Annotated in this window: 42 protein-coding genes and 2 pseudogenes; 29 read left to right on the top strand and 15 right to left on the bottom strand. The window is 65.8% G+C overall.

Annotated elements, in window-relative coordinates; translation table 11 throughout:
* A pseudogene (locus G8O29_RS16000) lies at positions 1 to 744 on the top strand (DUF2793 domain-containing protein); the annotation flags it as partial.
* A gap of 226 nt (positions 745 to 970) precedes the next feature.
* On the opposite strand, the gene G8O29_RS16005 reads toward G8O29_RS16000, so the two are convergent.
* From G8O29_RS16005 to G8O29_RS16030, 6 genes are all read right to left on the bottom strand, one after another.
* Positions 971 to 1,732 (bottom strand): HNH endonuclease, encoded by a 762-nt coding sequence (locus G8O29_RS16005; RefSeq protein WP_166404235.1) that lies wholly within the window; start codon positions 1,730 to 1,732, stop codon positions 971 to 973.
* Entirely contained in the window at positions 1,729 to 5,640 is a 3,912-nt protein-coding gene (locus G8O29_RS16010) for an Eco57I restriction-modification methylase domain-containing protein (RefSeq protein ID WP_166404236.1), read from the bottom strand. Before G8O29_RS16010 ends, G8O29_RS16005 begins: the two co-directional genes overlap by 4 nt.
* A gap of 2 nt (positions 5,641 to 5,642) precedes the next feature.
* Positions 5,643 to 8,405, bottom strand: a complete 2,763-nt coding sequence (locus G8O29_RS16015) for a DEAD/DEAH box helicase (RefSeq protein ID WP_166404237.1) — start codon at positions 8,403 to 8,405, stop codon at positions 5,643 to 5,645.
* Positions 8,406 to 8,409: 4 nt separating this feature from the next.
* Entirely contained in the window at positions 8,410 to 13,581 is a 5,172-nt protein-coding gene (locus G8O29_RS16020) for a DEAD/DEAH box helicase (protein ID WP_166404238.1), read from the bottom strand.
* Between the two features lie 7 nt (positions 13,582 to 13,588).
* On the bottom strand, positions 13,589 to 14,464 hold the full coding sequence (locus G8O29_RS16025) for a BrxR family helix-turn-helix transcriptional regulator (RefSeq protein ID WP_166404239.1): 876 nt from the start codon (positions 14,462 to 14,464) through the stop codon (positions 13,589 to 13,591).
* A 121-nt stretch (positions 14,465 to 14,585) separates the two neighbouring features.
* The gene (locus G8O29_RS16030; RefSeq protein ID WP_166404240.1) at positions 14,586 to 15,740 is read right to left on the bottom strand and encodes a tyrosine-type recombinase/integrase; all 1,155 of its coding nucleotides are present in this window, start codon (positions 15,738 to 15,740) and stop codon (positions 14,586 to 14,588) included.
* A gap of 216 nt (positions 15,741 to 15,956) precedes the next feature.
* On the opposite strand from G8O29_RS16030, the gene G8O29_RS16035 reads away from it, so the two are divergent.
* Positions 15,957 to 17,396 (top strand): DUF6880 family protein, encoded by a 1,440-nt coding sequence (locus G8O29_RS16035; RefSeq protein WP_166404241.1) that lies wholly within the window; start codon positions 15,957 to 15,959, stop codon positions 17,394 to 17,396.
* A gap of 421 nt (positions 17,397 to 17,817) precedes the next feature.
* Here G8O29_RS16035 and G8O29_RS16040 read toward each other — a convergent pair whose 3' ends face one another.
* Genes G8O29_RS16040 through G8O29_RS16055 form a run of 4 tightly spaced genes read right to left on the bottom strand, consistent with a single transcriptional unit; the run spans position 17,818 to position 24,324 of the window.
* On the bottom strand, positions 17,818 to 22,947 hold the full coding sequence (locus G8O29_RS16040) for an NACHT domain-containing protein (protein WP_166404242.1): 5,130 nt from the start codon (positions 22,945 to 22,947) through the stop codon (positions 17,818 to 17,820).
* Positions 22,947 to 23,084 carry a hypothetical protein gene (locus tag G8O29_RS16045; protein ID WP_166404243.1) on the bottom strand — a complete coding sequence of 46 codons (138 nt, stop codon included), beginning with the start codon at positions 23,082 to 23,084 and terminating at the stop codon, positions 22,947 to 22,949. Before G8O29_RS16045 ends, G8O29_RS16040 begins: the two co-directional genes overlap by 1 nt.
* A gap of 2 nt (positions 23,085 to 23,086) precedes the next feature.
* Complete coding sequence (locus G8O29_RS16050) at positions 23,087 to 24,001, bottom strand: ImmA/IrrE family metallo-endopeptidase (protein ID WP_166404244.1); 915 nt, start codon at positions 23,999 to 24,001, stop codon at positions 23,087 to 23,089.
* 2 nt (positions 24,002 to 24,003) lie between these two features.
* Entirely contained in the window at positions 24,004 to 24,324 is a 321-nt protein-coding gene (locus tag G8O29_RS16055; RefSeq protein ID WP_166404245.1) for a helix-turn-helix domain-containing protein, read from the bottom strand.
* A gap of 165 nt (positions 24,325 to 24,489) precedes the next feature.
* Here G8O29_RS16055 and G8O29_RS16060 point away from each other — a divergent pair, with 165 nt between their 5' ends.
* The 18 genes and pseudogenes from G8O29_RS16060 (at position 24,490) to G8O29_RS16140 (ending at position 39,147) form a co-directional block, all read left to right on the top strand.
* Positions 24,490 to 25,713, top strand: a complete 1,224-nt coding sequence (locus G8O29_RS16060) for a hypothetical protein (protein ID WP_166404246.1) — start codon at positions 24,490 to 24,492, stop codon at positions 25,711 to 25,713.
* Positions 25,697 to 26,644: a hypothetical protein gene (locus tag G8O29_RS16065; RefSeq protein WP_207623909.1), complete on the top strand. Its 948-nt coding sequence runs from the start codon at positions 25,697 to 25,699 to the stop codon at positions 26,642 to 26,644. The genes G8O29_RS16060 and G8O29_RS16065 overlap by 17 nt, the downstream gene beginning before the upstream one ends.
* A gap of 170 nt (positions 26,645 to 26,814) precedes the next feature.
* On the top strand, positions 26,815 to 27,024 hold the full coding sequence (locus tag G8O29_RS16070) for a helix-turn-helix transcriptional regulator (protein ID WP_021096360.1): 210 nt from the start codon (positions 26,815 to 26,817) through the stop codon (positions 27,022 to 27,024).
* 11 nt (positions 27,025 to 27,035) lie between these two features.
* Positions 27,036 to 27,521: a hypothetical protein gene (locus G8O29_RS16075; RefSeq protein WP_166404248.1), complete on the top strand. Its 486-nt coding sequence runs from the start codon at positions 27,036 to 27,038 to the stop codon at positions 27,519 to 27,521.
* Positions 27,521 to 28,267 carry an ATP-binding protein gene (locus G8O29_RS16080; protein WP_166404249.1) on the top strand — a complete coding sequence of 249 codons (747 nt, stop codon included), beginning with the start codon at positions 27,521 to 27,523 and terminating at the stop codon, positions 28,265 to 28,267. The genes G8O29_RS16075 and G8O29_RS16080 overlap by 1 nt, the downstream gene beginning before the upstream one ends.
* A 21-nt stretch (positions 28,268 to 28,288) precedes the next feature.
* Entirely contained in the window at positions 28,289 to 28,795 is a 507-nt protein-coding gene (locus G8O29_RS16085; protein ID WP_166404250.1) for a DUF669 domain-containing protein, read from the top strand.
* 68 nt (positions 28,796 to 28,863) lie between these two features.
* On the top strand, positions 28,864 to 29,229 hold the full coding sequence (locus tag G8O29_RS16090) for a hypothetical protein (protein ID WP_166404251.1): 366 nt from the start codon (positions 28,864 to 28,866) through the stop codon (positions 29,227 to 29,229).
* Entirely contained in the window at positions 29,229 to 30,173 is a 945-nt protein-coding gene (locus tag G8O29_RS16095) for a PD-(D/E)XK nuclease family protein (protein WP_166404252.1), read from the top strand. The genes G8O29_RS16090 and G8O29_RS16095 overlap by 1 nt, the downstream gene beginning before the upstream one ends.
* Positions 30,167 to 31,906: a DEAD/DEAH box helicase gene (locus G8O29_RS16100; RefSeq protein WP_166404253.1), complete on the top strand. Its 1,740-nt coding sequence runs from the start codon at positions 30,167 to 30,169 to the stop codon at positions 31,904 to 31,906. The genes G8O29_RS16095 and G8O29_RS16100 overlap by 7 nt, the downstream gene beginning before the upstream one ends.
* Entirely contained in the window at positions 31,903 to 32,127 is a 225-nt protein-coding gene (locus G8O29_RS16105; protein ID WP_021096367.1) for a DUF6511 domain-containing protein, read from the top strand. The genes G8O29_RS16100 and G8O29_RS16105 overlap by 4 nt, the downstream gene beginning before the upstream one ends.
* On the top strand, positions 32,127 to 34,403 hold the full coding sequence (locus tag G8O29_RS16110) for a PriCT-2 domain-containing protein (protein ID WP_166404254.1): 2,277 nt from the start codon (positions 32,127 to 32,129) through the stop codon (positions 34,401 to 34,403). Before G8O29_RS16105 ends, G8O29_RS16110 begins: the two co-directional genes overlap by 1 nt.
* 40 nt (positions 34,404 to 34,443) lie before the next feature.
* A complete protein-coding gene (locus tag G8O29_RS18895) occupies positions 34,444 to 35,322 on the top strand; it encodes a crossover junction endodeoxyribonuclease RuvC (protein ID WP_437440813.1) in 879 nt (292 codons plus the stop codon).
* Positions 35,319 to 35,519 carry a hypothetical protein gene (locus G8O29_RS16120; RefSeq protein WP_166404255.1) on the top strand — a complete coding sequence of 67 codons (201 nt, stop codon included), beginning with the start codon at positions 35,319 to 35,321 and terminating at the stop codon, positions 35,517 to 35,519. The genes G8O29_RS18895 and G8O29_RS16120 overlap by 4 nt, the downstream gene beginning before the upstream one ends.
* Positions 35,512 to 35,940 carry a DUF6362 family protein gene (locus tag G8O29_RS16125; RefSeq protein WP_166404256.1) on the top strand — a complete coding sequence of 143 codons (429 nt, stop codon included), beginning with the start codon at positions 35,512 to 35,514 and terminating at the stop codon, positions 35,938 to 35,940. The genes G8O29_RS16120 and G8O29_RS16125 overlap by 8 nt, the downstream gene beginning before the upstream one ends.
* Before the next feature lie 449 nt (positions 35,941 to 36,389).
* Positions 36,390 to 37,730: a site-specific DNA-methyltransferase gene (locus tag G8O29_RS16130; protein ID WP_166404257.1), complete on the top strand. Its 1,341-nt coding sequence runs from the start codon at positions 36,390 to 36,392 to the stop codon at positions 37,728 to 37,730.
* Between the two features lies 1 nt (position 37,731).
* Positions 37,732 to 38,238: pseudogene (locus G8O29_RS18560) on the top strand (DNA cytosine methyltransferase); the annotation flags it as partial.
* A gap of 205 nt (positions 38,239 to 38,443) precedes the next feature.
* The gene (locus G8O29_RS18565) at positions 38,444 to 38,926 is read left to right on the top strand and encodes a hypothetical protein (protein ID WP_242679144.1); all 483 of its coding nucleotides are present in this window, start codon (positions 38,444 to 38,446) and stop codon (positions 38,924 to 38,926) included.
* Complete coding sequence (locus G8O29_RS16140) at positions 38,923 to 39,147, top strand: DUF7220 family protein (RefSeq protein ID WP_166404259.1); 225 nt, start codon at positions 38,923 to 38,925, stop codon at positions 39,145 to 39,147. The genes G8O29_RS18565 and G8O29_RS16140 overlap by 4 nt, the downstream gene beginning before the upstream one ends.
* A gap of 53 nt (positions 39,148 to 39,200) precedes the next feature.
* Here G8O29_RS16140 and G8O29_RS16145 read toward each other — a convergent pair whose 3' ends face one another.
* From G8O29_RS16145 to G8O29_RS16160, 4 genes are all read right to left on the bottom strand, one after another.
* On the bottom strand, positions 39,201 to 39,725 hold the full coding sequence (locus G8O29_RS16145) for a DUF3489 domain-containing protein (protein ID WP_166404260.1): 525 nt from the start codon (positions 39,723 to 39,725) through the stop codon (positions 39,201 to 39,203).
* Between the two features lie 95 nt (positions 39,726 to 39,820).
* Positions 39,821 to 40,087, bottom strand: a complete 267-nt coding sequence (locus G8O29_RS16150; protein ID WP_166404261.1) for a hypothetical protein — start codon at positions 40,085 to 40,087, stop codon at positions 39,821 to 39,823.
* A gap of 112 nt (positions 40,088 to 40,199) precedes the next feature.
* Complete coding sequence (locus G8O29_RS16155) at positions 40,200 to 40,415, bottom strand: hypothetical protein (RefSeq protein WP_166404262.1); 216 nt, start codon at positions 40,413 to 40,415, stop codon at positions 40,200 to 40,202.
* A gap of 12 nt (positions 40,416 to 40,427) precedes the next feature.
* Positions 40,428 to 40,625 carry a DUF6900 domain-containing protein gene (locus G8O29_RS16160; protein WP_166404263.1) on the bottom strand — a complete coding sequence of 66 codons (198 nt, stop codon included), beginning with the start codon at positions 40,623 to 40,625 and terminating at the stop codon, positions 40,428 to 40,430.
* A gap of 111 nt (positions 40,626 to 40,736) precedes the next feature.
* On the opposite strand from G8O29_RS16160, the gene G8O29_RS16165 reads away from it, so the two are divergent.
* The 8 genes from G8O29_RS16165 to G8O29_RS16200 all read left to right on the top strand — a co-directional run bounded on the left by G8O29_RS16165 (position 40,737) and on the right by G8O29_RS16200 (position 48,476).
* Positions 40,737 to 41,333, top strand: coding sequence for a hypothetical protein (locus tag G8O29_RS16165; protein ID WP_166404264.1), 597 nt, complete (start codon positions 40,737 to 40,739; stop codon positions 41,331 to 41,333).
* Positions 41,281 to 43,284, top strand: coding sequence for a phage terminase large subunit family protein (locus G8O29_RS16170; RefSeq protein ID WP_166404265.1), 2,004 nt, complete (start codon positions 41,281 to 41,283; stop codon positions 43,282 to 43,284). Before G8O29_RS16165 ends, G8O29_RS16170 begins: the two co-directional genes overlap by 53 nt.
* Before the next feature lie 86 nt (positions 43,285 to 43,370).
* Positions 43,371 to 43,577, top strand: a complete 207-nt coding sequence (locus G8O29_RS16175) for a phage head-tail joining protein (protein WP_166404266.1) — start codon at positions 43,371 to 43,373, stop codon at positions 43,575 to 43,577.
* Positions 43,577 to 45,073, top strand: coding sequence for a phage portal protein (locus G8O29_RS16180; protein ID WP_166404267.1), 1,497 nt, complete (start codon positions 43,577 to 43,579; stop codon positions 45,071 to 45,073). The genes G8O29_RS16175 and G8O29_RS16180 overlap by 1 nt, the downstream gene beginning before the upstream one ends.
* A gap of 4 nt (positions 45,074 to 45,077) precedes the next feature.
* Positions 45,078 to 47,126, top strand: coding sequence for a prohead protease/major capsid protein fusion protein (locus tag G8O29_RS16185; RefSeq protein ID WP_166404268.1), 2,049 nt, complete (start codon positions 45,078 to 45,080; stop codon positions 47,124 to 47,126).
* Between the two features lie 77 nt (positions 47,127 to 47,203).
* Complete coding sequence (locus G8O29_RS16190) at positions 47,204 to 47,539, top strand: DUF2190 family protein (RefSeq protein ID WP_166404269.1); 336 nt, start codon at positions 47,204 to 47,206, stop codon at positions 47,537 to 47,539.
* On the top strand, positions 47,539 to 47,850 hold the full coding sequence (locus G8O29_RS16195; RefSeq protein ID WP_166404270.1) for a head-tail joining protein: 312 nt from the start codon (positions 47,539 to 47,541) through the stop codon (positions 47,848 to 47,850). The genes G8O29_RS16190 and G8O29_RS16195 overlap by 1 nt, the downstream gene beginning before the upstream one ends.
* On the top strand, positions 47,847 to 48,476 hold the full coding sequence (locus G8O29_RS16200; RefSeq protein WP_166404271.1) for a DUF6441 family protein: 630 nt from the start codon (positions 47,847 to 47,849) through the stop codon (positions 48,474 to 48,476). Before G8O29_RS16195 ends, G8O29_RS16200 begins: the two co-directional genes overlap by 4 nt.
* Here the strand turns inward: G8O29_RS16200 and G8O29_RS16205 are convergent.
* On the bottom strand, positions 48,473 to 49,075 hold the full coding sequence (locus G8O29_RS16205) for a hypothetical protein (RefSeq protein ID WP_166404272.1): 603 nt from the start codon (positions 49,073 to 49,075) through the stop codon (positions 48,473 to 48,475). The two genes, G8O29_RS16200 and G8O29_RS16205, sit on opposite strands and share 4 nt — an antisense overlap.
* Positions 49,076 to 49,122: 47 nt before the next feature.
* On the opposite strand from G8O29_RS16205, the gene G8O29_RS16210 reads away from it, so the two are divergent.
* Complete coding sequence (locus tag G8O29_RS16210) at positions 49,123 to 49,542, top strand: acyl-CoA transferase (protein ID WP_166404273.1); 420 nt, start codon at positions 49,123 to 49,125, stop codon at positions 49,540 to 49,542.
* Positions 49,543 to 49,547: the final 5 nt, after the last annotated feature.

Here is a 49,547-nt window from a genome sequence, read left to right on the forward strand (position 1 = left end):
CCATGGATCGACGTGATGCGCCCCTCGGGTCGGGACTTCCCCCTGCAGCCGCATTTCGGAGTGAACCGCATCGCGACCTGGTCGCCCTCGGTCACGACGACAATCACCACCGAAGGTCTGCCCATCACTTCGGTCGGCACAGTCTCGCATCCCACCCTTGCTTCGACCAACCTCGCGGCATCGATGCGCCGCTGGCGGCTGACCTCGGCGGCAGTCGCGGACTCGGTGGCCGACCAGCGCTCCGCAGGCTGGGCCTGCTGGCGCGGTAATGCGGCAGGCTTGGGCGGGTGGACCTTCGTGACGCGAGTTTCGCTGACAACGCTGCAGGCCACCGGCATGGGCTTCTTCGGCCTCTACGGATCGACGGCGGCGCTGGCCACCACCCTCACGCTGGCGGCAGCCATCAACTGCATCGGCATCGGCTTCCAGCGCGGCACCCACACCCGTTGGCAACTGGTCGCAAACGATGGGACCGGCGCACCGACCCTGACCGACATGGGGGCGAGCTTTGCCATCGCGACGGGCGGCGTGCTGACCCTGTTCATCGCCGCGCCGCCGAACAGCAGTTCCGTCTGGGTGCGGGTGGTCGACGAGGTATCCAGCGCGATCTTCGAGCAGGAGATCACCGCCGACCTTCCCGCCGCAACCCAATTCCTGTCGCCCCGGCTCTTCCTCAACACCGGCGCAACAGCGGCCGCTGTCGCCTACGACTGCGCCGGGGTTTATCTGGAGACGGACTTCTGATCCGGCTTCATGGAGAATCAACTCGAGTGAAGCCCGGGCCGGGCGACATCAATACGGGAAGCGCCGAACGCCTTAACCGCCGCGCATCGCACGGCCCGGTTCACAGGTTCACGGTTTCAAGGAACGGCAGGGATTCGTTGCGCCGGAACAGTGGCACGGCAAGGCGGCACCTGTCTCGTACGGCGATGGGCACAATTGTGCACCTGTCAGCGGATCGCGCGAGGTTTCACGGTTCGATGTCCTCAAAGGCTTCCGTCCGATGCCAGACAAGGCGGGCGCGGTGTTTGTCGGTGAGCGGGATGGGCGATTGCCAGCGCAGCTCTGCGCGCGCCGTTTCGCTCAGCTTGGGTGAGAATTGAGGCAGTCCCTCTTCATCGAAGGTCACCAGCCCTCGGTCGAAGGCGGCGTCCCACAACGCCGAGAGCAACAGACCGTTGTGCACGTCCAGCCGTTCGGAGTCGGTGGCGCAATCCTTCCAAGGGATGATGTGGCTGGCACGCAGCAGGGCTGGATCGGTGATCCCGGTCAGGGGGCAGCGACCTTGCCAATAGGTCATCAACCGATCGCGGAAGATATCCTGGCCAATGCGCTGGATGACCAGCCGCTCGGCCTCGGTGCTCTTGGGCAGGTTGGCCACGGCGGCACGGAATTCCTCCAGCGGGCCGTCGGGCAGCGTCACGCCCAACTGGTAGACCCGGGGCATCACGGCATAGAGCGCGGTCAGGTTCGGGAAGGCATAGCGCACGAGGCCCGGGCCCGGCACGTCGGCCTTGGGCAGGTTCAATTCCTCGACGATACCAAGGTGATCGAGGGCCAGAAACCAGGGCCCGTCATGCCCCGCCGCCGCGAACCACACGGTGCCCTTCGCGGTTGTCGACCCATAGCGCGCCCAGCCTTCCGCCTCGCCCAGGGCGCGGCGATAGCCGTTCTGCCAGGCGGCCTTCCGGCATTCCTCGCTGACGACAAAGCTCTGGGGCGACTGGATCATCCCATCCCCATGGCCTTGAACTCGCCACTCGCTTCCATCCGGTCCCAGGCGGCGAGGACGAGGCGGCGGGTGCGGTATTCGCCGTGGTGGCGGATTTCCTTTTCCTTGAGGACGCGGAAGGTTTCCGAGGGGTAGTCGGGGCCCTTCACGTCGGCGGGATCGAGGATATAGCGCAGCTCGTCGCGGGTCAGGCCGTAGGCGCGGGCGTAGAAGGCGTCGAGATCGGCGCGGAGGTGGGCGCGTCGGTCCTCGTCCCAGGCGAAGGGCGGGCCGTCATGACCCAGATCGCGGGCAAAGGGGGCGAGGGTGTGCGAGGTGTAGGTGAGTTCCAGCACCTTCGGGGTGATAAAGGCGAGGCGGAGTTCGGTGTAGAAGCTCGGCGCAAAAATCGGGAACTGCTTGAGGTAGCCATATGTCAGGTGCAGACCTGCGACACCATTTCGAGCTGTATAGTCCGTCACCAATGCGTTCAAGTTCGCGTACAGTCCGACGAGCAGTGCGGTAGTGGCGGTAGAGAACATAAGCGGAAGGGTATGGCCGACTGCCACGCGGGGGATGACGGAAAAGATCGCGGTCCGCTCGTTCGTTGCTGCCGTTACGTCTTTCCACCCAAGAAGCCATCCCGCCTTTGTCCGCTCGGACAACCTATCTTCAAGATCAGATTTTGTAACCCAGTAAAATGGTTCGACATCGAAACCTGGATCTGCGTGTTCTTCAGGCGTTGTCTCAGGAAGGACACGATACCCTCGATCATCGCCGCGCGCGCCATAACCCGAAAACCGGTGATCGAACTGGTGGATCATCTTCGCCTCGTAAAGCGGCACCAGGCGGTCGGGGCCGCGCGTCCAGTCGGTGCCGTCGCGGGCAAAGCCCTCGGCGGCCAGCTGAGCGGCGGTGCGGAACAGGGCGCTGTCCGAGGTCATGTTGAACAGACCCTGCCGGAACGCGACGCCCCAGGGGTTGCCCGCCGCGCCCCGCCCCTCGTCGATCAGCACCGGGGCGTTGCCGTAGATCTTCGCGGTCAGCGCGGCATCGGCGCGGCTGCGGAAGACCGGCGCGGTGCGAGTGTTGGGGTTGATCGCGGCGATCTGATCGGGCGAAAGGGTGAAGCTGCGCTCGGGTTCGGTCCGTTGCGCGGGATCGGTCAGGAAGAAGGCGAAATGCGCCTCGGGCTCGTCGCGGCCGAGGGTGAGCAGGGCGAATTTCATGCGGCTGTCCACTGCCGGGAACAGGCCCGCGCGGTTCTCGAAATCCACCAGCCGCGCCAGCCGCCGCGTCTCGACCAGATGGGCGAAAAAGGGCGCGGTGGTGGCATCGGTGGCGATGCCGGTGGGCACGATGACCCCGGCCCTCTGGCGGGCGAGATCGGCGAAAAGCTCGGCGAACAGGGCATAGGTGTTCACCTTGCCCCGCGCCGTCAGGTCGAACCGCCCCGATTCCCGGGCGAATTCGTTGGTGGCCTCGAACTGGCGCTTGTCTCGGACGAAGGCTTGGAAGGTGGTCGGATCACCGGTTTCCAGCGCGGCGATGGCGCGCTTGCGTGCGGCCCCAGCGAGGGCGGCGATCTCGGGTTTCCAGGTGGCAAAGTATTCCTCTTCGCCAAGCTGCATCACCTCCCACGGCGGGTTGCCGATCACCACGTCGAAGCCGCCGCGGGCCATCACGTCGGGGAACTCGAGCGGCCAGTGGAAGGCGCGGGCGGCCCGGGCGGCGTCGATGGCGGCGCCGAACAGGGGGCCATAGGGCGGCACGCCGCGCAGCCATTCCCAGAGCGTGCCCGAGGTCGGCACCATCTCGGCCCCGCGCCGGGGCAGGCCATCGGGGCCGGCGTGCGGGCCGCCCCTGAGCCTGGGCAACAGGAAGGCCGCGGTGCAGAGGTCGCAGGCGGTTTCAAGTTGCCATGCCGCGGCCCCCTGCGCCGTCAGGGCGCGCAGGCGGGCGGCCTTGGCCTCGATCTGCGCCAGGGTTTCCTCGGGCATGGCGCGCAGGGCGGCGAAGTCGCGCATCAGGTCGCGCGCGCGGTTGAAGCCGAAGCCGGATTCGACCTTTCCGCGTTCCCTGCGCTCGCGCTTGTTCTTGTCGGCATAGTGTTTCGCCACGGCCTTGTCGTCGCCGGTCAGCGGCTTGTAGGCGGCATCGGGGATGCCGTCTTGCAGCACCTTCAGGTCGAACACGCCCAAGAGCGCATCGCCGCAGCGGATCTGCGCGTCGAAGAAGCCGAGGGGAAGGCCGGGGTCCACCGTCTCGATCCAGAGCGCGACCTTGGTCAGTTCCACCGCCATCGGGTTGCGGTCCACCCCGTGCAGGCAGGACCGCGCGACATCGCGCAGGGCATGGCGGAAATCGGCGAGCGAGGGCGTGCCATCGGCGCGGATCCGCGCGAGCCGCGTTGCGATGCGGCGCGCAGCGGCCAGCAGGAAGTGGCCCGAGCCGCAGGCGGGGTCGATGACCGACAGTTTCAGCAGGGCCTTGGCGGGATCGACCGCCTCGGCCTCGGTCCTGTCGAGCACGGGGTCGAGCGCCGTGTCGAGCAGCGCCTGAACCAGGCTGTCGGGCGTGTAGTAGGAGCCGGTGGTCTTGCGCTGGTTGCCCTTCTGCTCGGCGGCCTCGGAGGCGAAGACCAGCGTCTTGCCGTCGTCGCCCAGCTGCGGCTGCAGTTCGAGGAGGGATTCGTAGACGGAGCCCAGCTCCTCGGTCTCCATCGCGCGCCAGTTGACGGGGACCATGCCGGTTTTCTGGTCAAGCCAGGACAGGCGGTAGAGCGCCTCCATGAAGGCGCGGTTGCGCAGGCGGGCGGTTTCGAGGTGGGGCAGCATGGCGCGCGCGAACAGGCCGCCCAGCGCCGGAAGGGCGAGCCGCTCTTCGCCAAGGGCCAGCGCACGGAAGACGATCTTGATGCCCTCGTAGCGGTCGTGATGCTTGTCCCACGAGGCGGCGCGGGTGCATTGGGCGCGCAGGGCAGCGAGGCTGTAGCCCTCGGCGTAAAGCTTTCGGGCGTCGGGCTTGGCCTGTTCGGGGTGCAGAAGGTTGCGATCCTCGGCCACCATCAGGAAGATGAGCCGGTAGACGAGGCGCAGGAGTTCGTTGAACCATTCGGTCAGGTTGATTTCGCCCGATGTCAGCTTGTCGCGCAGGTCGGGGTTTGCCTCGAGGAAGCCGGAGCCGAGGACCTTGAGCGCGAGCTGGACCTGGACAGCCAGGCGGTCGCGGGCGACCTCGCCTTCCTTGGACCCGGCATCGCGCCAGCGCTCCAGCGCGCAATCGGTGGCCGGGCTGCCCGCGACGCCAAAGCGGCTGCGGTGGATCAGCAGCCAGAGGACGGCGAAGGACGCCGCATCCTCGTTGGTAAAGATCTGTGAAAGGTCGGCCTCGATATAGGCCGGGCGGGTCAGCGAGGCGTTGTCCCGCATCAGGCGGATCAGGGTGCCGTTGGTGACAAGGCCCCACAGGGTATCGTCATGTTCGTTCAGGTGGTCCTGAAGGGCGAAGGCGGGCGAGCGCGTGCGGTCGGTCGAGAGGGTCGCGCTGCGCCGGTCGAGTTTCTCGTCAGAGGGCGGAACGACCACGATCGGCACCCTGCCGCCCGCGATGAAGGACAGAGCACCATCCGCCGGGACGAGGTCGTCAAAGCCGAAAGTTTCCTGCAGGAAGGCCTTTACGAAGCGCCGCGTTGCATCGGCCGAGGGGTTTGCAATCCTGGCGAAAGTATCGAAATGCGACTGGCCGACGCGGAAGGCGGTCGAGATTTCCTCGCGGATCGTCAGGCCCTTGCGAATGCGATAGTCGGCCTCGGTCTGCTCGGACGCCTCGCGGCGGTCCACGCTGGCGACCATGGCAGGTGCGATCAGATTGCCCTCGAGGCTGAGAGACGGCCAGGCGGACATGTCAACGACGGATTTGCGCGCCATGATCAGACCTCGCTCGGCATCAGGACGAAAAGACCGATCACATCCGGCGGCAGAACAGCCTCAACCGTGACGCGGGATGCCGATCCGGCGGCGGCGCGCAGGCGGGCATGATCCTGCATGAGTTCTTCGGCACGGGTTCTGACGAATTCGGCCAGCGGGCCGTCGAGCAGGGCGGGCAAATCTTCCTTGGCTTTAGCGATGAAGCGGTCGCGGGCTGATGGCGCGAGGTCAGCATCCGCAGGCGTGTTCAGAAGTTCGCGGGCCGCTTCGCCTGCAGCGACGATCCGGCCACCCTGTATCGCGACAAGGGCGGCCTCCTCGGCCAGGAGCAGGCGCTCCTTCCGTGCATGGACGGTCAGCTTGAACCGGATCCGAAGGAGCGCCAGCCGGGTCATCTGCTGGACAGCGGAGGTGGGCCAAGCACCAACCCGGCCGATCCCGAGACCGGACAGCGCCTCCGGATCGAGCGAAGCCTCTACAAGCGCCTCTGCAAGGGTTGCGGTCAGGGGATGCGTCCTGGTGAGCAGCTCGGTTCCCGACGGTGCCGGTTCAGTCATGGCAAGTCGGACCGAGCCGGTCAGGTTGCGTTGGGCCAGACGTTCTTTAAGGCCCGCCTCCAACGCATGGACATGGGCGATCAGAAGCGTCTTGCGCGGCTCCAGCGGCACACCGAAACGCGACATTGCCCGTTCGATGAATTGCTTGGCATCCTCTGGAGATCCCAGAAGGGTGCGGACTTTCTCCCATTCCGGGGCAACCTCCTGTGGCTTCATCGCATTCTGGGCGAAACGCGCGCGGGATTTCTTTTCGTTCTCGGAGGCATCACGCCACCGCGCCTCCATCGCCCGGGTGCCGTCTTCAAGGCGCAAGTCGAAGGCCAGCTGCTGGGATTTTCCCTGCCGCAACATGACGGCAGCCATCAGGGCGTCCGTGACCGGCCCACGCTCATCCGGCAAAGGAACGGTGATCCCAGTCGCCTTGCGGATTTCTTCCGCCTTGCGCAACACGACATCCAGGACGGCCCCGTCGATGGCGCTGTCCGGTGAGAACATCATGATCGAGCGGACAAGCGCGGCTGGCTGGCCGAAGCGATCAACCCGCCCCTCGCGCTGCTGATGCCGGGTGGGGTTCCAGGAAAGGTCGTAGTGAATGACGGTATCGAACAACTGCTGAAGGTTGATCCCCTCGGACAAGCAGTCGGTGGCCACCAGGATGCGTTGGACTTCCTTCTCGTCGTCTGAGGCCATTTCGGCTACGCGGTCACGGCGCTCGTCGGGCGTCAGAACGCCTGTCACAGCCTCGACGACCAGCTTGGGAAATGCCTTCCGCAGGCCATCCCGAACGTGCTCGGCCGTGGCCAAGAAGCGACAGAACACGACGGGATTTGCGCCCTTCTTGATTAGCGGTGTGAGAGCATCAATGAGGGCCGCAAGCTTCGGATCGGGCTTGTGGATTAACTCTTCCGCTTGGGAGACCAAAGCCAGAAGGGCCGGATCCGTGTCAAAGCCGGTCCCGGGCTCGATATCCACCGCGTCTTCGTCATCGGAGTCCTCGTCGTAGATCTGCGGTTCAAGCCGGTCGCTTTCGTTGGATATCCGGTTGCGGAGCGCACTGAGGGCGGCGGCTGGCGACGAACCGACACAGCGCATCAGGGCGAGCGTGCCCCAGAAGGCCAGACGCCGTTCCCGAAGCCCGGAGCCCGCGCGCGCGACGACTCCGAAGCAGTAGTCGAGCACTGCGTCCTGGAAATCGAGGTGCGCCTGCGACAACCGGTAAGGGGACTCGGTGGTTTCATGCTTGGGGAAAGCGCGGTTCTCGTCCCAATCGCCGGAAATAAGATCGATCCTTTGGCGCTGCACGAAATGTCGCGCCAAACGTTCCCGGTAGCGGGCGTCCTCGAAGTTCATTGTGCCGAAGGACGGGTCGATCAGCGAAAGCAGGCGGCCGAAAGCATCTTCGTCGCCAGAGTGGGGCGTTGCCGTGAGAAAGATCATCCGGCGCTCCGGATCGCGGGCAAGCCCAGCGAGAAGTTCGAATCGCTGCTGCTTGCCTTTGTGCGTGCCCACAGAGGCATGGGCTTCGTCCACGATCACGAAGTCAGGGCAAGCACGCGCGAAGCCTTCACGGCGCTTTTCTGCCTTGATGTAGTCGAGGCTGACCACGGTGTAGGGGTAAGCATCGAACAGCGTCTGGGCTAGCGGAAGGCCGCGTTCAAGCCGCGCGGCACTGCCTGATGTCACGGCGACCGCGTCGATCCCGAAGCGATGCTTCAGTTCCCCGACCCACTGCTCGACGAGGTGCGGTGGGCAAAGCACCGAGAAACCATCGACCTCGCCGCGGTCCATCAGTTCACGGAGGATGAGGCCCGCCTCGATCGTCTTCCCGATTCCGACATCATCAGCGATCAGAAGACGGGGCACCTGCAGGCGAAGCGCCATCAGCAAGGGCACGAGTTGATAGGTTCTGGGCTCGAAAGCCAGTTGCGCGGCCGAACGGAAAGGGCCCGCTCCCCGACGAAGGGTGAGCCGCATCGCATCTGCGAGGAGTGCTGCCTTCGCCTGGACAGTCGGCACCGCATCGGCGGGCAAGTCGAAACGTGCCGGGGCAACCGGCTGGGTTTCAAGCGAAGGGTCGAGGATGACCGTGTCATTCTCGCTGCCGGAAAGAGGGCGTAGCGCCAGAATACCCTCGCGCGGGGACGGCAATGCCACCCACTCCCGCCCACGGGCGCGCACTAGGTCTCCGGGAGCAAAATTCACGGTCATCAGATCAATCCTTGAACATCGAAATCAACGCGTCGGGCAGTCCGTCCGCGCAAGTCTCGGGCAATTCGAAAAGGGTCCAGCCCTTGGCGTCAGCGATCTCTCGCGAAGCTTCGGACAGGGCGCTGGTGCAGGCAGCAACAAAATGGGTGCGCCAGGCAAACCGCAACTCCTGGTCGGCAAAGCTGACGGAAGCGCCATCCGGGGCCGGGATGCCCGCATCCTTGAAGGCTGCGGCCCATCCGTCGACATCGGCATGGCGTGACGAACCGGTAGCCAGAACGATCTCACCCCGAGCCAGATCGATCAGCATCTGCTTTGCCTCGGCGCTGGCGCGGTCGATCAGCTCGTGATCTGGCTGGTTGAAGTAGGACAGCAGGCAGCGATAGCAGCCCCGGACACAGGCGCCACTTTCCCGATCCACAAGGAGCGACGCATCCCCCGCAGCGATGGCGTCATCGACCTTGTCGAAATGCATAAGGGAAAGAGCCTCCCGTGCGACCTTGCCCAAGGCGTGGGCGTCTTCAACGAGGCGGTTCAGGACGCCGGCACCACCCTCGGTCGCTTCATAGGCAAGGATTGAACGCCGGTTGTCCCGGGCGGGCAATGGCTCGCCGAGGATCTCGCCCTCTTCAAGCTGATAGGTGACAGCGATCCCGCGCAAAAGCGCATGTTGCACCGTCGCGATCGTTTCAGGGGCGTAGGCATCCGGATCAAGTAAGCGGAGCAGCAGCGCGTTCTTGCGATCGCGCACGATCGGCACGATGCGGACCGGTCGCACGACATCGGGCGGCACATCGACGTCCGGTTCCTCGTCTTCCGACTTTGCCCAATAGCCACTGCGCGGATCGATGTTGAAACCGAAGACCGTCTGGTTCTTCCGCCGTTTCAGGCCCTTGTTGATGCGGCTGATCTCGGCACTGTTGGCATACTGCAGGGCGAGGATGGATGTCTCGCCGCAACGGAAATCAGCCTCTGTCACCTGGAGCCGCCCATCCTTTCGGGGCCAGGAGAACACGGTCTGGATATCGAAGCCCTGTCGAACGCGTTCCTCGTCATTCGCGGTGATCCGGTCCGCAGGTGCAGCCTCGACGTTGTCAATCCGAAGCGTCCGCTGCACCGGCACTTCGCCCGCCATCGGTGAGTTGCAGGCGTGACATCTTTCGACTTCACCTTCGTGGCAGGCGCCGCAGTTGGAGCAGATAAAGATGTCCTTGGTGGCCAATTCCGAGCCATCCCCAGTGCGGACCTCGGGCGGCAGCTTGGCCTTCATCACCCTGTAAGCCCGGCCCTCATGGTAGATCAGGCTGCGCGGTCCGAACTCGGAAATCGCAAGGAACCTTGCGCGTTGCAGGAAGGAACCGGCTTTGCCCTCACCGGGGACGAAGGCGTACAGCGGCAACCGCGGGAAGTTGTATCCCGGCAGGAAACCTTCGGTCGCAAGGTATCTGTAGGAATAGAAATCGGATCCATTGGTGGCCTTTCCCTGTTCGAGGATCGCGATCTGGTCGCTTGCCTGCATTTGGGCGGCCTTGATCTTTCGCCGGTCTGCAGCGGAGAGGCCCGTGATCTCAGAGCGGCTGTTCGCCTCCATCAGCTGGGTCCGCGCCGAATTATAGAGCTCGCGCCAGCGATCAAACGCACGGTCGAACTCTTGCGGCGCGCGCATCGCGACCTCGAGGATGAAATCGTCCTCGTCGCCGATCCACGCAGGCTTATTGCCGTCCGTCGATGCAAGTATCTGGTCCAGAATCCGCTTCATCGGCGCGCGCGCTGCCGTTGCGAGGCCTGGCCGGTTGATGACCTCGATCACCTCTTGTTTCAGCGGGTACTTCGCTTCCTTCAGCTCAAGGATTTCAGGGATATCCGGCGAAAGAGCCAGCTTGGCCTCTGCCAGCCAAACGGCGTGCAAGTGCGAGCGAACCAGTTCCTCATTGGTGATATCGAGCGCGGGCGGCCGGACAACTCCGGCCACCATTTCGGTGCGCCGCTCGAAGAAATACTGGTCGTGCGGAGACTGCGCCGCGCAGTAGGTGACGATAACCGCTGCCTGCCCGGATCGACCGGCCCGGCCTGCCCGTTGTGCATAGTTGGCAGGCGTTGGCGGTACGTTGCGCAGATAGACGGCATTCAGCGCTGAGATGTCGACGCCGAGTTCCATTGTTGGTGAGCAGAAGAGCGCAGGCAGGAACTGATCGGACTCCCCGGACGCCTTGATTTCGGCTGCGTTCTCCTTGAGCTTCTCGCGATCGTCATCCTCGAAGCGGAACCGCCACTCCCGCCACTCGCGCTGTCTCTGCGAAACCTGAGCGGTGTGTTCACGACCTTCCAGACCCCAATATGTGCTGCGTCCCCTTTTCAGGTCGGTCGCTATGGCGTTGTAGAGACCGTGAAAATACCGGTTACCCTGCGCCCGCCCGGTTCGGACCGCCTGTCCCGGAACAAGACGAACAGCCGAGGGCGACAACCGCCAACCGAGTAGATCGGCCTCGATCTCGACAAGTGAGGCCAGACCCTCGCGTGCCATCAGTTCCAGAAGGCCGGTCATCACGGTCAGGTATTCGTCCTTGTTCAGTTTGGTTCCGATCACGCTCTTGCGGTTGATCGACCTGCCGATCCGGGAGTTGTGCCCTGCGCGGATGATGGTCTGCTCTTCGCGTAGCCCGACCCGATCCTTTCCGGGTGCCTGCAGGAACAAGGTGGACCGGCTTCGGGGCGTTTCCTTCTGATCGATGGCCCAAGGCGCTCGCAACAGGTTTCGCGATTTTTGTCCGACCGTGTCGAGAACGGTCAGATCAAGGGCCTCGGTGCTGACGGCCAAACCTTCCAGCATCGCGCCAAGAATTTCCTTGAGCAGCTTCTTGCAGGCTTCCGCGCCCAGATCCCCGAGCGCTGGATGCACCGCCATCAGGGCTTCCCGGTCTTGCGCGATGTCGTCGAGTCCGATGAATTCGACGTCGATCAGCTTCAGGACCGACAGGCTGGGATTGGTATAGCGCCAGCCCCGCCGCAGATCCGTCCAGACCCGGTGGGCAAGAACCTTGGCAAGGGATCGCTGGGCATCCTCGCGCACCACGGCCCCGGCTTCGGGATCGAGCATCCAATGGATGCGCGCGTCCTTGTTCGCTGCCGTGAAGCCGAGCGCTTTCACCACTCGCAGGCCGAACTCATCCTCTGCGATACCGTCCGAGCCCGCATCGATCACAGCACGCAAGATGGCGCCGCGCAGCAAGCTCACGAACAGGTAGTCGTTGAAGTGACCTGCCTGAAGGGCTGCGTCCTGGCGGTTGTCCGTGAACCCGAGCAGCTTTCGCTTCTCGGCGGGAACGCCGCTGCCATCGCCGTTCATCCATTCAAGGGCGGTCGATACAAGGTGCGTGGTTGCCGAGCTTCGGCCTTCACCCGATAGGCCCGCAAGTTTGCTGCGCTCCCGCATGCTGGGATGGGTTTGATCGAGGCAGCAGGGACAGAACCCGAACTTGCCCGGGATGAACCAGAAACTGACGCCGTCCGGGCTGTAACGTCCATCGGGTCGCACGGTGACCTGCTCGGGCAGTCGGCCCTTCCGGTTGGCACGCAGGCGTTCGACACCATTGCGCTCTTCACGCCAATCCTCGGGGTAGGTCTCCACCTCGCCGGTGAAGGCGTAATCCGGGTCATTCCCGCCAACGGGCGTCAGATAGCCGGCGATATCGCCGTCTGGGTCTGCGATTGGTGTGTCATCAATGTTTCTGGGCAGGAAGCGAAGCCCGTCGGCATCCTCGGACTTTGTAACGACATGGACTTCGTGCCCGCATTCCCTGCAGAATCGCGTCGGATAGAGGCGGTGGCCTGGCGCATCGGGGTCTTCCAACTGACCCTCGAACATGACCCGCCGAGGGCGATCGGTCAGCGTCGTGAAGATTTCTCCGGCGCCTGAAATGAAGCGATGCAGCTTGAATGCAAGGAAGGCGGCTGACCCTTCGCCGCCGCGCTCGGTTTCTGGCAGGCTGACGCGCGTCAGGAATTGCTCGAACCCAACCCGGCAGGTTTCCTTGTCGAGACCGCTGTCCTGCGAAAGTTGTTCAACAGCATCGTCGAAGGGGACAGGCTTCTTGCGCTTCAGTTCCTGCCCGTCATCAAGGCCTATCGCCAGCTCGGCCCAGACAGCGAGTGGATGGCGCCGCAGCGCCTCATCTGTGAGGGTTTCCGGCAGGTCGCTTCCAAGTGCTGTCGCAAGCTGCGGCCGAACATCTTCCAGCTTCAGGCGATCATCCGTCGCGCGTTGGAGGGACTCGTCGATGACGGCATCAGGGCCGATCGAGGCACCGAACAGGCGCGAGGCGACGTCAGCCACCGCTTTGGCGCGACCAGCCTCCGATCCTTCGCTCGCCATCGTTGCAGAGGTGCCGATGCAGATCGGCGCTTTGGTCGGTGCGCAGCGGTTCCGGAGCCGGCGCACGAGGATCGCCACATCGGCGCCCTGGCGCCCGCGATAGGTATGCAGTTCGTCGAGCACGATGAACTCGAGCCCGCTGGCGTTGTCGATGACTTTGGTATCAAGGGCGTCCTGCCGTGTCAGGAGCAGTTCGGCCATCATGAAGTTCGTGAGCAAGATATCGGGCGGATTGTCAGCGATCCGCTGGCGTTCTTCCTGGCTTTCCTGACCGGTGTAGCGTCGCACCACCGGCTTCAGCTCGTCCGGCAACCCGGATTGGGTAATGAACTTCTCGATTTCCTTGATCTGGCTGTTTGCCAAGGCGTTCATCGGGTACACGATGATCGCGCGCGTCTTGCGCGGCTGTCCGGCCTTGCGCGAACGAACGATGGCATCGACGACAGGGACGAAGAAGCACAGGGATTTCCCTGAGCCTGTGCCCGTCGTCACGACGAAGCTTTGACCCGCTCGCGCCTTGGCGATGGCCTGCGCCTGGTGCCGGTGAAACCGGATGGGCGTGGCGCCAATCCGGAAAATCCGGGCCGTTGCCTCGTCCAGATCCCCCGATGCGACAAGGTCATCCACCGTGGGGCCTGACAGGAACCTGGGGTTCAGCGAAAGCAGGGCGCCGGGCCAGAAGCGGGCGTCGTCATATTGGCGCTTGACCTCGGCGGCGATGTCCGGTGCCCGGATGGTGCTGAACGACCGCGAGAAGCGCGCATAGGAGTCGATGAGATTGTGGTCGAATTCAAAAGCTTTCATGGAAATCCTACTGCTCTACTGCTTGACGCTGGCGGCCGAGGACTAGGGCACTGTTCAAAAGCACGATCTGCTGATCCTGCGGCTTCCTGGCGGCCGGATCGGTATCGAGGCCAAGCCGCCGGAGCGCATAGTAAAGCAACGCGCGTCGAACCCTGATATCGGCCTTGCCACTGATCATGCCGTAGTCGAGCGCGATCACCTCAGCCTGCGTGTCGGAAAGAGCAGGGTGGGGGCCGATTTCCAGCGTTGCGAAGGTGTGCCAGTCCTGATCGTTGAAGGCCAGAACATCGGACGCTCGCGAGCCGCGGATGTCGATGATCCGGGACAGCAGGAAGTCCTTGAACACCTCGTCGCCGAAGCAGAACGCACGGGCGTGCCAGCGGAAGCCGTCGAACGCGATGGCATGCGGCGCGATCCAGCGCCACCGGGGCTCCGGGTTGGACAGGGATTGGTACTGTACCTCGATCGCCTCGGATCGGCGGATCGCGTCGACCACGGAGCGAAGGGTTGCTGGATCGACGCCGCGCGCAGGGGTGGGTGCGGAATCATAGGCAGGTAGTCCTGCGATCCAGCAATCGTCCTGATCGAGGATGCCGTCGGCGACCGACCGCAGTTGCGCCAGGTATCGACCGGCATCCAGCTTGTCGAAGACCGGCCTGAAGCCCGGCTGGCGCACATAGGTCCGCAGGCTGCGATCGTAGTCCATGTTGTTGGGGGCGAGGCCGATGTAGCGGCTCAGGTCGGATGACGCCTGGTTCACCGACAGCCCGAACTGCTCCATCACATCGCTGCGGTTCACATGCCCCTCCCAGAACAGACGGAACTCGATGAACTCGAGCCTTTGCTCGACCCCCCAACGAAGTTCCGACCTGTCGTTGCTCACCACGCTCTCCCGTCATCGGTCGATGCGCATGGAAATTATGCGCGCCCAATTTCTGGGCTTTCTTAGACCGTAGCCGCGCGATGCTTGGGGATCAATCGAAAAGGGAAGGGTTGGCGCGCAATTATCCCAAGGATTGCCGCAGGTTCTGCGCGACCGCGTCGGCAGCCATTCGCACTGGTTCCGCCGCGAGATGGGCGTATCGTGCCGTGGTCTGGACCTGGGTATGGCCGAGGAGCTTGCCGATCATCGGCAGTCCTTGACCCGACGCCACGGCCGTGGAAGCGAAAGTGTGACGCAGGTCATGGATACGGACGTCCTTGACCCCTGCACGGGCACGGGCGCGCTGCCAGAAGGGTTGCAGATCGCTCAGCGGCTTGCCGGGCAGAGTGCCGGTGATCACCCATGGGTTGCCGTCGATGCGCTGGGCGTCCCGCAGCAGGTCCGCCACTGGCTGACCAACGTGGACGACCTTCGCCCCAGTCTTGGAATCCGGCAGGCGCAGGGCAGGGACGTCGAGATCGACATAGGACCACTTCAAGGACATGATCTCGTTCAGGCGGCACCCTGTCAGGATCAGGAGGCGCACGGCGAGGATGGCCGAGGGCAGTTCAACCCCTTCCGCCTCCATCTCGCGCAGCACCTCGCCGATCCGGCGCAGCTCGGCCGCGCTCAGGAACCGTTCGCGCCTTTGCTCGGGGTACTTCCGGATGTGCTTGCGCGGGTTGGTGCCGTCCGGACGCAGCCCCCACATCTCTGCGAGGCTGAACATCTTCGAGATCACCTCGAGGCAGCGGTTGGCCTGATAGGGGATGTGGCGCAGGTCGTGGTGGAATTTGGCGACATCCGCCCGCGTAATCCCCGTGACCGTCAACTGACCGAGAGCGGGCAGGATGAACCGCTGCAGGTTCCGGCGATACTCCTTCCCCGTGCTGGCTTTCACGCGGATGGCGATGTGTTCCTTGTCGAACCGTTCCGCTAGCTCCTTGATGGTGATCGCCTTGCGCCCGGCGTCGCGCTCGGCCGCAGGGTCTTGCCCGCTGCGCGCGGCGGCGACGATGGTGATGGCGCGGGTGCGTGCCTGTTCGCAGGTCAGAACCGTGCTGGGCCCAAGGCTGATGCGCCGGGACCGGCGCCCGGCGCGGTATTGCACGACATAGCCTTTGCGCCCGCTTGGCAGCACCCGCAATCCGAAGCTGGGGATGTCGGTGTCCCAGATGAAGTATTCGGCGGCTTGGGTTTCTGCGGCATCGACGATGCGCTTTGTGAGTTTGGGCATGGGCGGGTCTTCCGGGTTGACTGGCTTCCACAGTGCGCAACGCAGAGGGCTAGTCAACGAACACATTGATATTACGTGGAAAAAGGAAAATCCAAGTAATGCCGCGCAGGGGCTGAATCGCAGTCGTGGGCGAAAACTCTGGCCAGAGCGAATCAGAACGCAGGTTCCGGTCGCCCTGTCGCGCTGCTAAGGTCCGCGAAAAGAACTGGAATCCCGATGGTGTCAAAATCCACCCTCAATGCAAAGAACCTGGAGGCGCTGGGCGCCGAACGCCTGGCGCAGCTGCTGATCGAGATCAGCGCGGGCGATGCAGCCGCCAAGCGCAAGCTGCGCCTTGCCTTGGCCGGAGCGAAAGGGCCGAGGGAGGCGGCGCGGGAGATCACGAAGCGGCTGACCAGCATCGCAAAGGCGCGGACCTTCGTGAACTGGCAGAACCGCAAGCTGCTGGTGAAGGACCTCCAGACCCAGCGCAGCGCCATCATGGAACAGATCGCCCCACATGATCCGGATGAGGCGCTGGCGCTCTTATGGCGGTTCATGGGGCTGGCCACGCCGGTGTTCGAACGCTGCGACGACAGCAGCGGCACCGTCATCGACATCTTCCACCAGGCCTGCGCCGATCTGGGCGAGGTGGCCAAGGCGGCAGGTGCTGTGCCCGAGGCGCTGGCGCGGCAGGTTCTTGATGCACTGCAGGACAATGGGTTTGGCCAGTATGACGGCCTGATCGCCATCATCGCCCCGGCGCTTGGCCCCGAGGGCGTAGCGCATCTGAAGGCACTGGTCGAGGAGCTTGGGCGCACGCCCGTGACGGTGCCGCCAAAGAGCGAATGGCAGGCCGTCGGCTGGGGCAGTGGTGGCACGCGCTATGCCCACGAGATGGAAGAGCGCGCTCGGCAGAGCACGGTCGAGATGGCGCTGAAGGACATCGCCGACTTGCAGGGCGATGTCGATGGCTTCATTGCGCAGTACGATCCCAAGACCCGCAAGGTGCCAAAGATCGCGGCCGAGATCGCGCAGCGCCTGCTGGCGGCGGGCAGGGCAGGGGACGCGCTTGGTTTCATCGAGCGGGCCGAGGTAAACGACGCGCGCTGGATCCCGCCCGAGTGGCAGGACGCGCGTCTTGCCGTGCTGGAGGCGCTTGATCGGAAGGATGAGGCGCAGGCGTTCCGCTGGGCGTGTTTCGAGCGCGACCTGTCGGGGGAGCACCTGCGGGCCTATCTGAAGCGTCTGCCCGATTTCGAAGACATCGAGGCCGAGGAGCGCGCGATGGCGCACGCCGCCGGGCACGCCGACCTTCTGGCCGCACTGGACTTCTTCCTGAACTGGCCAGCGCTTGCCCATGCCGCGCGATTGCTGATCGACCGGCAGGACGAGGTTGACGGCGATCACTACGAATTCCTGGCCCCGGCTGCCGAGACATTGGCCGAGAAGCATCCGCTCGCCGCAACAGTGGCGCTTCGGGCGATGATCGATTTCACGCTGACCGAGGGAAGGCAGAAGCGCTATGGCTATGCCGCCCAGCACCTGGCGACCTGTGCCGATCTCGCCGGACGGATCGAGGACTTCGGACCGGTCGAGCCGCATCACGCCTATGCCGCGCGCCTGAAGACGGAGCATGGCAAGAAGACTTGCTTCTGGTCGCGGATGGACGGTTGATTGCCGTGCTACCGGAACATCATTGCGCCACCCAATGGAAGCATGGTGGAAGCACGAGGGGAAAAACCGCTGCGCAATCCTGACAATCCGCGCGCAGGCCACCCACGCGGACTTGGCTCGCAACTGGCGGAAACTGCGCAACAATTCGCGATTTCGCGCGATTGTTCATGGTTCGTTCGACACGACTCATAACCTGAAGGTCACAGGTTCAAATCCTATCCCCGCAACCAAATTCCTACGCGCTATCAAACACTTACGCGCCGCCCTCCGGGGCGGCGTTCGCGTTTCCAGCCACCGTGGAAGCACTGTGGAAGCAAGAGGGGACGAAGTCTTTCATGTTGCTTCGAAAAATCGGGCTGCCTTTCGCCGGCAGGCCTCATCGCAGTCCTCGACGCGCCGCGGCGTAGGTGCTTTCTGACCGTCAGCGCGTTTCTGCCTGGATCTGCAACTCCAACTCGTGGGCTTCTGACACGCCGAGGCTGACGAGGCGGCCAAGGATCGCGTCAATCCGACTGCGCGACGGGTGAACCTGACGATACAGTGAAGGATCCTCGGCCGCCGCCGCTTCGCACCACTCAGCGATCTTTCGACCAATTCCTAGCTCATTCCACATTGCACTGTCGCCATTCGTTACTTCGAGCCACGTCTCGACTGCGAACATGAGGAAGTCGAGATGCCGCGCGGTTGGCGCGACGTTCAAGGTGTTCATCGTACAGAGCGCGATGAAGGCTGTCGGGCCGCCCCGCATCATGGGGCGCACCGTTTCAAGAAGCGGATCAACGCGGTCAAACACGGCGGGAACTAGATAGGTTTTAGTACCGGAGAAGGAATTGTGAAGGTTCATCAGTAGCATGCCGATTGTCGGACCGGTTTCGATGTCGATCCCGAGGTCTCCTCGGCGACGGTCCCAAGACCAACGGTCCAGCGCGAGCGTCCTCGTTACGAGCCGCTGCCGCAGAGCGAGCGCGCGATCTGACGGCCGGTTCGACTCGTTGAAGTAACGGACATCGGCGGCGTGAATGAGCGTCTCGGCCACATCGCAGAAGGACCGATCGGGCAGCTCGAGGATCGGCTGCAAGATGAACTCGAAACGACCCTGCGCGTCGTCCATCAAAGCTGACGCAGCCAACGAGTAGAACTGATGATTCCATGCGTCGGGCGTCTGATTCAGCTCGGCATCAGCGGAATAGCCATGACCGTTCAACCGCGCAGACCAAAGCGCATAGGCATCAACAATCTCCCCATACCAGCTTGGCAGAGCGCTAGCTTCAACGTTGAGTAGACTGACCCACTTTGCGAGCTCTTGGTCGTCGACGCGAACAATGGCTTCTCTAGAACTGCGCCTGAAGGGGGCGTCATCATGCTTGATCTCGATGCGTGAACCGCTCGGTGAGAGGATCGCAAGAGGCTGACGCGAGAACGACGGCGTCTCTTCGGGGAGGTCTGGCCAGTTTGGTTCGAGCCCGCCATCGAGCCAGGCGATCTCCGCGGCAACCGCGTCGGCGTCCTGTCCCGCCTTCTCCTTCTCGTAAGTCTCTCTCGTAGACGCGTCCTCGTCATGGGGATGCCAACGCCAACGACACGAGGTGAAAGCGATACGCATCGCGGCCTTGATCAGTTGCGGGTTGATCTCGCTGATGCTCTCGCGCGCTGCGGTGATCGCAATTACGGCGGCGTGATCTTGACGACCGACCGTGCGAAGCAAGTGGTTACGGTCCGAAACAAGCTGCCTCCGCCGCCAAAGATGGATGAGGGAGCATATGCCCTGCGCTGGCCGGTGGAAGTCCAGCCGTTCGTTCGAGCCGTAGCGGTCGACCTCTTCGGCCAAAGCCGTGGCAATCACGGTCCGAACCCAGTCCTCATGCTCGTCAAGGAGGGCATCTTCGCCGTCCCGCGCAACAAGCATGGCGGTCGAAATCAACCGCGTCGATCGTGACTTGAGGTGATCTGTATCGCTGTAGTCGGGCAGATCACCGGCAGCGTAATCGACGGCTTCTCGCGCCAGATCCGGCGAACCTTTCGCTGGATCGCTGATAGCCAGCTGAATTCTCGCCTCAATCGTGCTGGAACGCTCATGCGCCTGTCGGCGGGCCTCGAGGCGCTCGAGATGCTCGGCCTCAGCCGGTGGCGACTTGTAAGCGAAGCCGCCTTCGACCTCGACCCAGTTCGCTTGGTCGAGCATGTTGAGTGCATAGGATCCCATGAAAGCGGGATCGCCGAAGTCCGCTTCGTCGCTATATGAGCCAGTCTCATTGACTGCCTCAGCCAATAAGGCGCGCACCTTCTGCCCGGGGTCATCCTCGCTGAGGTAATAGGGGATTAGCCGCTCGAGCGAGATGGAGCGCGATTGGCGCTTCGCGAGATCGGCAAGCATGACGCGGCCTCTGGGCTCCTTCTGCAGTATCATCGCGCCTCCAAGCCTCTCCAACGTCAAGCGGGTACGATCGTTGGCAAGCAGGTTGGGGTTAGCCACAAACGGGACGAGCGCATCGCGCGTCGCCGGCCAATGCGATAGCAGCACGTCGAGGACGATCAGCAGATAGGCGGCGCAGCTACCTTCCGGTCCGAAGATGTCCCGAAGAACCGCGTCAACATCTTCTCCCCTGTCGAGGCGCTCTTGCGACCAGGCTTCAAGCGCCATGAGACCGGATGCAGCGGAATATTCATGCGCCTGCATCGGGCGCGACCAGAAATATGTCCGCACCCATGGAAAGAATCGAGGTTTCCCGTCGATGGAGATTGTGAAGCCGTTCGTCCCCGCCTTCTTCCGGCCCGTTTTGTGTTCGACCGCCGCGTCGACGAGTGTACGGATGAGGTCGAGCCCGACCTCGGGGTTTGCATCAAGCAAGTCGAGAAAAGGGGACTGCGCTGGCGATGCCGGCATGTAGCCGGTATCCGCAAAACCGAACGCGCGGCCCAAGGAATCCCGCTGCGAGTGCCCTCGACGTGGCTGTTCGATCAGGCTGGCCTTGATAAGCGCCGCAAGCTCGAACGGGGCGACGCCGACCAAGACCTTGCTGAACGGCCGGATCGCCTTGACCTTGTAGTGATTGTTCTCGTCCGCTGCCGCGGTCAAATAGGCCTTCGAGTCATCTGGCGCGTGTGACGCCATAAGTAGCGCCATGGTCCGAAGGTCCTCGATCATCGTTATGCGCGACTGGCGTACTAACCGTGGCGCATCCCCGGCACCCGCGATCGTGATGTTGGTGTCACGCAAGTCGAGCTGCATCAGCCAACCGAAGAGCATCTTCGCCGTTGCCCGCCCGAGTTCGCGGACGCTCATCATTGTGAGGGACTGGACTTCAGCGAGCTTCACGATGGCAGCGATCGCTTGCATTGGAATTTCGCTGGCATTCACAGTGCACCACATGAGAACCGTGGGCGCCGATAGGGTCGTGGCGATGCGCAAGGAGCCCGGTGCCTCGACAGGAAGCTCAACGCCCTTCGCGGCGATCTGCTTGAAGGCGGATGCGGCCGAAATCGTTTCGGTCGCGACGATGGCGGTACAGATCTCGACGAGCAGCGCGCCCCCGTCGGCAAGCAATGCCGCGCGGCCGCGGTTCAAGAGCTGCGACGACAGCTCGGATCGCACGATCGCCATGAGCGCTTGGCGACGCCATGCATCATGGGCGCCTGGTCGCGAGAGGGCCCCAAGGAGGGCCGTCCAGTTCGAGCCATCCGGTCCCTTTTCGAGTGCGAAGCGACCGGCAAACTCGATGCCACGCGCCACCCGTGGCGAAGGTGGCACCGAAAGATCGACGCTGTCGAGCAGCGTGATGTCTTCATTGAGGCGCGCGCCGATCGCCCAGTCGCGCAGCACGTCATGATAGAAGCTGAGACGGTCGCGCCTCGGTTCGGACAGCGTCAGGCGACGCAGTAGATGAGCTCGTGCCGGTGTGTCCGTCGACGCCTCGACTAGGTCCTGTCCTGCCAGTGCCGCTTCTGCTAACTCGGCCAAGAGCCGTTGCGACGGGCGGACATCATCTGGCTTTGCGCCGTCGGCACTCTTCCACCAACGGTCGGCGAGTGCCGCTTCAGTTCGAATGTCGGCCGAGCTCGGGACCTTTAGCAATTGGGCCAACCGATAGAGATTGCGCGCAATGCTCGCAGCCGGATGATCCCGTGACAGCAGTGTGCGGAGTTCCGGGGCGGCAGTGCTCAGAGCTTCAACCTCGTCGTCGTTCAGCTCGTCTACGACCACTTGGCAAGGCGTACCCAACTTCGCGAGCGCGTCTTGGGCGACCCAGTCAGTGTCTTCGACGCCGACATCGGGCCGCCTGGACACGACTACTGAGAAGCTTGGGACATCCGCAATCTCGCGCAGCAAGTCATTCACTGTGCGGCGGCGCTCGACGGACGTGAACATCTCGAGGCCGTCAATGAACAAGACCCCGCCACCTCCGGCCGCCAGGTCCCACAGGAAATTCTTGGCGGTCCCACGCATATCGAGACGTTGCGCAAGCGCTGACCATCCCCCGTCTGGCGTGCCTACGGGATCAAGGACGATGACATGGCCCTCGCGGCCTATCCGCTCCGCAAGATGTCTCAAGACCGACGATTTGCCCACGCCTGGTTTGCCGGTGATCTCGATGAAGCGATGCTTGTTGCGCGCTGTCTCAAGATCAGCAAACGCACCGAGGCGGGGGAGATTGACGCCGCCAACTTTGGTCCCGATCTCCGAAAGCGCATGGCGCGACATTTCCGCCAGTTTGGCACGGGAGAGCGCGAAATTCTGACCGCCTGCGAGGTGGAAGCCGCGCGAAGTCAGTCTCTCGATGAGCGCTTGGCGCGTGATCGAGCCTCCCGCCTTACCCGTCTCGATGACGATTTCGATGAGATTGCTCCAAAGTGCCTCGGCACGTGTCGCATCGTCCGGCGCGAGGACCTGACGGGCCAGTGTCAGGGCATGGGCCTTCGCCTCCGGTGCAGCAGACTCGAAATCGAACTCGAGGATCATGAACCTGCGGATTATGGCCCAGACGGCTTCGTCCTCGTCCGCCACTCCGTAAGCCACAAGATTGCTGCGGAACGCTTTGGCGAAACTGCGCATCTCCTCGCTGGCGACACCTGGGAGGGCTAACCGAGCGAAAAATTGAACGCCGCTTTCCGCTCTATGCGCCCATTCGAGCATGTCCTGATAGGGGCCAGAGATAGAATAGCTGGTTCGCTGGGTCGCAACCGCCAGTAAATGGCGGTCCGTTGGCTTCTGAGCGGGATTGCTGCGCACGATCTGTTCGCAGACGCCCTTAAAGATAGGGTCTTTGGGCGAAAAGCGGATTGTGCGTTTCGACTGGATCTCGAGAAGCGCAGTGCCTTTGTCCGAAACACCGTGCACGATTAGGTCATCGAGGGCATAGCCTTCATTCTCGCCCTGAAGCTGCACCCGCTCGATCCTGGCATTGGGGAGGCCGCGCGCGTCGCTGCCAGCGAGCATCTGGAGGAGATAATAGGCGCCAAGCTGGCCCTCAATATAGGTGCCGGCACCCCCGCGCCCGACCGGACTGGAGCCGCTCTGTTCTGCCTTCACATCTTTCTTGGGAGCTTGGCTCATTACCCGCAACCGTCTCCACAGCTCTCCTGTCGTCCGTTCACGACCAAGTCGGCATGCAGCGACATCGCGATCTCGGCTGCGCCGACGTCCGCACCGAGTCGGCGGCCTTTCTTGCGGCGTTTGATGACGTGGCTCATCATCAGCCTCCCGCTTTCCCCGCCATGAACCTTTCGAACGTATCCTCTGTTGGCTCTTCCTCGAGTTCGGCTGCTTCCCAACGCGACGGCGCCCGGTCGGGATAGATCAGCAAGGAGATGGTCATCTCGTTGCTGGGCGAAAACACCATCATCTCATTAACGGATTCGTTCCCTAGCCAAACGCCGGGTTCGTGACGCTCACCATGTCGGCCGGTGTCTGCATCCACCTCCCGCGCTGCCAGTGAGCGTGCAGGAAGCTCGATCACAGTTTGCCGCGCGGCGTAGAAGATCCCGGATCTGAGCAAGGGCTGGCTCGACCAGGCCCAGTCGATGAAACCCTCCTTTCCGACGACGATCATGGCGCGCTTGTCGGTGACGGTCAGCCATTTCAGGATCGCCGCGGTCAGTGAGACGGCATAGCGATCGGCCAACTCGGTCATCATATCGATGTCGATGGCGCGTCCCCTGATCTGCGCCCGGAAATCGTCGAGCGGCATCAGGAGATAGGAGGCGAAGGTGTTCGCCTCCGCCTCGATCCTGTTCCGGGCACCATCCCAATCGGCCATGTTCCGGTTGGTGCATTGGAGCCCGCCGGGATAATCTCGCCGATGCAGGAGGTAGTGGCCCAGCTCGTGAGCGAGCGTGAAGTTGCGCCGCCCGGCGGACCGGATGGACCCGTTGTAGATGATGCCCCATTCGCCAGAGCCGTTTGGGTGCGGCATGAGCATGCCCTCGACGCCCTTGGACAGGTTCAGGCCGCCGACCATCGCGATCGGCGCATCCGGAAAGACCTGTCGCGAGAAATCCTGCGCCAACGCCGCCACGTCCACCGGAAACCGCGGCAGGCGATGTGCTGCCTGATGGAGCGACAGGATCTGCGTCAGGCGGATTGCCCAACCCTGCGGCGTCGTGGGCAAGCTCAATCCTTCTTCCCCCACATGTCGATCATCTGCTGGATCTTCTCCTGATCCTCCGGCTTCAGCTTGCTGAACTTCCGAAAAAACGCCTCCTTCAGAACCTCATGACCAGGCTCCGCGGTGTCGTCGAGCAGATAGTCTGTGGTGACTTCCAGAGCCTGGGCGATGCGCGTCAGCTTTTCGCCGGAGGGCTTGCGGGTGTCGCGGTTCTCCAGTTCCCAGATGTAGCTCTTGCTCGAGTCGGTGAGCTCGGCGAGCTTGTCGAGCGAATATCCCTTCTCCTGGCGGTGGCGCTTGATCTTTGCGCCGAGGGACGTGGTCATCGAGTCATCCTTGATTCCTTGGTGCTGGCGGCGTGTTCGGTATGCTGAACGATTTCGTGCCGCGCAAGTAGACACGATGGCTTGTTCGATAGATATCGAACGCCAGCGTATCGCTGCGCTGATTCCCTCATCCTCCTCCTCCTCCCCGGCACGAAAGGGCCCCCGATGACCGCCATTACCGCATTCCTCCGCAAGACCCCGATCTCCCGCCTGAAGGACTACTTCACGGCCGGTGGGTTCACCTCGCTTCCGCCGATCGACTGGGCCAAGCCCGAGCCAGACGTGGTCGAGCCGTTGGTCAAGGCCGTGGACGGCATGTCCGAAGGCGAAAAGCAGCGCGTCATTCTCGACGCCGGCCGTGTCGCGGCGCTCGCCGATGAACCGGGTCAGAACGCGCTGCAGAACGTCGTGCAGGACCGTGCGTTCTTCGACACTCTCGAAGGCGCCAACAACCGCTCGCTCTGGGTGTTCCTCAAGGAGCCGGATCGCTTCCGCCTGGCGGAAGAGGTCCGCTACAACGACGAACGGCGCCGGGGGCGCTCGTGGAACGGCTTCGAGGTCGAGAAGGACTGCACCGTCCGCCGCGATCCGATCTCCGTTGCAGCCTTTACCAAGGCCATCCGCGACCGCTTCGAGACCCCGCATGTCCATGTCGATATCTTCGACCGGCATCGCATCATCCTCGATGACCAGGAATGCGATCTGGTGCAGATCGCAGTTTATCGCGAGGGGCGGCCGGAGGACATGCTGGGCTTCGATGCAAACAGCACGCTGTCGCGGCGCATCGTGAAGCCGGTGTTCGAGGCGGCCCTGACGTATGAGGCCGAAACCGGCGTCATCGAGGTCGTCGCCAACACGCTGGAAGACAGGAAGGACCTGACCGCGTACATGGCGCGGGATCTGCTCGGGATCGACTTCAAGGAGAAGCCCATCCCCCTGCGGGAATACGACCTGAGCATGCTCCTGAAGCCCTTCGATTTCCCGACCGATCCCGAGGACGGGATCATGGGGGTCACCGTGAAGGAGCTGCGCTTCATGGAGTTGGGGGAGCGCGGCGAGCGGATCACGCTCGAGTCCATGTCGGGCGCCGAGCGGACGATCTGGGAGATGGCCGAGAAGCGGATCGGCCTCGACATCGGTGGCACGGGGCATTTGATGCCGGTCGCGACCGAGGCGCCGGATTGGGTCATCACGCGCGCCCGGTTCACCATCAAGTTCCATCCCGGACCCGAAGGTGGCCGCGGGAAATCCCTGACGCTCACTGTCACGATGCCCCATGGCTGCAACCTCAAGGACATGACCCCGCATGAGCGCCTGATCGGCGAGAAGTATCTGCGGCGCTGGGGGATCCTGACCGACACCGCCGACATCGGTGATCTCGTTGACTAAGACGGCTGTCGATCTGCTGCTCCAGGCGATGGAAACCCGCGCCGGCAAGGTGCAGGTGGCGACGCTTAGGCAGGTGGCGCCTCAGGCAGCGGACAAGCTGCTCGAGGCCAGGCTGCTGGTGGCGACCGGGCGCATCCCGGTCGTCGCCGCCATGGATGCCTATGAGGACGAGCCCATTCCGGCGGAGTGGTGCCCGGAGCGCGGGCAGTACGGTTATCGCGACAGCGTCGGTCGTTGGATCACCGTCGAGGCGGCGGAGATCGCTGCCTGTGCCGTCGACTATCCGCTGGTTTTGGCGAAGATGCTGGTGGCCTTCGAGCGTGCCGGGCCATCGCGTCCGAACCCTTTGATCGACGGATTCGTCTGGGACGTCGGAACCATCAGGCTGACGGGCGCGAAGTCGCCGGTGCCGGTCTGGTTCGCGCGCCGTCTTGCTGATCCAGCCGTCTGGACCAAACTCGGTTCACTCCTCGAGCGCAGGCCGCCTGAAGAGGTCCGGGTCATCCTGACGTCGACCACGGGCGATCGCATCCCGGTCACCAACCACAAGCGCAACATCTTCATGAGTGTGACTGACGTGCTCCGCGCACCGGGCAAGCTCGCGATCTCACCGCAGGTCTTGGGCGCGCGCATCTTCCCGGGGCAGCGTCAGCGCCGATTCCCGATCGAGCATTCGGAGGATTGCGGGATCGTCTGGTTTCACGACAAGGAATACCGGTTCCGGGGTCCGAAGCATCGGCAGATCCTCTCGATGCTCTTCGAAGCCTACTGGGCAGGCAAACCTGTATTGCGCACCTCCGAGGTCTTGCAAGGCGGAGACCATGTGCATCGCGATACCAAGGTGACGACCCTCGGCCGCGCCTTCAGCGGCCGAAGCGACTGGCGCGACTTCATCCGCGAAGCTGAGGGCAATTGCTGGATCGAAGTCTGAGAGTCCCCCGTTCAAGCTGACCAAGGCCGCCCACGAGGCGGCCTTTTCCGTTTTCAGGGGGCGTTTTGTGGCTCTCCTTACCGTGCTCCTTCCTTCCCCCTTCCCGGCCCCTTCCTCGCCCTCGGCGATGGTCCTTCGCAGGCATTCGGCCAATCGCGAAGGAGACGACGATGTCAGTCACGCATCTCAACCAGGTCGAGCTGGCAGCTCGATGGAAGATCAGCCCGCGCACGTTGGAGCGCTGGCGTTGGACCGGTGAGGGCCCCGCCTTCATCAAGATCGGCGGCCGGGTCGTGTACCGGCTCGAGGATGTCGAGGCCTACGAGGCCAACCGGCACTGCTCAAGCACGGCCGACAAGCCCGCCGTGAAGCTGGCGTGAGGGGGGCGGCCATGACGATCCCCAACCGCATCCCCCTCGACGACCTTCCCACCATGCCGGTCGGCGAGATCGCCGATCTTCCCGGCGACCAGCTGGCGCTCCTGAAGCAGGACGCCGACGAGCGGCTGCGCTCCGCGAAGACCCTCTGCGACTGGGTCGATGGCGCCATCGCGCTGAAGTATGGCGACAAGGCGCAGGAGGCGCGCCACGCGGAGGGCAAGGACACCGGCACCGTCCGGCTGCAGGACGGCCCGGTCACCGTGGTCGCCGAACTCCCCAAGCGCGTGGATTGGGACCAGGCGATGCTCGCCAACCTGGTTGAGCGCATCCGGGCCGATGGCGCCGATCCCGCCGAGTACGTCGACATCGCGTTCAGCGTGCCCGAGCGCAAGTACACCGCCTGGCCCACGGACATCCGCCAGGAGTTCGAGCCCGCGCGCACGGTCCGCACCGGCAAGCCGAAGTTCCAGCTGCTGCTCGGCGAGGAGGCGCGCTGATGGCCATCTCGCTCGCATCCCTGCAAACCTCGACGGTGCTGCGCCCGCCGCGCGTCCTGATCCACGGCGTCGCCGGCATCGGCAAATCCACCTTCGCCGCGTCCGCCGACAGCCCCGTATTCGTCCTCACCGAGGACGGTCTCGGCAAGCTGCAGGTGCCGCACTTCCCGCTGGCGACGAGCTACGCGGAGGTCGCGGAGGCGCTCGACGCGCTGCTCGACGAGGACCATCCCTATTCCACGGTGGTGGTCGACAGCGTGGACTGGCTGGAGCCGCTGATCTGGGCCGAGGCCTGCCGGCGCAACGGCTGGCAGTCGATCGAAAGCCCGGGCTTCGGCAAGGGCTACGCCGAGGCGCTGACCATCTGGCGCGAGTACATCGACAGGCTGAACGCGCTCCGCGACCGGAAGGGCATGGCGGTCATCCAGATCGCCCATACCGACATCAAGCGGTTCGACAGCCCAGAGCACGAACCCTACGACCGGTACGTGATCAAGCTGCAGGCCCGCGCATCCGCGCTGCTGCAGGAACACTCGGACGTCGTGCTCTTCGCCAACTACCGGATCTCGGTCAGCAAGTCCGACGTCGGCTTCAACAAGAAGGTGACCCGGGCGCTCGGGTCCGGTGCGCGCGTCATGCACACCGAGGAGCGCCCCGCCTTCCTCGCCAAGAACCGCTACGGCCTGCCGGAAACCCTCCCGCTCGAGTGGTCGGAGTTCCTGGCCGCCATGCCCCAATCCGCCTGATACGACCGAAAGGACAGAACGATGGCACGTTTCGACACCGCCTTTGACGCCGCCGGCATCGAGCCCACCACCGCCTACGAGATCCTGCCCGCGGGCAAGTACCGCGCCCAGATCGTCGAGAGCGAGATGCGCGTCACGAAGAACGGGATGGGGAAGTATCTCTGGCTGATGCTCGACATCCTCGAGGGGCCGCAGCAGGGCCGCAAGGTCTTCGACCAGCTTAACCTCGTGAACGCCAACCCGACCACGGTCGAGATCGCACAGCGCACGCTGTCGGCGATCTGCCACGCCACAGGCAAGCTGCAGGTGAACGACAGCGAGGAGCTGCACCTGATCCCGATGACGATCCAGGTCGGCGTGAAGCCCCCGAAGGACGGCTACGGCGAGCGCAACACGATCCGCTACCTGGTGCCGGAATCCCCGGCGCAGGCGACCCCGCCGAGGCCCGCCGCCACGCATCCGGCCAGCGCGCCCCCGCAGTCGGCGCCTGCTCGCCCCGCCACCGCGCCCTGGAACCGCAAGAGCTGACGCCCTCGGCCGCCGCGGGCTGAGACTCGGCTCGCGGCCCGGACATCGCCAGACCTGAGAGACAGTTCATGACGAACACCACCGACGCGGCCTGCGTGGCCGCGAATGCCCCCGGCCTGCCTGACGACACCCAGCGCCTGATCGAGATCGAGGACGCCATCGCGAAGATCCGCACGCAGATCGCGACCGCGGATCTGGCGCGGCAGCGGACGGCCAGGCCGATCGACCCCGACTGGTTTCACCGCGCGCGCACGGCGCTGCGCCACCTCAACCGCGAGCGCGCCGAGATCGTCGCCCGTCATGGCGGCCGCCGCCGGCGCGAACGTCTCAAGGACATGATCATCGCCGTCCTGCGCGAACGCCATGACAGCGCCGCCTGGACGGCGGTGCTGGCTGAGGCGCGGGCGCGGCTCGAGCGGGAGGAGGCATGCTGATGGCCGATCTCCCCGAACCCCCGACGCCGACGCTGTCCGCGATCTACGCCTCCTACGAGGCCCGGCAGGGCGACGGCTTCCGCGACCATCTTGGCGCCTCGCTGATCGGCAAGCCCTGCGCCCGGGCGCTCTGGTACGATTTCCGCTGGGCGACGCCGGCGCGGCACACCGGTCGCATCCTACGGTTGTTCGAGACCGGCCAGCTGGAAGAGGCCCGGCTCGTCCGCGATCTGCGCGCCACCGGGGCGACGGTGCTGGAGGTCGATCCCGAAACCGGACGGCAGTTCCGCGTCGAGGCCCATGGCGGGCATTTCGGCGGATCGCTCGATGCCGTCGCCCTCGGCCTGCTGGAAGCGCCGAAAACCTGGCACGTCGTCGAGTTCAAGACGCACTCCGCGAAGAGCTTTGCCGAGCTCGTCGGCAAGGGCGTCGCGCTCGCCAAGCCCCAGCACGCCGCGCAGATGCAAATCTACATGCACCTGACCGGCATCACGCGGGCGCTCTACGTCGCGGTCTGCAAGGACACGGACGCGCTGCACATCGAGCGCGTCCCGGCCGACCCCGAGACGGGCGAACGCCTGCTGGAGAAGGCGGGCCGGATCATCTTCGCCCAGCACCCGCCCGAGCGGATAAGCGCGGATCCCGCCTGGTTCGAATGCCGGTTCTGCGACCACCACGGGCTCTGCCACGGCGAGGGTGCCGCGGCGGTCACCTGCCGGTCCTGCCTGCATTCCACGCCCGTCGAAGGCGGCTGGCACTGCGCGCGCCACGACCGGTTGCTTGAGCCCGCCGACCAGCGTCGCGCCTGCGGCCGGCACCTGTTCATCCCCGATCTCGTCCCCGGCGAGGTGACCGACGCAGGCGAGGACTTCGTCGCTTACCGCATGAGTGACGGCTCCCCCTGGACCAACGACGCCCGCGAGAAGGAGGCCGCCGCATGCTGACCCTGCGCCCCTACCAGCAGGCCGCGATCACCTCGATCTACGGCTATTTCGAGAAGGAGAGCGGCAACCCGCTCGTCGTGATCCCCACGGCCGGCGGCAAGAGCCTCGTCATGGCCGCCTTCATTGACGGCGTGCTCAAGGCCTGGCCCGATCAGCGCGTGCTCGTCGTCACCCATGTCCGCGAACTGATCGCGCAGAACCATGCGGAGATGCTGGGGCTCTGGCCCGAGGCGCCGGCTGGCATCTACTCGGCCGGACTCGGCCGCCGCGATGCGCGGGCCCGGATCCTCTTCGCCGGCATCCAGTCCATCCACGACAAGGCGACGCGCATCGGCCATGCCGATCTGGTGCTGATCGACGAGGCCCATCTGATCCCCGGCCGGTCGAACACCATGTATCGCCGCTTCCTCACCGACCTGCAGGCGATCAACCCCGCGCTGAAGGTGATCGGGCTGACGGCGACGCCCTTCCGGCTCGACAGCGGCATGCTGCACGAGGGCGAGAACGCGCTCTTCACCGACATCGCCTACGAGGTGTCGGTCCGTGACCTGATCGATCAGGGCTACCTCTCCCCGCTCATCTCGAAGCAGACCAAGACCCGGCTCGACGTGACGGGCGTGGGATCGCGGGGCGGCGAGTTCATCGCGCGCGATCTCGAGGACGCGGTCGACCAGGACGCCATCACGCGCGCGGCCGTGGCCGAGGTGATCGCGCATGGCGAGCCGCGCCGGTCCTGGCTGGCCTTCTGCTCGGGCGTCCGCCACGCCACCCATGTCGCCGAGGAGTTCCGCCGCCGCGGGGTCAGCTGCGCCACCATCTTCGGCAAGACGCCAAAGGACGAGCGTGACGCGATCATCGCCGCCTTCAAGCGCGGCGAGATCCGGGCGCTGGCCTCCATGGGCGTGCTGACGACGGGCTTCAACGCGCCGGCCGTTGACCTGATCGCCATGCTGCGGCCCACCAAGTCGGCCGGGCTCTACGTCCAGATGGCCGGACGGGGCACGCGGCTCGCCGAGGGCAAGGAAAACTGCCTCGTTCTCGATTTCGCGGGCAATGTCCGCCGGCATGGCCCCATCGATCTGGTGCGGCCGAAGCGGCCGGGCGGTCCGGGCGACGGGCCGCCCCCCACGAAGATCTGCCCCGAATGCGGGACCATCGTGGCCATCGCGGCTCTCGAATGTCCCGGCTGCGGCTTCGAGTTCCCCGGCCGCGAGGTGAAGCTTGAGCCCACCGCGTCGACGCTGGAGGTTCTGTCCTCGGGCAAGCCGCAATGGGTCCGCGTCACCGACGTTACCTACAGCCGCCACGAGAAGCGCGGCGGGCGGGTCTCGCTGAAGGTGACCTACCGCTGCGGTCTCGCCTTCCACACCGAATGGATCTGCTTCGAGCACGAGGGCTATCCGCGCCGGAAGGCCGCGAGCTGGTGGTGCGAACGGGCGCCCGAGCTGGAGGTGCCCGAGTCCGTCGACGAGGCGCTCCTGCTGGCGGACCGGCTGCGCCGCCCCACCGAGATCGCCGTCCGCCCCGCGGGCCGCTTCACCGAAATCACCGCCTACAGGTTCGCCCCATGCCTTACAGCCGTGCCGGGCTCTGCGCCGTCTGCCACCGAGAACCCCGCGGCTGGGGCTGGTTCGACGCGCGCTTCCGCGTCTCCGACCCGCGGCGCGACACGAGCCGCAGAGACCTCTGCAGCCGGGTTTGCCAGGACATCTGCCACCGGAGGTCGGGCATGATCGATCCGACCCCGAACGAGACGGCGGCCATGGTCGAGGGCGGCAAGGCCGGCGGCGCCTATCTCGACAGCCTCGGCCGGACCGATCTCGCCCTGCTGAGCGAGGAGGAGTGGGACACCTTCGTCGAGGTGATCGTCACCGGCTATTGCGACCACCTGCGCGATCTGGCGGCGAAGGACCGCGCCCGGCTCGACGGCATGATCCCGGAGGTGCCCTTCTGATGGCGGACATCTCGTGGATGGCGCGCGTCGGCGCGCGACTCCTGACCAACGGCTACGCGATCCTGCCGATCGCGCCCGGCACGAAGAAACCCGGCCAGTTCGCCCGCGCGGTCTGGCACGACTACCCGCAGTGGAACCGTCATGCGACCCGCGCGACGACCGAGTTCGAGGTCGCGACCTGGTCGACCTGGCCCGGCTGCGGCGTCGGCGTCGTCGGCGGCGCGGTCGCCGCGCTCGATATCGACATCGCCGAGGATGGCGAGCTGGCGCTGCGCATCGAGCGGCTGGCGCGCGAGCGGCTGGGCGACACGCCGGCGCTCAGGATCGGCAAGCCGCCGAAGCGGCTTCTCGTCTATCGCACGACCGAGCCCTTCGCCGGGATCCGGCGCGCGCCTCTGGAAATGCTCTGCCTCGGGCAGCAGTTCGTGGCCTATGCCGATCATCCCGACACCGGCCAGCCCTATGCCTGGCCGGACGAGGGCTTGGCCGACCTCGATATCGAGAGCCTGCCCGCCATCGATGCCGCGCAGGCAGCGACGTTCATCGAGGAGGCACTGGCGTTCATCCCGCCGGAGATGCGGCCGAAGAGCCTCGCTGCCAATGGCGCGAACGGGGCCGGCCAACCCTGCCTGCCATCGCATTCGCAGGCTGGCACGCTGGCGGCGATCCGCAGCGCGCTCGCATGGCTGCCCAATACGGACCTCGACTACGACAGCTGGATGCGTATTGGCATGGCGCTGAAGGGCGCGCTTGGCGATCAGGGCGCGCCGCTTTTCGACGAGTGGTCCGCGCAGGCGGCCAAGAACGACCCGGCCTACACCGCGAAGTCATGGGCGAGCTTCAAGCCCGAGCGGATCGGCGCGGGGACGATCTATCACCTGGCCATGGAGCGCGGCTGGCAGCCCGAACCCGAGCTCATGCTCGACGGAAGCCTGTCGGCAGACACCGGCGCTCATCCGGCCGCAGGCCTCATCGCGCGGCTGGCGCAGCCGAAGTCGCCGCCTCCCAAGGCGACGCCGGGATTCGCGCTGACGATCCCGGACGGGCTGGTGGGCGATCTCGCCCGGTACATGATCGACACCGCCCGGCGCCCGCAGCCGCTGCTTGCGGTTGGCGCAAGCCTCTGCGCGCTGGGCACGCTTATGGGGCGGCGATACCGGACCGAGAGCAACCTGCGCTCGAACCTCTATGTCGTCGGCATCGCCGACAGCGGCTCGGGCAAGAACCACGCCCGCGAGGTCGTCAACGAGGTCTTCTTCGAGGCGGGGCTCGCGCACCACCTAGGCGGCAACAAGATCGCCTCCGGTGCGGGCCTTCTGACTGCACTGCACCGCCAGCCCGCGATCCTCTTCCAGATCGACGAGTTCGGCATGTTCCTCGCGGCGGCGGCCGACCGCAAGCGCAGCCCGCGCCACATCACCGAGATCCTCGACAACATGACCGAGCTCTACACCGCCGCCGCCGGGATCTTCCTCGGCGCGGAATACGCCAACCGGGACGGCTCGAACGAGCGGCGCGACATCGTCCAGCCCTGCCTCTGCGTCTACGGCACGACGACGCCGCTGCATTTCTGGGGAGCGCTGCAGGGCGCCAATGTGGTGGACGGCTCGCTTGCGCGCTTCCTGATCCTGCCGAGCGACGAGGACTATCCCGATGAGAATCTGACCGCCGGTCTGCGCCAGGCGCCCTGCGCGCTGATCGAGGGTTTGCAGCGCGTGGCGGCGGGCGGAGGGCGCTTGGCCGGTAACCTGACCGGGCGGACGGCCGGGTCTGAGACGGCCGTGGATCCCATGGTCGTGCCGATGTCCGACGATGCGCGCACCCGGTTCAGCGCGCTCAGCATCGACATCACGGCCGAGCTCCGCGCCGCCGCGGGCACGCCCTACACCTCGATCCTTGCCCGGGTGGCCGAGAACGCCGCCAAGCTCGCGCTGATCGTGGCGGTGGGGCGCGATCCACACGCCCCGTCGATCCGGATCGAGGATGCGGTCTGGGCGATCAACTTCGTGCGCCATCACGCGAGGCGCACCATCGAGGCCGTCGAACGCCATGTCGCCGACACGGAGACCGAGGCCAACGTCAAGCGACTACGCGAGATCATCCGCAAGGCAGGGGCAGGGGGTATCACCAAGTCCGAGATCACCCGCGCCTCGCAGTGGATCCGTGCACGGGATCGCGACGACATCCTGCTCACCCTGATCGAGAGCGGCGATGTCACCACGGCGATGCGGGAGACGGGCGGCCGCCGTGCCATGATCTTCCAGGTGGCACGGTGAGGGGCAGGACATGCTTCATTCAGCCAGCCCCTTTCCTCAATTGAAGGAAGTCGGCGCGCAAGCGCCTGACCTACAATGGCAATCCGGCGCCTCGGACTTCTTTCAATATTTCACGCAGAGCACCCTGTCCTCTCGCGCGTGCGCGCGGATGGAAGAAGGAGACATACCCCATGAAATGAATGAAATAATGAAAGAACATACATACTCTCGTGTTTCCAGTGGCTTGCGCTCCGGCTTCCTTCAAGGACCGGGGTTGAAGCCGATGAAGGATGTGCCGGGCGCCCCCGGCATCGACATCGTGACCATGACCAGACCCCGCGATCCGGGTCCGGGCGGGCGGACGGCCCTCACCAGGCTGACGCATCGCCCGAGCCTCCCAATCGAAGAGGAGGTCGTCATGGACCGATCCCATCCCATCGCCGACGCGTCTGCCATGGCCGTCGGCACTCCAGACCGCTGCATTCTCGCGCTCGATCTCGGCACCAGCACCGGCTGGGCGTTGCGCGCGCCGGACGGGCTGATCACCAGCGGGACCGCGAGCTTCAGGCCCGGCCGTTATGACGGCGGCGGCATGCGCTACCTGCGCTTCACGGGCTGGCTCACCGAGATCGACCGGCTGTCGGGGCCGATCGCCGCGATCTGGTTCGAGGAGGTGCGCCGCCACGCCGGAACCGATGCGGCCCACGTCTATGGCGGGCTCATGGCCACGCTGACCGCGTGGGCGGAACTGCGGGGCGTGCCCTATGCCGGCGTTCCCGTCGGCACGATCAAGCGTCACGCCACCGGCAAGGGCAATGCGCCGAAGGAGGCGATGATCGCATCCGCACGGGCCCGGGGCTTCAGCCCCGCCGACGACAACGAGGCCGATGCCATTGCGCTATTGCTCTGGGTGATCGAGACGAACGGGGGTGTCGCATGAGGTGGCATCCCAAGGGCTACGGCGGCCATCGCCGGGATCCGGAACAGGTGAAGCGCGAGGGCTGGCGCGAGCAGGGTCTGCTCGCCGTCTCGCTTGAGGACGCGCGCCTGACATGGCCGGAACGGGAACTCGTCCGACAGCTGGGTGAAAAGCTCTACGGGCCGCCCCCCTCCGACGAGGGAGGGCGCCATGGATAAGTGGACCCCGTCCATCGTCGAGGCCCGTCTCGCCGAGGCGGCCTACGTGCTCAAGCGCCTGCCCGAGCCGCGACGGCGGGGCTACTTCAGCACCTGGCCGGAGATCGTCCACTCCTTCGCCGACAAGGTGGGCCAGGAGCCGAAGCCCATGCGCGTTCTGCCCTCGCCTCAGGCGATCAGCCGGATGGAGGAGACGCTTACCTGGACCGCGTGCCTCGACCCCGTCGATGGCAAGATCGTCTGGATGCGCGCCCATGGCGAGCGGTGGAAGACCATCTGCTGGACGGTCGGACTGCAACGTTCGGCCGCCCACCAGCACTGGCTCTACGGGCTTTGCGTCATCTCGCTGCGGCTCAACCGGCGTCGGTTCAACCGCAACCTGTCGAAGCGGCACGTGATCGAGCTGGCTGGTGGCGCGTAAACCTGCGCGCCAGCGGGGAAGGTGTGCGGCGGACACATTTCGACGGGACAGAAAACCGGCTCGCGGGCTAGGTTCCGGATAAGCTCGGGAGAGGCGCGCGCAGCGCGGACCCGAACGAAACCATCCTTTCGTTGGCGTGTCCGTTGGCAAAGGAAAGGCGCTTATCCTTTCCTTGCGGGCCGCTGTCCGCCGCCGCCACCGAGGTCGCGGTTCCTTCCGGGCCGGAATCCTATGCTGGCGGGCGAAGCGCGGGACATCGCCAGCGACAGGGCCGGTTTTTTGGGAAGCCACCCGGAAGCCGGACCCACTCACACCCCGCGCAAACACCAATGAACGCTGGCCTTCCGACCGGACACCGCTGGTAGCCGCTGGACCCCGTGTGGAGTCCAGCCCGGCATCCGGAGTCCGGAAGCCACCGGCATCCACCCGACCGAGGAACCTTGCCCACCATGACGCTGAACTTCGCCCCGGACGCGATCGAGACGTGGCCGCTGTCGCGCCTCCAGCCCTACGCGAAGAACGCGAAGGCGCATGGCGCGGACCAGGTCGCGAAGATCGCCGCCAGCATGGCCGAGTTCGGTTGGACCGTGCCGTGCCTCGTCGCCGAGGATGGCGAGCTGATCGCGGGCCACGGGCGCGTGCTGGCCGCGACGCAGCTGGGGCTGACAGAGGCGCCGGTGATCGTGCTGGGTCATCTGACCGAGGCGCAGCGGCGGGCCTATCGCATCGCGGACAACAAGCTGACGGAGCTTGGCACCTGGGACGAGGCGCTGCTGTCGGCGGAACTGAACGACCTCCTGGCCGATGATTTCGACCTGTCGCTGGTCGGGTTTTCTGACGGCGAACTCGACAAGCTGCTGGCCTTCGCGCCGGAGGGGGACGGTGAAGAAGGTGGCGCCGGGGGCTCCGTGCCGCCGGTGACCATCCCCGAACCCCCGCGCAATCCGGCGTCGCGCAGGGGCGATCTGTGGATCCTCGGCGATCATCGGTTGCTGTGTGGCGACTCGACCTCGCACGACGACGTGCGACGCCTGATGGATGGCGAACGCGCGATCCTCTTCGCGACCGACCCGCCATACCTCGTCGATTACGACGGCTCCAACCATCCGACGCGGAACAAGGACTGGTCGCAGTCCTATGGCGTCACCTGGGATGACAGTTCGCAAGGCGCCGAGCTCTATGACGGCTTCATCGCAGCGGCCGTGGCCGAGGCGATCACCGAGGATGCGGCCTGGTATTGCTGGCACGCGTCACGCCGTCAGGCGATGCTGGAAGCCTGCTGGGAGAAGGCAGGCGCCTTCGTGCACCAGCAGATCATCTGGGTGAAGGACCGCGGGGTTCTTACCCGCTCGCATTACCTCTGGAAGCACGAGCCCTGCTTCATGGGCTGGCGGCGTCCCAACCGCCCGCCAAAGGTGGCGGAGCAGACGCTGCCCTCGACCTGGGAGATGCCGTCCTTTGCCAAGGACGAGCGCCCCGACCACCCGACACCGAAACCGCTCGACGCCTTCGGGATCCCGATGCGCCAGCATGTTGCGCGGGGCGGGCTCTGCTACGAGCCATTCTCGGGCTCCGGCTCACAGATCATGGCTGGCGAGGCCAATGGCCGCCGGGTCTTCGCGATGGAAATCAGCCCGGCTTACGTCGATGTCGCCGTGGAACGCTGGCAGGCCGAGACCGGCAAGGACGCGATCCTCGATGGCGATGGCCGCACCTTTGCCGCGGTGAAGGCCGAGCGGCTGGGCGAAACCCCGGCCGCACCCGAACACCAACCCGAAGCCGCCGCGTGACATGCATGACTTGGCTCTACCTTCCTCCGGACGCACTTCCGGAGCCGGAGACGCATGCCTCTTCGGTCTCTCCCTCTGCTCGGGCGCGGGCAAGCTCGACCTCGGGCTCGCCATCGCCATCCCCGGATATCGTGCTGTGGGCCATGTCGAACGGGAAACCTACGCCGCAGCCACTCTCGTGGCGCGGATGGAAGACGCGTCCCTGGATCAGGCTGTTGTCTGGGACGACGTTGGAACCTTCGACGGCCGCCCTTGGCGCGGCGCGGTGGACATCGTCACTGCGGGCTATCCGTGCCAACCGTTCTCGGTCGCGGGCAAGCGCCGGGGCGCGGACGACCCGCGACACCTCTGGCCGCATGTGGCCCGCATCATCGGCGAGGTCGAACCGCCTTTCGTCTTCCTCGAGAATGTCGCCCATCATCTCCGCCTCGGTTTCCCCGAAGTCGCCAGCGGACTGGTCGGCATGGGCTACCGCCTTGCGGCAGGCCTCTTCACGGCGGCGGAAGTCGGCGCGCCCCACAGGCGAGAGCGGCTCTTCATCCTCGCCATCCGCGAGGGCGGCGAGCTGGCCGACCCCGCGCGCCTGCTCTGGCACCCGGTCGAGTGGCGGGAACCGGACGGAACTGCCGCGGCTGTGGCCGACGCCGAGGGCCAGCGCCAACGAGAACCGGCAGACGAAGCCGACACCCTCGCAGACAGCGGGCCAGCACGGGATGAACCTCGCGACGACGGCCGCGCTCTGGCCCACGCCGCAGATCGACAGCTTCCGCAGTCGGGGCGGCGAACGGAAGGACGAAAAGGGTCTGGACCGGATGGCGCGCGACTGGCCGACGCCGATGGCCAACGACGGCTGCAAGCCGAGTGCGGGCAACCGTCGGTCGGCCGATCTGACCCACGCCAGCCGCATGTGGATGACGCCGACGGCTCGGGACCACAAGGACGGAGCGACGACATTGGCGAACACGCCGGTGAACGGCCTGCTTGGCCGCCAGGTCCTGGTGACGCCGATGGCTGGGAGCGATACCTCCGAGCCGCGCCGGACCTTGAACCCGCTGTTCGTCGAGGCGCTGATGGGCTGGCCCACCGGGTGGACCGGCTTCGCCTCTGTGGCAATGGCGTGGTCCCCCTGGTTGCGGCGCATGCGCTGCGAACTCTGGCGGCTGAACTGCTGGACCATGGATGAGGCAGCGGCGTGAAGCAGTCCCGCCTCATGTCGCTGGTCGAGTCCGTCGCCAACGTCGTCGTCGGCTACGGCGTCGCGGTCGCGACGCAAATCCTGATCTTCCCGGTCTTCGGGCTGCACACGACGCTGGCGCAGAACCTGAAGATGGGCGCCATCTTCACCATCGTATCGATCGCGCGTTCCTTCGCCTTGCGGCGGGTGTTCGAGGCGATCCGGATGCGGAGCGCCAAATGATCGACCGCCGCCCCGGAGGGACGGCGGCCATCAACTTGTCGGGGTCCGGTGCGTCAGGCGGCGGGAAGTTTGTACACGCGCCCCCGATCCTCGACCTTCTCCGAGCTCACTTCGAGCCCGAGCTTCTTCTTCAGGGCGCCGGACATGGCGCCGCGAACGGTGTGGGCCTGCCAGCCGGTGGCGGCGACGATCTCCTCGATGGTGGCGCCCCCCTCGGCGCGGAGCATGGCGATCAGTGCCTCCTGCTTGGTGCCACTGCGGCGTCGGACGGGCTCGGGCGTGGTCTCGGCCCGACCGTCCTGTTGCTGCTCCGGATCCTCAGTGATCCCGAGGGTGCTGTAGGCCAGCGGGGTGGCGCGCAGGGTGATCGGTCCATGTTCATCGTCGTGCCGCCAGACGGTGTTGAGGTCGGTGGCGGACACCTCCTCGATCAGCCCGTGCTTGAGGAGGCTCTTGCAGACGTTGCCGACGGCGCCGCCCTTGAGGCTGGCGGTGACGGGAAACACCATCCCGTCCTCGCGCGCGCAGGCGGTGGACAGGATGACGGCTTGGGCGTCGGAAAGCTGAATCTGGGTCATGGGGTCGTCTCCGTATTCGGGCCCGCGACATGCGGCGCCTTCTACGACCCCGAGCCGCGCAGGGCGCGCGGCAGGTGTTCCGGCAGTGCCGGAGATCAGCGGGCGTGTTCGCCTTCGCCGAAGGCGCTGTCGGTGATGCGCTTCAGGAGGCTGGCGTAGTGTTCGAGGGTGCCGACCATCGCCCAGCCCGCCTCGTCGGGATGGCAGTTGAAATGGTCGTCGCTGAGTGCCTGCAGGCGGGCGAGCATCTCGTCGATCTCGGCCTTCTTGCCGATGAAGGCGCTCAGGGCCGCTTCCTTGTTGCGGCGCGCCTTCTCGGCGCGGAGTTCAAAGCGTGGGGTGGCGATGGTGGTGCTGGTCATGGCGGTGGTCCTTGGGCTGAGTTACATCGTCCTTGTGCAATCAGAATCGCTCTCCAGGGCCGGAAAGTGTAGGCAATTCAGAGCCATATGATTGCTTTCTGGCCGATCCCGCTCAGATCAGCCCCATCCCGACCAGCGATGCGCTGGCGGCGGCGAGCTGCGCGGTGGGCAGTTCGATCTTGAGGTGCGAGATGACGTCCGAGACCTCGGCCCTGATCCCGTCCTCGCGCAGGGCGGTCTCGATCACCTCGGCAACGGCATCGGGGCGCGAGCGGTCGAACTGGTCCGGAAGGGCGGCGTGGTCGATGCGGATGGTGGATGTGCTCATGGCAGGGTCCTTTCAGGATTGGGCGGCGTCGCGACGTCCGGCCTCATAGGCCTCCGCGAGCGCGTCGCGGATCGCCCAGACGGCGACATCGTGGAAGTCGAGCCGGTCGGAGTTCCGGGTCTCGAGCGTCTCGAGGAAGAAGCGGCGCTGCGCGATCTCCAGGATCAGGGCATCGCGGGCGGCGGCGGGGTCGGTCTTGCGGCGGGTCATCGGGGTGGCTCCGTGGTGAGTTGCATCGTCCTTGTGGAGACACGTTCCCTCTGCCCGCGAGGCTTATCAACTCTATAAGCATATGATTCTGAATAATAATCGGGGCCGTCGATGCGGGGCATGAGCGAGCGCCAGTACGCCGCCCATGTCGGGCTGTCGCGGGGCGCGATCCAGAAGGCGAAGACGGCCGAGCGGCTGGTCCTCTATCCGGACGGCAGCATCAACGCGTCCGCCAGCGATGCCCGGCGCGCCGAGACGACGGACCCGTCCAAGACTCGCAAGCCGCCCGCGCCGAAGCTGAAGCCCGTCCCCGAGGCGGCGGTGACCGCTGTTGGCGACACGCTGCGCGAACAGGGGCTGGCGGTCCCGGCGGTCGGCGGCGGCACGACCTTCCTGCAGGCGAAGACGGCGAACGAGGTGCTGAAGGCGCAGGAGCGCCGCATCCGGCTTCAGAAGCTGAAGGGGGAGTTGATCGAGCGGGCCCGCGCGCTGTCGCTGGTGTTCCGCCTGGCGCGGGAGGTCCGGGACGCATGGGTGAACTGGCCCGCGCGTGCGGCGGCGCTGATGGCGGCCGAGATCTCGGGCTCATGCAGCGAAGCGACGGGCCAGCAGATCACCGTGGAGCCAGCCGCGATGCAGAAGGTCCTGGAAAAACATGTACGCGCCCACCTCGACGAGCTTGCCGAGGTCCGGCCCGACTTCCGGTGACGATGACGCGCTGACGGACTTCGACGGCGCGGGCGAGATCCTGCGCGCCTGGGGCAACGGGCTGCGGCCCGACCCGGACCTGACCGTCTCGGAATGGGCGGACCGGCACCGGATGCTCTCGGGCCGCGCTTCGGCCGAGCCCGGGCGGTATCGCACGGTGCGCACGCCCTACATGCGAGAGATCATGGACCGGCTGAGCCCCGGCGATCCCACGCAGCGGATTGTGTTCATGAAGGCGGCGCAGGTCGGCGCGACCGAGGCGGGTAACAACTGGATCGGGTTCGCCATCCACCAGGCGCCGGGTCCGATGCTGGCCGTCCAGCCGACCGTGGAACTGGCCAAGCGCAACTCGCGGCAGCGGATCGACCCGCTGATCGACGAAAGCCCCGAGCTGCGGGAGCGGGTGAAGCCCGCGCGCTCGCGCGACGCGGGCAACACGATGCTGTCGAAGGAGTTCGCGGGCGGCATCCTGATCATGACCGGGGCGAACTCGGCCGTCGGGCTGCGGTCGACCCCGGCGCGCTACATCTTCCTCGACGAGGTCGATGCCTATCCGGCCTCGGCCGACGAGGAAGGCGATCCGGTCACGCTGGCCGAGGCGCGGTCGCTGACCTTCGCCCACCGCCGCAAGGTCTTCCTGGTCTCGACCCCGACCATCCGGGGGCTGAGCCGGATCGAGCGGGAGTTCGAGGCGAGCGACCAGCGGCGGTTCTTCGTGCCGTGCCCGCACTGTGGCCATGCGCAATGGCTGAAGTTCGACCGGCTGCGCTGGCAGAAGGGCCGCCCGGAGACGGCGGAATATCACTGCGAAGGCTGCGACGCGGCAATCGCGGAGCACCACAAGACGGCCATGCTGGAGGGCGGCGAATGGCGCGCGACCGCCATGGCCGCCGATCCGACCACGGTCGGGTATCACCTCTCGGCGCTCTATTCGCCGATCGGCTGGCTGAGCTGGGAGCGGATCGTGCGAGCTTGGGACGCGGCGCAGGGGTCGGACGAGGCGATCAAGGCGTTCCGCAACACGATCCTCGGCGAGACCTGGGTCGAAACCGGGGAAGCGCCGGACTGGCAGCGGCTCTACGACCGCCGCGAGCGCTGGACATCCGGCACGGTGCCAGCGGGCGGGCTGTTCCTGACCGCCGGGGCCGATGTGCAGAAGGACCGGATCGAGGTCGATGTCTGGGCCTGGGGTCGCGGACTTGAGTCCTGGCTCGTCGATCACGTCGTGATCGAGGGCGGGCCCGACCGGCATGACGCCTGGTCGGAGCTGACCGCGCTGCTGGATCGAAGCTGGCCGCACGAGCGGGGGGCGCATCTCAGGATCGCGCGGCTCGCCGTCGACACCGGCTACGAGGCCCCGGCGGTCTATTCCTGGTCGCGGGCGCAGGGGTTCGGGCAGGTCTCGCCGGTCAAGGGCGTCGAGGGGTTCAACCGCTCGAGCCCGGTCTCGGGGCCGACCTTCGTCGACGCGACCGAGGGCGGGAAACGCCTGCGGCGCGGGGCGCGGCTCTGGACCGTGGCGGTCTCGACCTTCAAGGCCGAGACCTACCGCTTCCTCCGGCTGGCCCGGCCGACCGAGGAGGACATGGCCGACGGGGCGGCGTTCCCACCCGGCTCGGTGCACCTGCCGCATTGGGTCGAGAACGAATGGCTGAAGCAGTTCGTGGCCGAACAGCTGGTGACGGTGCGCACGAAGCGCGGCTTCGCGCGGCTGGAATGGCAGAAGCTGCGCGAGCGCAACGAGGCGCTGGACTGCCGGGTCTATGCCCGCGCCGCCGCCTGGATCGCGGGCGCGGACCGCTGGCCCGATGAGAAATGGCGCGACCTCGAGGATCAGCTCGGGGCGGCCCCCACCGACAGCGATCCCGCCGGGCAGATCAACCGGCCGGGACAGGCCCCGCAGGGCAAGCGCCGCTCCGACTGGCTCGGACGGCGCGGAGGATGGTTCTGACATGGTGAGGACCGGTCCGCGCAGCGGATGCGAGGCTCCAGTGGAGCGTCGCAAGGGAACGAACGCACTGAGCGGGAGCGAAGGGCATGGACTGGACGGAAACCGAACTTTCGGCGCTGCGCCGGGCCTATGCCAGCGGCACGACCCGTGTCAGCTATGACGGCAAGTCGGTGGACTATGGCTCGGCCGAGGATCTGCTGGCCCGCATCCGCACCATCGAGCGGGCTATCGCGGGCGTCGGCCGTCCGCTGCCAGTGGCCGGGCTCGCAGGCTTCTCGCGCGGGGATCGCTGATGTCGGCGACCTGGTTCGATCACGCCATCGCCACGGTGGCGCCGCGCATGGCGGCCCGGCGCGTGATGGCGCGTCAGGCGTTCGAGACCCTGACGCGGGGCTATGACGGCGCCGCGCGCGGGCGGAGGACAGAGGGCTGGCGTGCGCCGGGATCCTCGGCCGACACCGAGATCGGCGTGGCCGGGGCGCTGCTGCGCGACCGGATGCGGGATCTGGTGCGCAACAACCCGCATGCGGCCAAGGCCGTGGCGGTGCTGGTCAACAATATCGTCGGTGCGGGCATCATGCCGCGCGCCGCAAGCGGGGACGAGGCGCTGGACCGCCGCGTCGACGACCTCTTCGAGCGCTGGACGGCGGAGTGCGACGCTGACGGCCAGCTCGATTTCTATGGGCTGCAGACGCTGATCTGCCGCGAGATGGTCGAGGCGGGCGAGGTTCTGGTGCGCCGCCGTCTGCGCCGCGCCGCGGATGGCCTGCCCGTGCCGCTGCAATTGCAGGTGCTGGAAGCCGACTTCCTCGACGCGACCAAATCCGGCGCTCTCGGCGCGGGACGGCTGGTCCAGGGGATCGAGTTCGACGCGGTCGGCAAGCGCCGGGCCTACTGGCTGCACAAGGAGCATCCGGGCGACGTCTGGGGCGCGCTGCAGGGCGGGCTCGGATCGCACGCGGTCCCTGCGGCCGAGATCGCCCACATCTATGAGAAGCAGCGCACACAGGCGCGCGGCGTTCCCTGGGGCGCGCCGGTGATCCGCAGCTTGCGCGATCTCGACGATTACGAGGTCGCGGAACTGGTCCGCAAGAAGACCGAGGCCTGCGTCACCGCCATCGTCTTCGGCGACGACGAGGCGCAGCAGGGCATCGCGCCCTCGGTGGTCGATGCCGATGGCAACCGGGTGGAGCAGTTCGAGCCGGGGCTGATCGCCTATGCCCGTGGCGGGAAGGACATCCGGTTCAACCAGCCCGCCGCCACCGGAGGATACGGCGAGTACAAGCGTGCGAGCCTGCACACGATCTCGGCCGGGTTCAGGGTGCCCTACGAGCTGCTGACCGGGGACCTCAGCCAGGTCAACTATTCCTCGATCCGGGCGGGGCTCGTGGAGTTCCGCCGCATGATCGACGCCGTGCAGTGGCAGCTCTTCATCCCGATGTTCTGCGCTCCGGTCTGGCGCTGGTTCACCGAGGCTGCGTGGGCAGCGGGGCAGATCCCGACGCCGGATGTCCCCGTCGAATGGTCGCCGCCGAAGTTCGACGCTGTCGATCCCTACAAGGACGCGATGGCCGATCTTCTGGCGATCCGGACCGGCACCATGACGCTGGCGCAGGCCATCGCCCGGCAAGGCCACAACCCGGACGCGGTCCTCGCGGAAATCGCCGCGACCAACGCCAAGCTCGACGGCCTCGGCCTCGTGCTCGACAGCGACCCGCGCCGCGTCACCAAGACCGGCAGCGCGCAGACGAAAGACCCCGGCGACCCCGGCGGCGACCAGCAGGACTGACCCCATGAACACGATGATCGCACTGCCGGCCATGCGCCGGTCGGCGGAGCTTGCGCCGAACAGCGTCGACCCGGACGCCCGCACCGTCGAGGTGATCTGGTCGGCAGGCGCCCGCGTCCGCCGCGCCAGCTTCTTCGGCGAGCCCTATGACGAGGAGCTGAGCCTCGATCCCGCCCATGTCCGGCTCGACCGGCTGAACGCGGGCGCGCCCTTCCTGAAGGTGCACGAGGTCGACACGCTCGACGCCGTCATCGGCTCGGTCGTGCCGGGCTCCGCGCGCATCGAGAACGGACGCGGCATCGCGCAGGTACGGATCAGCGAACGCGCCGATGTCGAGCCGATCTGGCGCGACATCCAGGCCGGGCACATCCGGGCGGTCTCCATCGGCTACCAGGTCCACCGCTTCGACATCTCCAAGCCCGATGGCGGGCGCGAGCTCTGGCGGGCGGTCGACTGGACGCCGTTCGAGGTCTCAGCCGTGCCGGTCGGCGCCGACCCGGCCGCGGGGTTCCGCGCCAAGGGCGAACATCACGACTGCGTCCTCCATCGCCGGGACGCCCCCACGCAAGAAGGAGCATCCCCGATGACGGACAAGACCCAGACCCAGGCGAGCGACGCCGCAACCGCCGCAACCCCCGCCACCACCCAGCCGACCGAGCCGGTCGAAACCGAGGATACCCCCATGACCGACGACAAGACCGGCGCGGCTGAGGCGCAGACGCGCAACCAGCCGAAGTCGCAGGCAACGCCCGCGCCCGACACCGAGGCCATCGCCACCCGAGCCCGCGAGGCCGAGCGCGACCGTGTCTCCACCATCTACGATCTGGCGGGCCGCCTGAACCTCGTGCGCAGCTTCGCCGAGGATCTGGTCAAGCGCGGTATCAGCGTCGACGAATCCCGCCGCCTGATCCTCGACCAGGTCGCGGCGAAGTCGGACGAGACCCGGACCTTCCCCAATGTCTCCGTCCCGCTCGGCGGCCGGGACGAGCGCATCACCCGCCGCGACGCGGTGGCGAACGCGCTGCTGCACCGCTACAGCCCGACGCTCTTCACTTTGGAAGACGCCGCGCGCCAGTATCGCGGCATGACGCTGCTGGAACTGGCCCGCGAAAGCCTCGGCAATGCGGGGGTGAACACGCGGGGCCTGTCGCGCGACGAGGTGGCGACGCGCGCGCTGCATTCGACCTCGGACTTCCCCGAGATCCTGTCCGCCGTCACCAACAAGACCCTGCGGCAGGCCTACGAGGCCTATCCACGAACCTTCATGCTGTTCTGCCGCCAGGTGCTGGCCACCGACTTCAAGGCCATGCACCGGGTCCAGCTGGGCGAAGCCCCGCAGCTGCTCGAGGTCGGCGAGAGCGGCGAGTTCAAACGCGGCACGCTCGGCGAGAGCAAGGAGAGCTACAAGGTCAAGACCTATGGCCGGGTGGTCGCCATCACTCGCCAGACGCTGATCAACGACGATCTCGACGCCTTCACCCGGATCCCGGCGATGTACGGCAACTCGATTGCGCAGCTGGAGTCGGACGTGGTCTGGGGGATCATCACCGCCAACCCGGCGATGGCCGACGGCAACGCGCTGTTCCACACGACCCACAAGAACCTCGCGGGCACCGGCACGGCGCTGGCGGTCGATGCGGTGGGGGCGGCCCGCGCCGCGATGGCCAAGCAGACCGGGCTCGACAAGAAGACGGTGCTGAACGTTCGGCCCGCCTTCCTGATCGTTCCCGCCTCGCTGGAGCTGAAGGCCGAGCAGCTGGTCGCCCAGAATCTGTTGCCCGCCGCGACCTCCAGCGTGGTGCCGCAGTCGATCCGCACCCTCGCGCCGATCAGCGAGCCGCGCCTCGACGCCGCCAGCGAGACCGCCTGGTATCTGGCGGCCTCGCCCAACCAGATCGACACCATCGAATACGCCTATCTCGAGGGCCAGCAGGGCGCCTATATCGAGACGCGCAACGGCTTCGACGTCGACGGGGTCGAGATCAAGTGCCGCCTCGACTTCGGCGCCAAGGCCATCGACTGGCGCGGCCTCTACAAGAACCCGGGCGCGTAACCTGAACTCCATCCTGAACCCTGACATGCGGGCGGTCCTGACGGGCCGCCCTTCATCTTTCCACGAGGATCCTCCCCATGAAAAACTACGTCCAGCCCGGCAACACCATCACCCTGACCGCGCCCTACGCCGTCGCCTCGGGCGATGGCCTGCTCGTCGGCTCCATCTTCGGCGTTGCCTCGGGCGCCGCCGCCCTCGGCGAGCCCGTCGAGGCAGCACTCGTCGGCGTGTTCGATCTGACCAAGGTCGGCTCCCAGGCCTGGACCGTCGGCGCCAAGGTCTATTGGGACAACACCAACAAGCGCTGCACCACGGTCGCGACCGACAACACCCTCATCGGTGTCGCGACCGAGGCCGTGGCCAGCGGCGCGGGCGACACCATCGGCCGGGTGCGCCTGAACGCGAGCTTCTGATGAGCGCCTTCGCAGCCGCCGTCGGCGCCCTCTTCGCCGATCCGAACATCGGCCGGGACGCGGTCTACATCGCCGATGGCGGCGCGCCCCAGCCGGTGCGCGTCGTTGCCCGGCGCGCAGATGCGATCACCGACTTCGGCGATGCGCGGCTCTGGTCCGAGACCACCCGCATTGACCTGCGCGTCGCCGAGGTGGCCAACCCACGCCCCGGTGACCGCATCGAGATCGACGGTGACGCGTTCCTCATTCAGGGCGAGCCCGTCCGTGATCGCGAGCGGCTGGTCTGGACCGTCGATCTGAGGCCCGGGTGAAACTGAAGCTCGACATCGATCCCGACATCGTCGCGATGATGCAGGCGGAGGTCGCGGCCGGCGAACGCGCCGTGACGGCCGCCATGCGCGAGGCCGGGACCGGGCTGAAGGACGCCTGGCGCGCGCAGATCACTGGCGCGGGTCTCGGGGCCCGGCTCGCCCGCACCATCCGGTCCGAGCAGTTCCCGAAGGGCAAGCCCAGCCTGAGCGCGGCGGCGCTTGTGTGGTCGAGGGCCCCGGTCATCATCGGCGCCCATGACACCGGGCCGCTGATCCGCTCGAAAAACGGCTTCTGGTTAGCGATCCCGCTGCCCGCAGCAGGCAAATCCCTGCGCGGCGGCCGGATCACCCCCGGCGAATGGGAGCGCCGCTCGGGCTTGCGCCTGCGCTTCGTCTATCGGCGCGCGTGGCCGAGCCTGCTCGTCGCAGAAGGGCGGCTGAACACCAAGGGCCGCGCCGTGGCATCACGCTCGAAGACCGGCCGGGGCGTGGTCACAGTCCCGATCTTCCTGCTGGTGCCACAGGTCAAGCTGCCGAAGCGGCTGGACCTGGCGCGGGATGCGGAGCGGGCATTGGACGGTGTGCCGGGGCTGATCGTGGCGAACTGGGTGGAGGAAAAGCTCTAGCGTCGCCTTTTCATTATGTCCGACGTGTATCCACGCTTGAGCTTCTTCGACTTTGAGAAGTAACCGATCTCTGTGTCAAACAGATCGGAAACTCTAAGAAGGTTTTCCTTCAATGTCCCGTGGCTTATCGCGGTGTCCTTGATTGTGAAGATCAAGTGATAAAGGGCCGGCCAAAACACCGCCGCCGTTGTGAATGGAATATCCTCGCGCGGCCCGACCACGGAATAGCACCCTGTTTTGGGGATGATTTCCTTCGCCATGTCCTCATGAACCATCGAGCAGGCGGAGAGGAACAACCGTCGACCGCCAAGGTGTGGAGCCAAGATTTCTGCTAGCTCGTCGTAATCGATCTCGTCTTGGTTTGTCGTACACATCCCCTCAGGTTCAGCATGTGCTGAGATATGCAAATACCGGTACCGTGACTTCCCGAAATCCAAGGCAGCTTGCTCGAACTGCTCTCTGGTCCGGACATACGAGTATTTTGGATTCTTTCCATGGAGCCGTAGGACATGGGAAACGACACTGCCTTCGAATCGTCCATTCCCCTCATCGTCCGGGTCCAAGGACTCGATAATGAAAACATCTGGAACTGTAGCCAATAGTCGCTCCTGTGCAGCTACTGTGAGTATCCTTTGGGAGCTTCTCTATGGCAACCGCTCGCGAAAACATCCTCACCGCGCTGCACGCGCGGCTGTCGGCGTTGCCCGCCACGGCCCTGCGCGGCGAGGTGCTGCCCGAACGTATCCCGAGCGAGGGGCTGCTTATCCTGCGCGATGGCGAGCCGGGCGAACCTGAGGTGACGCTGTCGCCCCTGCGATACCACTACCAGCACCGCGCCGAGATCGAGGCTGTCGTCCAGGGCGCCGCCCGTGACGCGGCCTTCGACACCCTCGTCGCAAGCATCGGCACAGCGCTCGACGCCGACCGCACGCTGGGCGGGCGCTGCGACTGGATCGAGGCCGAAGCCCCACGCCCGGTCGATCTGCCGGTAGAGGGCGCGGCCAGCCTGAAGGCGGCCGTGATCCCGGTGATCCTTCACTACACCACGGCCGACCCGCTGGCCTGACCCCC

It is taken from the genome of Rhodobacter calidifons (genome assembly GCF_011174775.1).
GTDB lineage: Bacteria > Pseudomonadota > Alphaproteobacteria > Rhodobacterales > Rhodobacteraceae > Tabrizicola > Tabrizicola calidifons.

What these genes read in the sequence shown, in the direction of transcription:
- G8O29_RS16005 (WP_166404235.1), bottom strand. Translation starts at nt 1,732, where the DNA reads ATGATCCAGTCGCCCCAGAGCTTTGTCGTCAGCGAGGAATGCCGGAAG.
- G8O29_RS16010 (WP_166404236.1), bottom strand. Translation starts at nt 5,640, where the DNA reads ATGGCGCGCAAATCCGTCGTTGACATGTCCGCCTGGCCGTCTCTCAGC.
- G8O29_RS16015 (WP_166404237.1), bottom strand. Translation starts at nt 8,405, where the DNA reads ATGACCGTGAATTTTGCTCCCGGAGACCTAGTGCGCGCCCGTGGGCGG.
- G8O29_RS16020 (WP_166404238.1), bottom strand. Translation starts at nt 13,581, where the DNA reads ATGAAAGCTTTTGAATTCGACCACAATCTCATCGACTCCTATGCGCGC.
- G8O29_RS16030 (WP_166404240.1), bottom strand. Translation starts at nt 15,740, where the DNA reads ATGCCCAAACTCACAAAGCGCATCGTCGATGCCGCAGAAACCCAAGCC.
- G8O29_RS16035 (WP_166404241.1), top strand. Translation starts at nt 15,957, where the DNA reads ATGGTGTCAAAATCCACCCTCAATGCAAAGAACCTGGAGGCGCTGGGC.
- G8O29_RS16040 (WP_166404242.1), bottom strand. Translation starts at nt 22,947, where the DNA reads ATGAGCCAAGCTCCCAAGAAAGATGTGAAGGCAGAACAGAGCGGCTCC.
- G8O29_RS16045 (WP_166404243.1), bottom strand. Translation starts at nt 23,084, where the DNA reads ATGAGCCACGTCATCAAACGCCGCAAGAAAGGCCGCCGACTCGGTGCG.
- G8O29_RS16055 (WP_166404245.1), bottom strand. Translation starts at nt 24,324, where the DNA reads ATGACCACGTCCCTCGGCGCAAAGATCAAGCGCCACCGCCAGGAGAAG.
- G8O29_RS16060 (WP_166404246.1), top strand. Translation starts at nt 24,490, where the DNA reads ATGACCGCCATTACCGCATTCCTCCGCAAGACCCCGATCTCCCGCCTG.
- G8O29_RS16070 (WP_021096360.1), top strand. Translation starts at nt 26,815, where the DNA reads ATGTCAGTCACGCATCTCAACCAGGTCGAGCTGGCAGCTCGATGGAAG.
- G8O29_RS16075 (WP_166404248.1), top strand. Translation starts at nt 27,036, where the DNA reads ATGACGATCCCCAACCGCATCCCCCTCGACGACCTTCCCACCATGCCG.
- G8O29_RS16080 (WP_166404249.1), top strand. Translation starts at nt 27,521, where the DNA reads ATGGCCATCTCGCTCGCATCCCTGCAAACCTCGACGGTGCTGCGCCCG.
- G8O29_RS16085 (WP_166404250.1), top strand. Translation starts at nt 28,289, where the DNA reads ATGGCACGTTTCGACACCGCCTTTGACGCCGCCGGCATCGAGCCCACC.
- G8O29_RS16090 (WP_166404251.1), top strand. Translation starts at nt 28,864, where the DNA reads ATGACGAACACCACCGACGCGGCCTGCGTGGCCGCGAATGCCCCCGGC.
- G8O29_RS16095 (WP_166404252.1), top strand. Translation starts at nt 29,229, where the DNA reads ATGGCCGATCTCCCCGAACCCCCGACGCCGACGCTGTCCGCGATCTAC.
- G8O29_RS16100 (WP_166404253.1), top strand. Translation starts at nt 30,167, where the DNA reads ATGCTGACCCTGCGCCCCTACCAGCAGGCCGCGATCACCTCGATCTAC.
- G8O29_RS16105 (WP_021096367.1), top strand. Translation starts at nt 31,903, where the DNA reads ATGATCGATCCGACCCCGAACGAGACGGCGGCCATGGTCGAGGGCGGC.
- G8O29_RS16110 (WP_166404254.1), top strand. Translation starts at nt 32,127, where the DNA reads ATGGCGGACATCTCGTGGATGGCGCGCGTCGGCGCGCGACTCCTGACC.
- G8O29_RS16120 (WP_166404255.1), top strand. Translation starts at nt 35,319, where the DNA reads ATGAGGTGGCATCCCAAGGGCTACGGCGGCCATCGCCGGGATCCGGAA.
- G8O29_RS16125 (WP_166404256.1), top strand. Translation starts at nt 35,512, where the DNA reads ATGGATAAGTGGACCCCGTCCATCGTCGAGGCCCGTCTCGCCGAGGCG.
- G8O29_RS16130 (WP_166404257.1), top strand. Translation starts at nt 36,390, where the DNA reads ATGACGCTGAACTTCGCCCCGGACGCGATCGAGACGTGGCCGCTGTCG.
- G8O29_RS18565 (WP_242679144.1), top strand. Translation starts at nt 38,444, where the DNA reads ATGAACCTCGCGACGACGGCCGCGCTCTGGCCCACGCCGCAGATCGAC.
- G8O29_RS16145 (WP_166404260.1), bottom strand. Translation starts at nt 39,725, where the DNA reads ATGACCCAGATTCAGCTTTCCGACGCCCAAGCCGTCATCCTGTCCACC.
- G8O29_RS16150 (WP_166404261.1), bottom strand. Translation starts at nt 40,087, where the DNA reads ATGACCAGCACCACCATCGCCACCCCACGCTTTGAACTCCGCGCCGAG.
- G8O29_RS16155 (WP_166404262.1), bottom strand. Translation starts at nt 40,415, where the DNA reads ATGAGCACATCCACCATCCGCATCGACCACGCCGCCCTTCCGGACCAG.
- G8O29_RS16160 (WP_166404263.1), bottom strand. Translation starts at nt 40,625, where the DNA reads ATGACCCGCCGCAAGACCGACCCCGCCGCCGCCCGCGATGCCCTGATC.
- G8O29_RS16165 (WP_166404264.1), top strand. Translation starts at nt 40,737, where the DNA reads ATGCGGGGCATGAGCGAGCGCCAGTACGCCGCCCATGTCGGGCTGTCG.
- G8O29_RS16170 (WP_166404265.1), top strand. Translation starts at nt 41,281, where the DNA reads ATGTACGCGCCCACCTCGACGAGCTTGCCGAGGTCCGGCCCGACTTCC.
- G8O29_RS16175 (WP_166404266.1), top strand. Translation starts at nt 43,371, where the DNA reads ATGGACTGGACGGAAACCGAACTTTCGGCGCTGCGCCGGGCCTATGCC.
- G8O29_RS16180 (WP_166404267.1), top strand. Translation starts at nt 43,577, where the DNA reads ATGTCGGCGACCTGGTTCGATCACGCCATCGCCACGGTGGCGCCGCGC.
- G8O29_RS16185 (WP_166404268.1), top strand. Translation starts at nt 45,078, where the DNA reads ATGAACACGATGATCGCACTGCCGGCCATGCGCCGGTCGGCGGAGCTT.
- G8O29_RS16190 (WP_166404269.1), top strand. Translation starts at nt 47,204, where the DNA reads ATGAAAAACTACGTCCAGCCCGGCAACACCATCACCCTGACCGCGCCC.
- G8O29_RS16195 (WP_166404270.1), top strand. Translation starts at nt 47,539, where the DNA reads ATGAGCGCCTTCGCAGCCGCCGTCGGCGCCCTCTTCGCCGATCCGAAC.
- G8O29_RS16210 (WP_166404273.1), top strand. Translation starts at nt 49,123, where the DNA reads ATGGCAACCGCTCGCGAAAACATCCTCACCGCGCTGCACGCGCGGCTG.